We start from the raw sequence: 40,899 nt of genomic DNA, 5'->3' as shown, positions 1-40,899 counted from the left end.
GAGCAGATATAAAACACTTCATACTTCCAGATAAAAGAAAGCACCGAACGTTTCCACGTTCGGTGCTTTATATTCCGAGCCGATATCCGTTGCGATATAAGGAATGATCCTTATCCGAACGGCATTACCCTTATCTGGGGCCTTTAGTTTTGTCTTGCGCTAAATTATTGCGAAATAAACCATGACATTGTGCAGGTTTCGTGGCGTAATTAGCGCATCGTCTGGCATGTTAATAAATGAAAAATAAGGATAATTATGAATCGTCATACCAAACTTGCATTAATGGTGGCACCGTTTCTTATTTTAGGCGGTTATATTGCCTCAGACTTCTATGTTGAGCAGCAGGCACAGCAAACTCGAGTCTTTAAATTACAGCCCTTTGGCCATTGTGATGTGCTCAATCAAAAATGTATTTTAAAGTCTGGTGAGTTTGAAGTTAACATTTATGACAAGGCTGGTATAACTACAGTCAACGCGACCTTTCCACTCGATAGTGCGACATTTTTTTTAGTAAACAGTAGCAACCAAGCCAGTGTGTATCCGCTTGGTATGCAGGACAGTGCCTATTATTGGCAAAGCCCTACACCGCTGCGAGAGCGTATCAGCACAGCAGGTGAAAAACATAAGCTACGCTTGATTGCGAACATTAAGGGTGGGCAATATATTGCCGAATTTAATACGCAAACAGCGCAATAGTGTGCTTAGGTTTATAGCGCTAGATAATGGGTGATATGTTGACAAAAAGCCATATAATCAAATGATTACTATCAGGGTTAGAGGAGTTTTATGTTTCCTAATTGGCAATTAGCAGGCATAAGTTTTGCGTATATAGGTTTGTTATTTGTGATTGCCTATTTGGGTGACAAGTATCGGCATAAGCTGGTGCGAAAAAGCCAAGCGGTAATTTATGCGTTAACCTTGGGCGTGTACTGTACTTCTTGGAGTTTTTTAGGCACTACAGGACAAGCGTCGAGTAACTTTCTGTCGCATTTGCCTATTTATATCGGTCCAATACTGCTGTTTCTTTTTGCTTGGCCTTTTATTCAACGTATTATCCGTGTCAGCTTAAAGCTAAACCTCACCTCGATAGCCGATTTATTAGCGGCTCGTTTTGGCAAGTCACACCAGCTAGCCATTTTAGTCACTGTGGTGGCGCTAGTGGGCACTATGCCTTATATCGGTTTACAGCTAAAAGCCATAGTGTATTCATTTAGCCAGCTGCAAGCCGAGCAAAGCTTAGCTAATTGGCATTTTGGCTTAGTGGTTAGTTTAGTGTTAGCGGGTTTCACCATAGTATTTGGGGTGCGTAATATCGATGTTACCGAGCGCCACCCGGGTGTGATGTTAGCCATCGCCTTTGAGTCACTGGTTAAGCTTTTTGCCTTTCTCGCCGTTGGGCTGTTTGTCACTTATGTGCTATTTGATTCGCCGATGGAAATTTGGCATAAATCTTCAGCCAATATTCAGCTTGAGCAACAATTAAATTTTCCTAATATTATGTCTATGGTTGCCATGTTAGTGGTGACAATGGCAGCGTTTTTATCGCTACCGCGACAGTTTCAAGTGATGGTGGTGGAGCTGAAAAATGAAAAAGATACCTGGTTGAGTCGGCGCATTTTTCCGCTGTATTTACTGGTATTTGCGATTTTTGCTGTGCCATTGGGCTTAGCCGGTCACTTACTATTAGGCGATAGCGTACCATCAGATGCCTATGTGCTATTTTTACCTTGGTATGAGCAACAGCCTTGGTTAACGCTATTAACTTTTCTTGGCGCAATATCTGCGGCTAGTTCTATGGTGATTATTTCCGCCATAGCGTTGAGCACTATGCTCAGTAATGAAATTGTTTTTCCGTGGTTGTATCGCAGTAAAAAAAGTCAACACAGCGATTATGATCAGTTTCGTTTACGGTTATTGACGATACGAAAAGTGTTGGTGTTGTTTGTAATTTTGTTGGGTTATGGCGTGTTTTTAATGGCATCACCCGATACGCTCAGCTCAATGGGGGAAATTGCTTTTGGTGCCTTTGCGCAATTAACACCGGCGTTAGTAGCCGCGTTTTATTGGCGAAGAGCGACATTAACCGCGGTTTATGGTGGCATAGTGATCGGCTTTGGTGCTTGGTTGTTGCTTAATTTTATTCCCCAGTTTGGCCTATACCCCAACCCGTTTGACGGCGGTTTTTTGCCGGCGAACTCGATGGCAAGTTTGTTGTCATTATCGGCCAATATATTTGCTATGTGGTTGTTATCTTTTGTCAGTCGGCAAAGCGTACAAGAGCGTATGCAAGCGTCGTTGTTTATGGAGTACCAAGCACCGAAAGCTTTGCAGTCGCAAAGAAATAAACAAATTAATGTGCAAGAATTGGAATTATTGGTTTCACGCTTTGTTGGCGAGCAAAAGGCCAATGCCAGTTTTGCACAGTTTCAACGCCTGACGGTTAAAGCCGACATGAATAATGTTGCGTACAACCAGCAGCTGTTACAGCATACTGAAAACACCTTAGCCAGTGTGATGGGGGCGTCGTCAGCTCGTTTAGTATTATCGTCTGCGTTAGAAGGTCGCGACATTGCACTTGATGAAATTGCCGTACTAGTGGAAGAAGCGTCAAACCAACGGCAACAATACAGCCAAGATTTACTGCAAAGCGCGATAGAAAACGCCAGTGAGGGTATTTCGATTGTTGATAGCAAGTTAAATTTAGTGGCGTGGAATAAAAAATATCTCGACTTATTTAACTACCCGAACGAGTTAATTTACCAAGGTAGCCCAGTCAAAAACTTAATTCGTTATAATGTGCTGCGCGGCTTATGTGGCGTGGGCGATGTTGATCAGCAAGTTAAAAAACGCTTAGATCATTTGCGTGCCGGCAGCCCCCATAGTTCGGAGCGCGAACACAGCGACGGCCGGGTGATCCGTATTGAAGGCAATCCGTTACCCGGTGGTGGCTTTGTGATGTTATTTTCTGATATTACCACCTACCGACAAGCTGAGCGCGGTTTGATAGAAGCGAATGTAGACTTGGAAACTCGGGTGCTAGAGCGCACCAAAAAGCTTGAGCAAACCAATGAGGCGCTAGCCTTAGCACGGGAAAAAGCCGAGCAAGCACACATTAAAAAAAGCTTATACTTAAAAGCTTGTAGTCATGATTTGATGCAGCCGTTAGAAGCGGCACGTTTATTTACTGCTGCCTTATCGAGCCAAGGTAATTTAACCAATGCCCAGCAACGTCAAGTGGATAATATTGATCACTCGTTAAAAGTGGCAAATGATTTGGTGGCAGATTTAGCGGAAATTGCCCGTATAGAAAGTGGCAATATCAAACCAAAACTTAGCAATTTTTCTGTGCAATCTTTGTTTGACGATCTGGCGAAAGAGTTTTCTGCCAGCGCCATTGAGCTCAAGGTCGACTTTCGTGTGCATGGCAATCAATTATGGCTACGCTCAGACCGAAATTTATTGCGACGAATACTGCAAAACTTGATCGGTAATGCCTTTCGATATGCGAGTCCGGGTAAGGTTTTGCTTGGCGCGCGCCGCCATGGTGCACTGGTTAATATTCAAGTTCTCGACAATGGTCCAGGTATCCCAGAAGAAAAACACAGTGTGGTATTTGAGCAATTTATTCAGTTAGATAATCAGCAAAGTGCCTCGACCGGCGGTTTAGGATTAGGACTGAATATCACTCGCAGTTTGGCACAGCTATTGTCGCACCCGTTAGCCTTACATTCACAAGCCGGCATGGGTTGTAAATTTACCGTCGGCGTAGCTCGGGCATCCGCACAACCACGGATATCGGCGCCACAAGTGAGCCGCCAACTTGGCCTAACGGGTGTTACTGTGATGTGTATTGATAATGACCAAGCCGTGCTTAGTGGTATGGTAGAGTTATTATCGGCATGGCACTGTAATGTTTTGGCGGCAGACTCCTACCAGCAAGCATTAACACTTTATGCTGAGCATAAAAATGAGATTGAAATATTGTTAGTTGATTATCAGTTAGAGGCCGACTTTAACGGTATTGCCTTAATTGCGGAGTTACGAAAACTAAGTCAACATTATGTACCGGCTATTTTAATCACCGCCACCACTGACAGTGATTTAGAAGAAAAAGCGCAGGCGGCCGATATTGGCTTTATGCGTAAATTGGTGAAGCCTGCGGCGCTTAGGGCCATGATGAGCGCGATGTTAACGAAAAAGTTACAAGCAAAATATTTAAACTGATATCGGGTTTAATTTCGGCTAGGATTAGCTGTCTTGTAAGTGCATATCTGCAATATCAAGTTGGGCGATGGCAATCACTGCTTGGGTACGATTACGAACATCTAATTTACGAAATATAGCCGTGGCATGGGCCTTAATGGTTGCTTCTGAAACATTTAAATCATAAGCAATTTGCTTGTTAAGCATGCCTTGCGCAAACATCATCAAAATTCGGTACTGTTGTTGCGTTAAACTGGCAACACGCTCTGCTATGTCGTTATTGTCTTGAGTGAGGTCCGCCGCACTGTAGTCAGCCGGTGTCCAAATATTGCCAAGTAACACTTGCCCGATAGCGGTATAAATATCCTCCACCGGCGTGGATTTTGGAATAAAGCCAGAGGCACCATAGCCCATGGCTTTATGGATAGTGTCGTGATCTTCATGCGCAGAAACCACTACCACAGGAATTTGTGGAAAATGATTACGAACATGGATCAGCGTATTAAAGCCAATAGCGCCGGGAATGTGTAAGTCTAACAGCAACAAATCGCTATCGCTGTGATCGCTCAATTGCTGTTCTAACTCGGCAATAGTTTGTGCTTCTAACCAAAGTGTTTGGGTTAGTTTTAATTTCAAGGTGCCTAACAGCGCCTGTCGAAATAATGGATGATCGTCAGCTATTATAATTTTTTCTGGCTGCATCATAGAATGGTTTCCTTTATAAATCCCCAACACTAACTTAAAAGACTTAGCAGTCTTTGTTTATTAGACCTTAGCCTAATGCTCGGGCTAAGGTCTATTGCTAAGCATAGTTGATTCCGCTACTTAATGTCAGTAACGTGACCGCGTATTATGCCGAGTCAGTGCTATTGGCGCGCTGGAATATTGGCTAAAACCGCCACCAATAACTGCCAATATTGCGCTACTGTCGCGATTTGAACTTTTTCATCCGGCGAGTGCGGAAACTTAATGGTGGGGCCGAATGACACCATATCCCAATGTGGATATGCCGTTTTAAATAAGCCACATTCTAAACCGGCATGAATGACCATGATCTCAGGAACTTTATTAAAAAGCGTTTGATAGGTATCGCGTACAGTTTGCATTAATGGTGAACTGGTATCGGGTTTCCAACCTGGGTAAGCCCCTGAAAATTTAATGCTGGCGCCGGCCAGTTCAAACACAGACTGCACCATAGTTTGTGCCTCCAAACGGCCGTCATCATGTAAGCTGCGGATCAAGGTCATGGCGACAAACTTATTGCCTTTACTGCGCATTACCCCCAGGTTTAAGGAGGTTTCGACAATACCTGCTATGTCATCACTCATGCGTAAAACGCCATTAGGGCAAGCGTTTAATGCCCGTAAAATGGTCGCTTGTGTGTCTTGTGTCCAACACTCATCGAAGGTTTCCGGCGAAATTAACAACATGTCAATACCCGTTTCAACCGCAGATAAGTTATGGCGTATAGTGCTTAAATACTCAGCCAATTTCGCTTTTAATGGCGCAATATGTGCTCGGCTAATTACAAAGCTAGCATCAGCTTCACGCGGGATGGCATTACGCAAACTACCACCGTTTAATTCCGTTAAGCGGATATCAAACTCATGACTGGCCTCGAGTAAAAAACGCACCAAGAGTTTATTGGCATTCGCACGGCCAGTATGAATATCAACACCGGAATGGCCGCCTTTGAGGCCGGAAATTGATAAGTTAAAAGACTCAACATCTGCCGGTACCGCTTCATTTTTGATGGCGAATGTAGCCTCACCATCAATACCGCCGGCACAGCCCATATAAACTTCGCCCTCTTGCTCAGAGTCGGTGTTAATCAGCAGTTCACCTTCTAACCAACCGGCTTCGAGGCCAAAGGCTCCGGTCATGCCGGCTTCTTCGTCTATGGTTACTAATACTTCTAACGGGCCATGCGGTATATCATCACTGCCTAAAACCGCTAAGGCAGACGCTAAGCCTATGCCATTATCAGCGCCGAGTGTGGTGCCTTCTGCAGTAACCCAATCGCCATCGGCTTCACTAATAATGTAAGGCTTTATCGCATCGGTGAGAAAGTCGTGTTCGGTATCGGCTTTTTTTTGCGGTACCATATCCATGTGTGCTTGTAAAATAACGCCTTTTTTATTTTCCATACCGGCGGTGGCGGGCTTTTTAATAATCAGGTTGCCAACCGCGTCTTCTTTAACATTTAAGCCTAGCTCTTGCGCCCAAGATTGGATCCACAGCGAGATTTTTTGTTCGTGTTTTGACGGGTGTGGAATGCTACAAATGTGTTGAAAAATTTGCCATAACTTATTTGGTTGTAGATGTGCTAGCGTGCTCACAGGAGCTCCTTAAATGTTGCTCTCAGCCGTACTGAGGGGGATTAACTCTCGGCATTTTGGCGGTTTATTTATCCGCCATTAAGAATTGCCATTGTTCATTAAAATCGTTACTGGGTTTTTTGCTGAAATCAGAGCGTACATATTGATTAATTTTACCTTCAGCAAAGGCCATTAATATATTGGCTAACGCCTGTTCGGAAATGGTAAAGCCTTTACCTTCTCTAAGTTTACGCTCGCGTAATACTTGTTTAAATTGTGATTCGAGTTTTTCAAAAAATTGATTTACGCGCGCCCGCAAACGTTCATTTTCGCCCATTAAGGCATCGCCGGCAAGAATGCGACACATACCTGGGTTGCGCTCAGCAAAAATTAATAAGACATGCAAAATATGATGGCAGCGGATTAAAGCTTCTTTGTGATCGCTTAGAATTAAATTCACACGGGAAAAAATCGACTCTTCAATAAACTCGATTAAACCTTCAAACATGCGGGCTTTTGACGGGAAATGACGATATAAAGCCGCTTCTGATACCCCTACCTCTGCCGCTAACTTAGCGGTGGTGATGCGTTGCCCAGCACTAGTTTGTAGCATCAGCGCTAAACACTCTAAGATTTGTTGTTTGCGATTAGGTTTTTGTGTCGCGGTCATAAATCGTATTCTCTATTGTTGTTATTTTATCCGCCATTACCCCTGAGAAGGGCATAACGGCAGCATTAGCCTAAGGGTGAAGTTATTATATCGCTGCTAGCAGGCATTGGCAGCCATATTACCGGTTTGAATTTATTGGCCTCGTGATTTTTGCAGGGTTAATTGAATTTGTTCAACTAATTGTTTTGCTAACGCGGTTTTACTCATTAAAGGTAAAACCTTTTTATCCGTGGCACTAAATACCGTTAAGGCATTATCGTCACTATTAAAGCCTTGCCCTGCCGTTGCAACATTGTTCGCCGCTATCATATCAAGCTTTTTGCGGGTGAGTTTATCACGGGCATATTGTTCAACATCTTGGGTTTCAGCGGCAAAGCCTACGGTAAATGGTTTGTTGGCCATTGCTGCAACATCAGCCACTATGTCAGGGTTTTTGATTAAGTTTAGCTGCATGCTGTCTTGAGATTTTTTAATTTTTTCACTGGCAACTTCACTGATGCGGTAATCGGCGACTGCCGCACAGGCAACAAAAACATCGGCGCTTGCCGCTAGCGCTAACGCTTGTTGATGCATTTCTAGCGCACTGGTAACGGCAACTTTACGACACCCTGCTGGCGTTGTTAAATTCACTGGCCCTGAAATTATCGTAACGTCAGCCCCTAAGCTTTGTGCAGCACTGGCTATGGCGTAGCCCATTTTGCCCGAGCTATGGTTGGAGATATAACGCACAGGATCAATCGCTTCACGGGTTGGGCCTGCGGTAATAAGCCATGTTTGCCCTGCTAACGGTAGCTGTTTTTTGTTAGCTGGCACTGAGTTATGCGTGGCAGTCAGTTGCTGGCAGGTTAAATCTACTAATTCTGCCACCTCTAACATGCGTCCTAAACCAACATCGCCACAAGCTTGTTCTCCCGCCCCAGGGCCGAATATCGCGTATTGCCGTGCAATTAGCGTGTTGACGTTATTTTGCGTGGCAGCTGCATGCCACATTTGTTGATTCATGGCTGGGGCAATGGCAATGGGGGCTGCTGTTGCTAAACACAATGTACTGAGCAGATCATTAGCCATACCAGCGGCTATTCTGGCGATTAAATCAGCACTTGCAGGGGCAATTAAAATAAAATCAGCCCATTTTGCCAGTTCGATATGACCCATTGCCAGTTCTGCTTGGGTATCTAAGAGGCTATCGGAGACGGCATTGGCAGAAACCGCCTGCAAGGTCAATGGGGTGATAAAAGCCTTAGCGCCTTCGGTCATCACCACGCGGACATCAGCCCCGAGATCTTTTAATCGGCGAACCAACTCCGGAGTTTTATAAGCGGCAATACCACCACTTATCCCTAAAAGAATTTTTTTATCCTGAAGAATTTGCATAAACTGCTAATCTTAATAACAACAATGGCCGATAAGATAGCATTGTTCACACTTTTTTTGAAACCACTTTGCAAGGATGCATGTATGTTAAAAGACTGGCCCACTGACGAAAAACCCCGCGAAAAGTTACTCCAATACGGTGCCGGCAGTTTAAGTGATGCTGAATTACTGGCTATTTTTTTGCGCACAGGCGTTAAGGGCGTTCATGTTGTCGACTTAGCGCGAAATTTATTAAAAAGCTTTGGTAGTATTTCGCAAATATACCAAGCGCAATTAGTAGAGTTTTGTCAACATCATGGCTTAGGTAAGGCAAAATATGTGCAACTTCAAGCCTGTTTAGAAATGTCAAAGCGCTATTTAGCAGAGCAAATGCAATCAGGACAAACCTTAACGTCATCTGCGCGTACACAGCAATTTTTAACCGCCGAGTTGCGCCATGAAACTCGCGAAGTGTTTGCGGTATTATTTTTAAATACGCAACATCAAGTACTTAAATTTGAACGCTTATTTCACGGCACGATCAATGCTGCAGCGGTATATCCGCGCATTGTGGTTGAGTCAGCATTAAAGTATCAAGCCGGTGCGGTTATCTTAGCGCATAACCACCCTTCTGGTATTGCCGAACCCAGTATTGCTGATAATCAAATTACTTCTCGTTTAGAGCAAGCTCTTGCTTTAATTGATATTAAGGTGCTAGATCATATAATAGTTGCGGGTTGCCATTGTTACTCGTATGCTGAACACGGTCGCATGAATGATTCATAATAGAGCCGATATTGATGACAAACTAAACGGATAATTTAAGCGTGTAAAAAAGGGGTCGCTATGAGCGAAGAAGATCAGGATTTAACTAGCGCAGCAAGTGAGCGTCGACAAGCTTTTCGTATCGACATGGAAAAAGAACTCATTGACATGAGGTGGACCGACAGCCATGGCCGTCAGCAAGCGAAAAAAATCGCATGTTTGGATTTTTCTCGTGGTGGATTAAAAGTAGATTGTGATTGTGATATCGAAACAAACACCGAAGTGACAGTGATCTTTCAAGCGTCGAAACCGAAAAGCCAACAATTAGTGGCCAAGGTACTGCGCTCTGTAAAACAAGACAATGGTTGGTATCAAGTTGCCATGCAACTGACTGATCTCGCTTAATCTGGCAGGTAATTATTGAGCTATAATGAATTGGCTGTCGTATAAAAAGTAGTAACAAGGAATAAGCAATATGATGATTTTAGTAGGCGGGGAAAAAGGTGGTAGTGGTAAAAGTTGCCTTGCGCAGAATTTAGCTGTGTATTTTGCCCGAGAAAAAAAAGCCATTGTGTTGATGGTTGATTGTGACCCACAGCGCACTACCTCAGATTGGATACAAGCAAGAAACGCAGACCCATCGTTACCCGCCATCAATTGTATTCAACTTTACGGAAAAATTCGCAATGATTTACTCAGTCTTAACCAGCACTATGATTACGTGGTGGTAGACTGTGGTGGCCAAGACAACTTGGCGTTGCGAGCGGCCATGTCGGTGGCTGATCATGTTGTGATCCCGTTAAGACCAAAACGTCGAGATTTAAAAACAGTGCCGCACATGGAAGATATGCTGAGCACTTGTAAAATGGTTAACCCTAAAATGCTGGCATCATTTGTTATTACACAAAGCCCGTCGTTGCCGAATCAAGCTCGTCGAATTCTCGAAGCGAAAGACGTCTGTCGTTCTTACGGCATTAATGTTTTAGATGCCGTAACCTTTAACCGTAATATTTATGATGATAGCGAAGAGCTTGGCTCGTCGGTGTTAGAAATTGAACCAGAAGGCAAGGCAGCGCTAGAAATCGTGGCGATAGCAGAAGAGCTATTAGCGATGAAACCGGATAATTCCCATGAGTTTAAGTGACCTAAAAAAATCCAAGGATGGTCCCAAAAAGAAGAAGAACTTCACGGTTGATGAATTTATCGCAGATGCTGAGAATTATGCCAAAGGGCAACCTAAAATTGTCAGTCGTGAACATGATGAATTAACGTTACAGCAAGCCGTTGTTGCGGCAAAAGCGTATGCAGATAAGAAAAAAGCCAGTAGAGCGGAAGCTGGTCGCCGCTTTCGTCCTGCTACCTTTACGCTAAGTGAAGAGGCAATTAGTCAGTTACAGGCACTAGCACAAGATACTCAACTCGCTAAATCGCACATTATCCGTATACTGATTGATGAGCTGTGTAATAAAGATCAAAAAGAAAAATTAACCAAGTTATTAGACTCAGATATAGACTAAAGCTGTCTTATTATTACTCGATTCGTTGAATAATAAGGCAGGATCTGCCAGTGTCGCAACGATTTTTATTGTTAAGCTGTTGAAAAATATCAACTTTAAAATCTATTCTGTTAAATTGTGATAAAGACTAGTATTCAATTTTCACTTTCACTATAATATGCCACCTTTTTCAGGATCCCGAGGCGACGGTCTTGGGGAAATATAGCTCGAGCTGAAATTAATTTTGGAGTACTCATATGTCTAAAGTTTGCCAAGTAACAGGCAAGAAGCCAATGGTTGGAAACAATCGTTCGCATGCAAGAAACGCGACTCGTCGTCGCTTTTTACCAAACCTTCAAACTCACCGTTTTTGGGTTGAGAGCGAAAATAGTTTCGTTAAATTACGTTTAACTCCGAAAGGAATGCGTATTATCGATAAAAAAGGTATTGATGCAGTGTTAACTGACATCCGTGCCCGTGGCGAAAAAGTTTAAGGAATTACCATGCGTGATAAAATTCGTTTAGTTTCTAGTGCTGGTACTGGTCATTTTTATACTACTGATAAGAATAAAAAGACTATGCCAGAAAAAATGGAAATCAAAAAGTTTGACCCAACAATCCGTCAACACGTGATTTATAAAGAAGCTAAAATCAAGTAATTGTTAGCCTCTGATTAAAAAACCCAGTTTATACTGGGTTTTTTTTGCCTGAAAAAAATACGCGCTGAGCGGCTCGGCCATAGTTGCTATGGCATTTTTATCTGATATAAACTCTCTAGCCAGAAACAAAGCGATTGTTTTGAAAATACTCATGGTTAACCATAAGGAGTTTTCTTATTAAGCCAAGTAAGCTACCCGCGATTATTGCCGGCCCGCTCATTCGCCATGTGAGTCAACAGCAACTTACGTTTTGGTTGGTTACTAGCCAATCTTATCGAATAACCTTACAGCTGTTTGTTGCTGATCAGCCGTATAAGGAAATTGAACTAACACCCGCGCAGCATCAGCAAGTGCCCGTGGCTAAGCATGCGATTGTTAATTTACTTTCTATCTCATTTTCCCAAGCACTGCCAACCGATACCTTACTCGCTTATAATTTTATTTTCAGCACTGGCGAACAACAACTGTCATTGTCAGCATTGCTGCCAGAGTTATTATACCCACAACAAAAATACCCAAATTTTGTAATTCGCAAGACGCTTAAGCAGGTATTACATGGCTCGTGTCGTAAGCCTCACTTTGATAGTGGTGACGGCTTATTGCAAGTGGATCAAGTGATTGAACATAGCATCAACCAAAACCAAGAAAGGCCGGCGTTATTGATGATGTCGGGCGATCAAATATATGCGGATGATGTTGCAGGTCCTATGTTGGTGGCGATTCATCAGGTAATAGACTTGTTAGGCTTACATGATGAACAATGGCAAGGTAGTGTGGTGAGTACCAGTGAGGCGCTTTATAAAAGTCGCTATTGCTACTATCAGCGCGATCAGCTGTTACCAGACACTCGAGCGAATCAAGCTGTGTACGATAAACTCTTTGCTGCCAGTAAAAAGCCGATATTTACCTCAGTAAATGCGAAAAATCACTTGGTGACTTTAGCCGAAGTCATGGCAATGTATTTTTTAACTTGGTCGCCAACATTGTGGCGCTTGGTTGATTTAAATCGCCATCATGTGCCCGCTGTCCATGCAGCTACTTATCAACGCGAAGCTAAGGTCATTGCAGAGTTTGCTGACGGCTTGAGTGCGGTCAGTCGGGCATTAGCCCATATTCCCAGTTATATGATTTTTGATGATCATGATATAAGCGACGACTGGAATTTAAACCGAGCGTGGGAAGAAGCCGCTTATCATCACCCATTTTCGCGCCGTATTATAGGCAATGCCCTAATAGGTTATTGGCTGTGCCAAGGCTGGGGGAATGCACCTGATAAATTTTTGGCGATTAATAATAAAGTGCCCCGTTACTTTACTGAGCAGGGCTATTGCCAACAAGAGCAACTAATAGAACAATTATTAGCATGGCAAGATTGGCATTATAGTTTAGCCACTGAGCCTAAGGTGATTGTTTTAGATACCCGTACTCAGCGATGGCGCTCTGAGCGCAATGCCAATAAGCCTTCTGGGTTAATGGATTGGCAGTCATTATCTGAGTTGCAACAAGAGTTGCTTAATCAACCTAACGTTATTTTAGTGTCGCCAGCGCCAATTTATGGGGTAAAAATGATAGAAACAATACAGCGCATTTTTACCTTTTTCGGTTTTCCGTTAATGGTTGACGCCGAAAACTGGATGGCACATTCAGGTACGGCTAATGTCATGCTCAATATTTTTCGCCACCCGAAAACACCACCCAATTTTATTATTCTATCAGGCGACGTGCATTACTCATTTTTTTATGAAGTAACTCATAGATTTAGGCGCAATGATGCGCGTATTTTTCAAATTACCAGCAGTGGCATAAAAAACCAATTTCCGCGTCGGTTATTGCAAATATTAGACTGGCTAAATCGCGTGTTATACGCTAGCTATTCACCGTTAAATTGGTTTACCAAGCGTCGGCGTATGAAAGTGCAAGTGCGCAAGCCATTGACAAAAACCGCCAATACCTTAGTTAATCACAGTGGTATCGGTTTGATCACCTTAACGTCAGATCACAATGTGGTACAGGCACAGCAATTAACCACGATGAATAAACGGGTTAGGTTTGCTGACAAGGATAGCTCAGAACATTAAGCGCTTTTTGTTGCTAGAGAGGCGAGATAACAGCTAGCTATAATGAGTGTCGTTGTCTTTATTGGAAAATATCACATATAAGACTTGATAGCCGTTGGTAAATTTGGCAATTTTTCGTATCATGGCGCCAGTGTTATGTCTGGGGATGAGTTAAGGTGAAACTATCAAAAACCGGTTGGAATAATGTCATAATTTTTGCCGTCATGGCATTTATTCTGCTCATTAACGCGACGAACAAACAAGGCAGCCCGTTTGCTGATAGCGCAGCACAAGGTGCGCAGCAAAGTACGACCCTAGTGGCTGAGCAACAGCTTATTGTTGCGCTAACAATTGATAATGTCATCACGATTGAGCGCGTTGGTCGCCATTGGCGGGCAAGCCCAGAAAAAATTTCCGGTCAGGCATTGACGCAAATGATGAGATCTTGGCAGCACAGTACAGGCGAGCTTATGACGAGCGCGCCGATGCTTGATCGTCAACTTTCTTTAGATGTGCAACTTGAGTTTGCTGAGCAAGCACAAGCTGTGCAGTTAAACTTTTATGCAACCGAGCAAGCGTTAATAATGTTTAATCAAAGCACACAGCAGTGGCAAATGATGCCATTAGCTATGTATGGGCAATTATTTCCCAGTGAAATCTTTGCAAACTAAGGCATCATAAGGGCAATACATTCATGAAAAAATGCGCGATATTATCAATGGACAGCTTAGCTGGCTTTGAAACCTCTGACAGCTTACTTGATCAGCCTATGCTGGCGCTAGGTTGGCAAACGGAACGAGTATCCTGGCGCAAAGAACAGGTTAATTGGTCTGATTATGACGTAGTGCTCATTCGTAGCCCTTGGGACTACCAAGATGACATGGCGGCGTTTATTAAGGTATTGGCAAAAATTGAACAATCAAGTGCGCGTTTAGAAAACAGCTTGGCGGTGGTGAACTGGAATATCAATAAAAGTTACCTAAAGCAATTAGCCTCACAGCAAGTAACCATAGTGCCGACATTATGGCCAGACAAGTTTGATGCCAGTGATATCCCTGAGTACTTTCAGCATTTTAATAGCGAACAAATCGTTTTAAAGCCGCGGGTTAGTGCTAATGCAGACAATACCTTTTGGTTGAAAAAAGCCAACTATACGAGCAATATTGCTGCATTACAGCAAGCATTTGCACAGCGAGATTTAATGGTACAGCCCTTTATGCCCGCTATCTGTCAAGAAGGTGAATTTTCGTTGTTTTACTTTAATGGTCAGTACAGTCATGCGATTTTAAAAACCCCAGCGCCGGGAGATTTTCGGGTGCAAGAAGAGCATGGCGGCGTTTTGCTCGCCATCACGCCCGAGCCTGAATTAACGCGTGTTGCGGATCAGACCATGCAAGCGATTCACCAGCTCCATGGCGATTTACTGTATGCGCGTATTGATTTTGTCCGTTTTAATACGAGCTTTGCGCTTATGGAAGCTGAGTTAATTGAGCCATCGCTGTACTTTAATATGGATGAAAAATCGCCGCAGCGGTTTGTCGACGCCTTTGCGCAACGCCTTCAAACGCAAGCTAAAAACGCCGTTGTTTTAGGAAGTTGCTAACATGCCAGAATTGCCAGAAGTGGAAGTATGTCGCTTAGGCATTACGCCACATATTATTCAGCAGCAGGTCAGTCATGTGCTGGTGCGCAATAGTAAGTTACGTTGGCCAATCCCTGAACAGGTACAAAGTATTGTGGGGCAAACGGTGAATAACATTGATCGTCGCTCAAAATATCTACTATTGCGCTTTTCTAGTGGCACCTTGTTATTGCATCTTGGGATGTCAGGCTCGGTTCGCATTTTAGTGCAAGAGACGCCAGCATTAAAACATGATCACTTTGAAATTACCTTTGCTAACGGCAAAACGCTACGCTTAAACGATCCACGTCGTTTTGGTGCTGTATTATGGCTGCCTCAGCACCAAGATCAGCAAGGGTTACTAGCTAAATTAGGCCCTGAGCCATTAACTGACGATTTTGCCTATGGTCACTTATACGAAAAAGCCAAACGGCGCCGAGTTCCAATCAAAACGTTTTTGATGGATAACCATGTGGTGGTTGGGGTTGGCAATATTTATGCAAACGAAGCACTTTTTATGGCGAGTATTCATCCTGCAACGCCAGTGAGTGCTATTAGTGAGAAAAAGTTTAATCAACTTACCGATATTATTAAGCAAGTGCTTGCGGCGGCGATCGCGCAAGGCGGTACCACGTTAAAAGACTTTACCCAAGCCGATGGTAAGCCGGGCTATTTTGCCCAAAAATTGTTTGTTTATGGTCGCGCAGGGGAAAAATGTGACGGCTGTCAAAGTGTCTTAGCAGAAATTCGACAGTCAAATCGTAGCTCGGTATTTTGCCCTCAGTGTCAAGTGTTACCATCTGAGCCTAAAAGCAAGCCCAAGCGCAAGCCCTAGTCCTGAAGTTGTTGGTCGGTTACCCTAGGCTAAACATGAGCTTCAACCATATAAAATGTTGGCCAGTTGCGGTTACTTATTATGTATGGTTGCCTCCAGTGCAAGCTTGACACTGGGGTGAACAAATTCCGTCACGTCACCATGATGTAACGCGACTTCTTTAACTAAAGTTGATGAAATAAAAGAGTTTTTTTCTGCTGGAGTTAAAAATACTGACTCCAAATCAGGTGCCAAACGTCGATTCATATTAGCCAATTGAAATTCATAATCAAAGTCAGATACCGCTCGTAAACCGCGGATCAGTACTTTTGCTTGGTGCTCTTTTGCAAAGTCGACCAATAAGCCGGTAAAGCCGACAATAGTTACATTCGCTAAATGCTGCGTAACGTTTTCAAGTAAGGCGACGCGCTGCGCTAGGTCAAAATGGGGTTGCTTACTTGGACTGGCGGCAATCCCTACGATGACTTGGTCAAATAGCTTGCTAGCACGCTCAATTAAGTCGGCGTGGCCATTGGTGACAGGATCAAAAGTGCCGGGATAAATTGCTTTTACTGACATAAATTAAATGCTTTTAACAAAGAATAAAAAGCTATTGTAATTGCACGGTGCATTAAATTCAAAAAACAATCACAATCAATCACTTTTGTCCGTAACATCAGTGCTGTGCTTGGCTTGGTCGAAACAGTATTTTAAAACAAGATAACTACTTTCCTTGTGGAAAGGAAAGCCGAACACTATTCACTTAAAGTATTTACTCGAAATACTTTAGTTTTAGCAGAATTTGATAGTATGATAGAAAAATATCTCTCAACTAAAGATAAGAAGTAATATCAATGAAAACACGGGATAGGATCATTCAAGCCAGCATTGCTTTGTTTAATGAGCGCGGCGAACGTAATGTAACCACCAATCACATTGCTGCCGAACTTGGTATTAGCCCAGGTAACCTTTATTACCACTTTCGTAACAAAGAAGACATTATTTTGTCCATTTACGAAGAGTATGCGCGAAATTTATTGATAGAAACCATGCCGGAAGTCAGCCCAGATGTGAAACCACTAGATGCCATTATTTTATACATGGACGTGGTTTTTCAGGCCTTAATGAAGTTTAGATTTTTTTACAGCAACCTGCCGGTATTGCTAGCAAAAAACCCCTTACTTCACGATAAATATGTTGAAGTACAAGGCTTTATTTCGCAGCGTGTTAGTGGGCTATTGCTGTCTTTGCGCGATGCTAAAATGATGGAGTTTTCTGACGAAGATTTACCTGATATTGTCAGTATTTTGCGCTTAGTAAATACGTTTTGGCTGAGCTTTTATCAAACGCAAACTAATGACAATGAGATCAATGATGCGGTTTTCTATCAAGGAGTGCTAAAAATTTTAGTGATCATCCAGCCTTATATTAGCGAAGGTGCCAAGAGTGAGTTTTTAGCGGCTCGTGCTATGTACCGTAAACGTTGCCAAGAAAGTTTAGCTTCTGCTTAATGCTGGCATAAATGCGCAGCTGTGTTGGCACTTCGCGATTAATTGCTATTATAGCCTTGTAATAATGCTTGCCAGTTGTCTTCATGCCAGTGCCAGCGCGCTAATTTAGCGTTTTCTTTTCGAAATGATCTAAGCAATCTCGCCAAATTGGCGGCAGGCCATTTATTTTGCTGCTGACGTTGCTCGCCTTGGTCAAAATCGATTAGCCATACCTTATCCTTATCATCAATGAGAATATTATGGGCGTTAAGATCATGATGATATATTCCGTGTCGATGAAACATTTTGATCACTCGCCCGATTTCTTGCCATAACGACACTGAAATTGCATGCGCGCTCAGCAGCGCGACTAAGTCGTTGGCGTTGTTAATGCGGGTAGATAATAAGTCAGCCTGATACCACAAACCCTGCTTAATGATGCGAAACGCCACCGGCTCTGGCGCCGGCAAACCCAGTTCTTGCATTGCTTGTAGCAACGTAAACTCTCGCGCTGCGCGCGTATTATTCATGCCAGTATAAAAGTAATGGTCATGAATAACTTTGCCAATTAAGCCACCGCGATAATAGTGGCGCAATACCCAATGCTGGACACCGTGCTCTGCCTGATCTGTGGTGATAAACCAAGTTGTGCCGCGTCCTTCGGCGCTGCCGACGATGGCTTGTTGTTGCTGCCAATAGTGACTGTCGAACATGTCGGGAAGAAAATTGTTAATTTTAGCGCCTTGGTATCGGCAATAAACCTTTCCCTGTTGAAAAGTTTTTTCGTGACAGGGTTTTACAATTGCAGGCTGGTTCAAGATAATAGACCTATATTATATTTCTGCTGCTATTGTGGTGAATCCTTTATGCTGGGTCAATTATCTGCACCAAAAAATTTATGTTTATTACGCTTATCGGCCATCGGTGACGTTTGTCATGCTGTCGCCATGGTGCAACTTATTCAGCAACAATGGCCAGAAACCAAAATAACCTGGGTGATTGGTAAAGTAGAAGCTAGCTTGTTGCAAGGCATGGCTGGTGTTGAATTTGTTATTTTTGACAAATCCGCTGGCTTAAAAGGTTTTCGCGATTTGCGTGCAACATTGAAACAGCAAAAATTCGATATTTTGTTACACATGCAAGTGGCATTACGCGCTAGCATTGCCAGTTTGTGTATACCAGCAAAAATTAAAATTGGCTTTGACCAGCAGCGCGCAAAAGAAGGGCAATGGTTATTTACCAATAAGAAAATAGCCGCACAAACGCAGCCACATGTGCTTGATGGTTTTATGGGCTTTGTTAAAGCGTTGGGCTTGGAGGTTGCACCACCACAGTGGCAGATGCCATTAACGGATGTTGACCAATTGTGGGCGAGTGAAACGCTCAGTGCCGGCAATCTTACTGGTAAGCCGATTGCCGTAATTTCGCCTGCCGCCAGTAAAGCGGAGCGCAATTGGCACGCTGAAGGCTATTCACAAACGGCACAGTATTTAACTGCGCGTGGCTTTAAGGTCGTTATCTGTGGCGGTCCGTCAACTATGGAAAAGCTCTTAGCAGAAGCCATTATTAGTCGCAGTGATTTTAGTATCGGTGACAATGAAATATTAAACCTAGTTGGCAAAACCACATTAAAGCAATTGCTTGCCGTTTTAAATATTGCGCACTTAGTCATAGCGCCGGATACTGGACCGGCGCATATGGCGGTGACCGTTGGTACGCCAGTCGTAGGTTTATACGCGCACAGCAACCCTAACCGCACCGGCCCCTATTTGTATCAACAATATGTGGTGAGTGCTTATGAGGCGGCAATTCAGCAACAATACCAACAAAGTGTTGAAAACTTACCTTGGGGCACACGGGCAAAAGGCAAAGAGCTGATGATGCAAATTAGCATCAATGCTGTGCAGCAAAGTATCGAGCGCTTAATTAAAGATCACTACCCTGAGTTGCTTTAAACCGTTTATGTGAATGGGTTTGCTTGTCTTCAACTTGCGAGGGTCATGATGTTGCAAAAATATGTTACTGGCTTTTTATTTTCAGCTGATGCCAGCCACTTAGTGTTGATCAAAAAAATAAACCCGTCATGGCAGCGTGGTTTGTTTAATGGTATTGGCGGCAAAATTGAAACCGAAGAGTCCTCGGTTGCGGCTATGGTGCGTGAGTGTAAAGAAGAAACGGGTGTCGTTACTAGCCCAAAAGTTTGGACACAGTTTGCCGATATTTATCGCCCGAATGCCTACCAAGTAGATATGTATTTTGCCCGCACCGATTTAGCGTACCAAGCAAAAACCCAAGAGGCGGAAACAATCCATTTATTTAAGGTCGCCCAACTACCCCAGCAATTGCTGCCAAACTTGCGCTGGTTAATACCGCTGGCCTTAGATCAACAAGCGGACTTTTCGCAAATTATTCGTATTCAAGAAATTGCACAACCTCGTATCAAAGCTTAAGGATTTAATCATGATATTGCTTTATGTAACCGCAGTGGCAAGGGGCTTGCCATGGTTTTTATACTCAGATCAGGTGATGCCAAGATGATTAAAAGTGCAAAACTTCATAAAATGGTCGGCCTGATTTTAGTACTACCTATGTTGGCATGGACAGTAACAGGCTTAGTGTTTTTTATTAAGCCAGGTTACCAAGCGGCGTACCAGCAACTGTCGATTAAAACCTATCCGTTGTCGCAAACTTTAACATTGCAAGCTCAGCCAAACTGGCAAGAAATTAAAATTGTGCGTAGCATTTTAGGTCAACATTTATTGGTAAAGCAGGACAATAGCAGCAGACATTTAGATCTACAGACCCTACAAGATAAAGCGATGCCATCAGCGCCAGCCGTTAAACAGCTGTTAACGGATGCTGTGCGTCAAGACCCTGAGCGCTACGGTGAGATTGTAAATATTACCGGCTTAACCGCAACCACAAGTACAGGGGTTGAGCTTAGCCTGAATTGGCAACGCTTAAGCTTAAGCCAAACAGGGCCAGACACTAAATTAATTAATCAGCTTTATAAGATTCATTACCTGCAATGGACAGGCCATCAAGTGCTAGATCAAGTGCTGGGTATTTTAGGACTCGTGCTGCTAATCTTGTTAACGGCCTTAGGGATCAGGTTGTATTTAAAGGCGCGCGTTTAACGGCTAACCAAATGAGCAGGCACGGGTTATTGCAGCAACTGTTGTAAGGCGTTAAAGGTTAACCGAGTTGCCCCTTGATTGGCTTGCACAACCTGATAAGCATTATTGCCTAAGCTTTCGGCGAAATTGTTATCGGACAATAAACGTATTACCGCCTCTGCAAGTGCCTCGGGTATTGGTTGATCATTGGACAGTTGCACGATCGCGTTCGCAGTATGCAATTGGGTCAATATTTCACTAAAATTGCTCATGTCGGGTCCGACAATAATAGGCTTTTTAAATAAGGCGGGCTCTAACGGGTTATGACCACCAATGTCACTGAAACTGCCGCCCATAGTAACCACGTTAGCCAAGGCACAAGCCGCTAAAAGCTCCCCTAAACTGTCAATGACCCAAACTTGTGTGGCGAGCGTAACGCTTTGTTTTTGGCTGCGTCTAATAACCGTATTACCTGCGTTTTGCGCTAGGGTTGCTACTTGCTCAAAGCGCTCTGGATGGCGCGGAACAATGACCAGCAGCGCAGTTTTATCTTGTTGTTTAACTTGGTTAAAAGCTTTTAATGCCAGCGCTTCGTCACCAGGGTGGGTACTGGCAATTAGCCAAATATTGCGTGGTTCGTTGAGTAAGCTAGCAAGCTCTTGTTGTTTGGCTGCAAGCGCTTTGTTGATGGCAATATCAAACTTGAGGTTACCCGATAATGTGCATTGCGCTGGCCTAGCACCTAAGGTAAGAAAGTTATCTTGGTTCACTTGGCTTTGGGTGAGAATTTTATCAAAACGCTGGATGGTTGGGCTTAGCAAATAAGTGAGCTTTTGATAGCTGCGCATAGACTTTGCTGATAAACGACCATTGATCAGCATCAATTTGACCTGTTGGCGATGACATTGCGCAATAAGATTAGGCCACAACTCAGTTTCCATAAATATCATCGCTTGTGGCTGCAAGCGTTGTAAAAATAAATGGCTGGAAAGCAGATTATCTAGCGGTAGGTAGCAATGTTGTACTTTATCGGCAAACAATTTTTTTACTTGCGCCGAGCCGGTCGGTGTAAAGCTGGTGACAGTTATCGGTAAGTCATTGTAATAATTTAGTAATAGCTCTATAAACGGCTTTAACGCTATTATTTCACCAACGCTTGCGCCATGGATGACAATGCCGTTAGCTTGCAGTTGTTTTGGTAGTATTCCTAAGCGCTCGCCTAGTCGCTGCCGATACGCTTGTTGTGTTATCGAGCGTAATAATAATGCCAGCAGCAAAATGGGCGTTAATAACAAAAAGAATATACGGTATAAAACTAAAGCTAAGGTAAAATGCACGCACTAAACTCAAAAATAATCATTCTTGTGCGCTAGTATACCTAATATCAGCGACAAAAAAATTAATGGTGTGTTAAATACTGCCGCCTAGCGTTTAAATATGGTATCGAGAATAATTGAAGAGTTGGTTCGGGCCACTCCTTCTAGTGAGCACACCATGTTTAAGACTTCACTGAGTTTTTCTAAGGTACGGGCTTGAATGGTAACTAATAAATCATACTCACCACTGATCGAATAAATATGACTAATTTGATGGACTTTACGCAAGGCAACACAAATAGTTTGTCGTAAATTAGGGTTAACCTTCAACGACACATTGGAAGAGATTAAGCCGCTGGTATATTCACTTCCTAACACCACACTGTAACCCTTGATGATGTTATTATTTTCGAGTTTATTGAGCCGATTTTGAATGGCGGTTCTTGAAACACCGGTGGCTCTAGCCATATCGGAAACACTTGCCCGAGCATTTAGTCGCAAAATGGATAATAGTTCTTCATCTTTTTCGGTTAACACAGACGGCCCACTTATTTTAAGCAAAAAACACCGCTAATATTACACTTTGACAGCCTTATATGTCAATTTGACTATTAAAAGTGACACTTTATTAAGTAATGTCACTTTTATTGTTATCTGGTCTAGGCTGATAATACGATGATTGCAAGCAGCTAACTTTTTAAGGATTTACCGTGACAAATTCTACCCGTACTAATAATTTTTATCGCCACTTAACTACACAAATTTCACAAGTAAAAGCCGATGGTTTGTATAAAGCAGAGCGAGTGATAACCACGGCACAGCAGCCGAATATTTCGGTTAGCACCGGCGAAAAAGTGATTAACTTTTGTGCAAATAATTATTTAGGCTTAGCAAACCACCCCAGTTTAATTGCGGCAGCTAAACAAGGTTTAGATGATCATGGTTTTGGTGTGGCATCGGTGCGCTTTATTTGTGGTACGCAAGATATTCATAAAACCTTAGAACAAAAATTAAGTCAGTTTTTAGGTATGGAAGATACCATCTTATATTCTTCATGCTTTGATGCGAATACCGGCTTGTTTGAAACCTTATTAGGACCAGAAGATGCCATTATTAGTGACTCACTTAACCATGCCTCTATTATTGATGGTGTGCGCTTATGTAAGGCCAAACGTTATCGTTATGCCAATAACGACGCGGCGGAGTTAGAAGCACGTTTAATTGAAGCCGATAAAGCTGGCGCGCGTTTTAAGCTCATTGCCACTGATGGTGTATTTTCGATGGATGGAGTGATCGCTAACTTACAAGCGGTATGTGATTTAGCCGATAAATATAATGCCATGGTCATGGTTGATGATTCGCATGCGGTCGGCTTTGTCGGCGAGCAAGGTCGTGGTAGTCATGAATACTGTCAAGTTATGGGGCGTGTAGACATCATTACTGGTACCTTAGGTAAAGCCATGGGCGGTGCTTCAGGGGGCTATACTGCCGCGAAAAAAGAAGTGGTTGAATGGTTACGTCAACGCTCACGTCCTTACTTGTTTTCTAATTCATTGGCACCGGCGATTGTGAATGCTTCGATAAAAGTTTTGGACTTATTAGCACAAAGTGATGACTTACGAAAAACCCTAAAAGACAATGCCAGCTATTTTAGAACGCAAATGGAAGCGGCAGGCTTTACTTGTGCAGGTGCGGATCATGCGATAGTGCCCGTTATGCTAGGTGATGCCAAAGTTGCCAGCGAAATGGCTGAGCGTCTGTTAGCGGAAGGCATTTATGTTATAGGTTTTTCATTCCCTGTAGTGCCTAAAGGGCAAGCGCGTATTCGCACCCAAATTTCTGCTGCACACACTAAAGAGGAATTAGATACTGCCATTGCAGCGTTTATTCGTATTGGTAAAGAAATGAACGTCATCGAGGGTTAAAGATGAAATCGTTAGCAAAATTAAAACCAGAACCAGGTATCTGGATGACCGACTCCGCAATGCCTGAGCTTGGTCACAATGATCTGTTGATCAAAATTAAGAAAACCGCCATTTGTGGCACCGATATTCATATTTATAACTGGGATGAGTGGTCACAAAAAACCATTCCTGTGCCTATGGTGGTTGGTCATGAGTATGCGGGCGAAGTTGTCGGTATTGGGCAAGAAGTGAAAGGTTTTGCCATTGGCGATCGTGTCTCGGGAGAAGGTCATATTACTTGTGGTCATTGCCGTAATTGCCGTGGTGGACGAACGCATTTATGCCGTAATACGGTTGGAGTGGGCGTCAATCGTGCCGGTTCTTTTGCTGAATACTTGGTTATTCCCGCCTTTAATGCTTTTAAATTACCTGATGAAATTTCTGATGATTTAGCCGCAATATTTGACCCTTTTGGTAACGCAGTGCATACCGCGTTGTCATTTGATTTAGTGGGTGAAGATGTGTTGATCACAGGGGCGGGGCCGATAGGGATTATGGCGGCAGCCGTGGCAAAGCATGTTGGCGCTCGTCATGTCGTTATTACAGATGTCAATGAGTATCGCCTAAATTTAGCCCGTAAAATGGGCGCAACTCGCGCTGTCGATGTCAGTAAAGAAAATTTAACAGATGTGATGAAATCACTCGGTATGACGGAAGGTTTTGATGTTGGTATGGAAATGTCCGGTGTGCCAATGGCCTTTACCGATATGCTTAACAATATGAATAATGGCGGAAAAATCGCTATGCTAGGTATACCTGGGCAAGATATGGCTATTGATTGGAGTCAGGTCATTTTTAAAGCATTAACCATTAAAGGTATTTACGGGCGTGAAATGTTCGAAACTTGGTATAAAATGGCCAGCTTAATTCAATCTGGACTCGATCTATCACCGATCATTACCCATCATTTTAATATTGATGATTTTCAGCAAGGGTTTGATATTATGCGCTCGGGCCAGTCAGGAAAAGTTATTTTAAATTGGGAAGTCTAATGGCAAGCAGCGACGAAAACTTTAAACATATGCAAATTAGCGAATTACATCCGCTATTAAAAGATGACAGCCACTTAGTGGTAGATATTCGTGATCCGGCGTCATTTCAAGCCGGCCATATCCCCAATGCGGTGCATTTAAGTAATGAAAACTTAGCGGACTTTTTGCGAGATGCCGACTTAGACGCGCCGGTAGTTGTCTGTTGTTACCATGGTATTTCTAGTCAGCAAGCCGCGCAGTTTCTTATCAGCCAAGATTTCACGGATGTTTACTCGCTTGACGGCGGTTTCACCGACTGGCAATTACAATATCCGGACGCGGTTGCACGTTAATGTCGCTACCGTTAGAGGCGTTAGTAAAAGTAAGGCAACAAAATATTGCCTTACTTTTTTGTGATTACCTTAAGTCTCATCAAGTACAAACCCAGGTTGTAAAAGAAACCGATGGCTTTGTTATATATTGTCAGCAAGACCAGTATGAGTTTGCACGGCAGGAATTTGAGCAATTTATTGCTAATCCGAGCCACGCCAAATATCAGCAAGCCGCTTGGCACAACGGCAATATTACCGCGCTTGATGACAATACCCCCAGCTTATTGAGTAGCTTTAAAGCGCAGTTTTTTCAGCATGCAGGGGGCGTTACTTTAGTTGTGTTTGCCTTATGCTGGGCCGCGTTTATGTTGAGCAATTTCGGCTGGGCACAGGCGGTATTTTATCACTTGCAGTTTTACCCGACGTTAAGCGTAGAAGCCATGCTGCAAGCGCCACACCGTTTACTAGGCCCTGCATTTATTCACTTTTCTTGGCTTCATATTGCTTTTAATACCATGTGGTGGTGGCAATTAGGGGGCTCAATAGAGCGTTTGTTGGGCAGTACAAACTTGTTTGCATTGCTGGTGGTGTCGGCACTGGTGTCAAATGTTGGCCAATATCTTGTTGATGGCCCGAACTTTGGTGGTTTATCAGGTGTTGTCTACGCTTTAGTAGGCTATGTGTGGTGGTATGGCTGGTTAATGCCCGAAAAAGGGTTGGCGTTGTCGACACCTATCATTGGTTTTATGTTGTTCTGGTTGTTATTAGGTTACACCAGTTTTATGCCGATAAATGTCGCTAATACCGCGCATTTGTTAGGTTTGGTCAGTGGTTGTCTATTCGCTTACGGTAAGTTTTGTCAAACAAAATGGCTAAATTAAAGCGGGCTATACTTTGCTAAGCAACTAACATTGCTGCTTTAGCGATGCAAAGGCTAGTTATCTAACCATTGAGTAAATAGCAGCTTTTTCACTAAAGGTTGGCCCGTTTCTTCCGTTAAAAGTTGTTTTACTTTTTCTTCACATAAACGCTGAATTTCATGGCGGCCATTAATTGATTTTACTTTCGACTCAGGCTGTTGGCCGATAATATTAATAATAGCGTCGCGTAATAACGGCGCATGATGCTCAACCACTTCGTAATTGCTGGCATCTTCGATCATTAACTCAACGCTTAAGCGCACATAACCCATTTTGGTTTGCACAGTAACATAATTGGTGACTATGGAGGGCTCAAAACCAAAGTAAGCATAATTGCTCGCTTTGCTCAGGGAGGAAACCAGTAGCGCTAGTAATAAAATGATAGATGCTTTCATGTCTTAACACTCACACGGAAAAATAATTCGACTTAGTGATAATAGCTAAATGATAACGCGAAATTGCTTGAGGTGCTGTGTTTTTTAGCAAATATTTAATTTTGTTTGCTTTTTGCGGGTGACAATGTCAAATCAAACAAGCTGTATACTAGCGAGCATTAGTGGCGCTAGACTATATTTTTGTTGGCTGAAACGCTATGATACGGCGTTTTCCGGTTATGTGTTTTTGCAATGACAACAGAGCATTCTTTATTTCCTGTACAAATGCTGGCAAATTGGCAGTCGCCAGAGCAGTTTACCTTATCTAAGCACTTGCGTAGCTGGTTACTTGATCCAACGTCGTTAACGGCGCGATTGCAAGGTCAGTGTCAACATTTTCGTGTTGAGCTATTAGGGCAACAAGTACAGATTTGTGCGAAAGCTGAATCTAATCAAGATATTGCCGCCGGTGAGCAGGTTCTAGTGCGTGAAGTTTTATTGTATTGTGATGAAGTGCCACAAGTGTTTGCCCGCAGCTTATTACCGTTAAGCTCGCTAACAGGCAACCAGCAACAACTAGCAAATTTAGGCACACAATCTTTAGGGCAAGTGCTGTTTAATCATAAAGATTTAACCCGAAAAAATATCGAAGTGGCTAAATTTGCGCAAGACTCAACCGTAGCGCGTTTAGTCAATTATCTAGCCTTAACTGCACCACAGCACACCTTATGGGGGCGTCGTTCCACTTTTGTACTCGATGCTAAGCCATTAATGGTGGCCGAAGTTTTTTTACCTGGTGCTTTTGCATATCAACCATAAAAGGGCAATAGCTTGAGCGAGTTAAGAAAAAAATTAACGGCCATTAAACACATTACCCGCATGGATAAGCCCATAGGTACCTATTTACTGCTATGGCCCACCTATTGGGCATTGTGGATTGCTGCCGACGGTTGGCCGCCTTTATCATTGTTGTTGGTCTTTAGCTTAGGCGTGTTTTTGATGCGCAGTGCCGGCTGTATTATTAATGATTTTGCCGATCGTAAAATCGATGGCGCCGTTGAGCGCACGAAAAATCGTCCCTTGGTGACCGGCGCGTTGTCAAGTAGTGAAGCACTGCAGCTATTTGCCACCTTCTTACTTTTGGCGTTTGCCCTAGTCTTAACTTTAAGTGCCTATACCATAATGTTATCTGTGGTTGCGGCTCTATTAGCGGCGAGTTATCCATTTATGAAGCGTATTACCCACTTTCCACAGCTAGTGCTTGGGGCGGCCTTTAGTTGGGGTATGATCATGGCATTTGCCGAGCAGCAAGGGCAAATACCGACCGTTGCTTGGTTATTGTTTAGTGCTAATCTGCTGTGGACTGTCGCCTATGATACTATGTATGCCATGGTGGATCGTGAAGACGATGAAAAAATCGGTGTGAAATCAACCGCGATAATTTTTGCACATCATGACAAGCGCATTATCCTGTTTTTACAGTTAATGACCTTAGCTTTATTATTTACCGTTGGTGAAATGTTAGCGTTTGGTTGGCCTTATCAGCTTGCGCTTGTTATTGCCGCGGGCTTATTCAGCTATCAACAAATCTTAATCGCTCAGCGCCATCGCGACCGTTGTTTTCAAGCATTCTTAAATAACCACTATGTTGGTTTAGTGGTGTTTTTAGGTATTACGGTAGAGTATTTATAAGCCCCATCACTGACCTAAAACAAGTGTTAACTTCGATGACTAGGCATGGCTAGCACTTGCTAGCCATGCGTTTTACTATACCAAGATTAAGGTATGATGCTTTGTAGCACTTCAATTTCAACTAAGTTGCTAATTGAGGCTCTCAACTGGCTCAATGAATTGCTGGCCACTAATTGGCCGTTATCATCTAAATCAATATAGCCTTGCTCTCTCATGGCTGCTATTAAGGTTGACTGGGCTTTCTTATCAATAAACTCAGGGGCACTAATGTTATTTAATACCGACAACCTTTGGGCAATGACGAGTACTTTCTCGTCGAGACTAGACTTTTTAATCGGTGCTAACTGAGTCAACAATGAGCTGATAATCGCAACACGTTGCATAGTTTCATTAACACATTCAGCGACTAAACGAACTTTTGCCCGTTTATCATCTTCCGCACACAAACTCCAAAAGCCTGACTTACTTTGCTTGGCAATATTGTGTTGCTGCAAGTGGTGGCAAATGGCAAGCGTTTGTTGTGCAACAATATCGTCGTTTTGCCATAAAAACATATCACTTTTAAGTAACTGAACTAAGCGTTGAATTTGACTGATTAAGGCGGTTTCAGCAACTTTTGCGTTACGCTCTAAAAAGCGGCATACCAAGGAAGGTACGATAAAGGTATGGAGAATATTATTACGATAATAGCGCAACTCTAATACGGCACTGTCGGTAAGCGAGATAATTTCACCCAAGCTGTCTTGGTTGACGGTTAGCTTATCAAGACTAATAACGTGCTCTAGTATTGCTGCACCACTTTCTGAAGGTAAGGTTAATTCATTATGGTAAGGGGCCGCATGCTGCAACGCCAAGAAAAAGTCGATTTGCTCAATAAGCTCTATTTTACTTAAGGCCTTATTTTCAGTGGCATGTAAAATTAAAGCCACTAAGGCCACACCGTTTAATGCTGCACATTGATTGATGTTGGTCATCACTTGCTGTGCAAGCTTGTTGACACTCGGATTTAACCAACTTGGCTTTTGTGGATCAATCGGGTCTATGGCTTGTTTCCAGTCAGGTACGTCTTGGTTTAAAAACTGATTAATATTAATAGGCTCACCAAAGTTAACATAACCATTACCATAGTTACGCAGGCTTCGAATCGCTTTTATAACCCCAACAATTGATTCGCCTTTCTTTTGACTACCGCTCAATTCTTTATGGTAAGTACCCACTTCCATAACGTGTTCATAACCTAAATAAACTGGCACTATTGTCAGCGGGCGATTGATGCCGCGCAATAAGCTTTGAATGGTCATGGCAAGCATACCGGTTTTCGGTGTCAGTAAACGACCAGTGCGACTTCGTCCACCTTCTGCGTAGTACTTGACCGAGTAACCACGCTCAAAAAGCAAGCTCAGGTATTCGCGAAAAATAGTGGAATAAAGGCGATTACCTTTAAAGCTACGACGAATAAAAAATGCGCCGGCCTTTCTGAAAATCGGGCCTGCAGGCCAAAAGTTTAAATTAATGCCGGCGGCAATACGCGGTGTAACTAAGCCTTGTTGGTAAATGACATAAGTCAGCAGTAAGTAGTCCATGTGGCTACGATGACAAGGCAAATAGATAATTTCATGACCTTCTTGCGCTAAATTGCGTAAGCGCTCTGCTTGATTGACCTTAATGTCACGGTAAAGTCGCTTCCAGAGCCAGCCTAAAATGCGCTCGCCAAGGCGCACAGTTACATCTCGGTAATCACCGGCTATTTCATCCATGATTGCTAACGCTTGTTTTTTTGCTTCAGCTTCACTGATGTTTTTATTTTTTATTTCTTCGTTGATCACCCGTTGTATCGCGGGGTTCACCAATAAATTTTTAAACATTTGTTGGCGATGCATAAGTCGAGGGCCAGTTGCTGCTATGGTTTGACGATGAAAATGAAAGCGCGCAATGCGCATGAGTTTGCGAGCACTGGCCTCGTTGCTACCATGTTGATCGGCCATCTGGCGAAAAGATATCGCCTCACTAAAGCGCACCATAGTATGACGACCTAAAAACAAGACAATAAAAAATTTACGCAGCCAAGTGGGAGATTCTTGATCTGCCAGCAAGGTGCCGACATTAGTATTGTTTTTTTCTTTCGTTGGCGTGCGACCCCAAATAACATTGGCGGGGATTAACTGTGCGTCTAGTTGTTCGTTACTGGCATGGGCACTGAGCAATTCAAACCCTTGTGCAATTGCCGAAGTTTTTGCGGTTTTACGCCACTGCAGCAAAGCCGTTGGTTTGGCTAAGAATAATAATCGAGAACGGGTTTGACCATCGACTTCTACCGGGCTTAATGGATCAGGAAGCTGGGCTTTTTTACAGGCAATACGCAGTGATAATACATCACTGGCAGATTGGTGGCGCAAGACATAAAACACCGGCTGCTCAGCGTTTAACTGGCCGTTGCTAATTTTCTCATCTGCGACAACTCGACAGCGCACCAATAAGGCGACAGGTAAACGTAATAATAAATAAAAAAATTTACGAATGGCTAACATATTGTTTTACTCAGCTTTATTTGACCGTTTATTGTAGCACTTAGGACAAAATATGTCTCTTTTGCTAACAGCGTTACGTCATCGGTTATTTGCGCAGTTATCAGGGCTGATCCGTCATATCTGTATGGCATTTTTTTGTCAAAATAATATCAGGTGTTGTTAAATATTGGCTTTTAATAACGCCAATAAGCGTTGAGAAAGCGAGTAATTAACAAGCGCTGCGAGTATACTCTATTTTATCTTTTTCTTTTTCTTTTAGTATTCATTGTTATGGTCATAAAGACGCAAGCGCCTAAAATAGCGATTTTTGTTGATGTACAGAATATTTACTACACGACACGCGATACGTTTCAACAGCAGTTTAACTACCGCACATTTTGGCAGCAGATCAGTCAATCAGGTGACATTGTGGTGGCTAACGCTTATGCAACGCAGCGTCATGATGATCAGCAGCATAAGTTTCAAAAAGCCCTCAAACATATTGGCTTTGATGTTAAGTTAAAGCCGTTTATTCAGCGCAGGGATGGCTCAGCGAAAGGGGATTGGGATGTTGGTATCGCTGTTGATGTGATGACAGTGGCACCTGAGGTTGATATTGTGATATTACTTTCGGGTGACGGCGATTTTGATGTGTTGTTGCAAACTATTATGGCGCGTTATGATGTGACAACCTATGTATACGGTGTTGCAGCATTAACGGCCCAGTCGTTAATTAATGCGGCTAGTAAGTTTTACATGATTGATGGCCCGTTACTGCAATAGGCAATCGCAAGTTGGCGTTTATCGTATGTTGCTATGAAACTTGTTATTCCCTTTTTCGCTTAGTATTGTACTATGCATTTGGTCAATAATAACAATTACACTCAAGGAATAACCATGTCAGTAGAAGCTTTATATAAAGTTATTTTATACCCTTTTATTAATGAGTCACTTGCCAGCTTAACAGCAATGACCAACTTAGTTGGTGAAGCCGGTGATGCCTTTGTTGATAATGTTGATGACTTTCGCTTTAAGGGATATGCCGTTTGCTCAGAGGTGACGGGAGGCTTAGACGGTGTGATCATGATGCACCACTACCCAGAAACCGCCATTGCCATCGGCAACTCGGTTTGTGAGCATATGTTTGAAGAGAAGTACCAATTTACTGAAATTAATGAAGACTTAAGCAATGCCCTCGCCGAGTGGGGTAACACAATTGTTGGTCGTTCTACGGATTTACATGGCCGTTATAGCTTAGATTATAAATTTTCTAGCCCGTACTTTGTGCATGATGTTAATGATATGGACAAGTATTTAGTTGGGGTTAAAGAAGTCATCACTGTGCCCATTAGCGTTAATGGCGTTGGTCGCTATTACTTTAATTTACTGATCCGTAATGTTGAATATCAATCCATAGGCGTTAAGCGAGAAGCTAGTACCGGTATTGCCAATCCTCATAGCAAAGTATTGCCTAGTGAAAGTAAAATTTTATTGGTCGATGATAGCGCCATGATCCGTAAAGCCTTAAAGCGCTATTTGTCACAACTTGGCTATAGCAATGTTATTGAAGCCAATGATGGTGCCGTTGCGGTTACTATGGTGCAGCAAGAACAACCTGATTTTATGATCATGGACGTGGTTATGGGCGAGATGAACGGTGATCAAGCGTTAGCTAACATTCGTGCCAATGGCAGTAATGTGCCTGTGGTTATGTTGTCATCGGTAACCGATAAGGCGCTTATTGAGCGTTGTCAAAGTTATGGTATTTCAGGGTTTATCTTTAAGCCTATCCAAGCCGATACCGGTGCAGAAATAATCAAAGACTATTTAAAGATAGCGCAGTAATATATTGCCAGATATTGATGATACTCTGTACCTGCTGAGTATCATCAATGTGATTTAACGGACGTTAAACCGGTTATTTGGCGTGCGAGACCATAGGTTTATTTTTCCGCTTGCTCTGTGGTGGTTAATTCACCAATATTAAGCACCGGAGCAGCATCAATTTCCGACGCGCCCATCATATCTGCGATTTGTTCAACACTGGATAGCAATTGATATTGTTGCCAGTCTTTTAGCGCACTAAACTTTTCAACAAAACTATCTTCAATGGGTTGCGGCGCATTAGATAATGTTTGTATGCCCTCTTCGGTTAGATATAAGGCAATGCGTCTACGATCGCTATCACTTCTGACTCGCTTAATATAATGCTTAGCTTCTAAGCGATCCAAAATACTGGTTACCGTGGCCTGGCTTAAGTGTACGTTAGTGGATACATCTTTGGCGGTAATACCCTCCATGCGCTCTAGCTCTTGCAGTATCAGCAACTGCGGGCCCGTAATGCCGGCTTCTTTGCTGAGTTTTTTTGAGCGTAGGTCAATGGCCCGAATAATTCTTCGGATTGATATAAATAACTCATCGTATTTTTCCATGGTGTGTTTGCCTGCTAGGTCGCACTTATCAACTTTGCTGAAATTCTAACGAGGAACGCTGGCAATAACTAGTACTTTCTTGCTTTCAGGAAATTCGATTAGCGATTGCGTTTATTTGTCTCTTTTAGTGCTGTTTTTCTAATCAAGTCTTGATTTTAATGCTTAACATCGTTAGTATGCCCATCATTAGTGTACTAACTAATAATCGTGAGTCTTTAGGAGAGGTAAAGTTATCAAGAATTTATATTATGTTTTCAGCACAGCTAATACTGATAAACAACGCACGATTAGTCGCGAGTATTAGTGGTGATACCCCACCAAATTTTATGCTTCTGTCAGTTGTGAATTAAAATAAAAAGCTAATTATTATAGCTTAATCAACTACTCACCATCGGGCTGAGGTTTTTCTACCTTATCTTCGATGATTAAGTCAGTACGACTGACAAAAATAAAATTAAAGTATAAAGCGTTAGCTATAGCAGTGTTTCTCGCTAACACAGCGCTTAAAAGGCGACGATTTAAATCATGTTAATTAGTTTGTACTGGAACTAAATTATCAGTAAATACCTAGATATTTTTAGCCTAGCTGTTGCTAAGTCATGATTTTGAGCGCAGGCGGCGCAGTACAGAAATTAACTGGACTAATAGTGAACAAGCTAAGCGCTTATGACGAACGGTTTTGGGTATTGATACGCCACTTTAAGTTACACCTAAGCAGAGCAAACAAACTAGCAGTATATAAAACAAGGATTTACCGTGAACATTAAACATTGGCAAAAGATCGTTATTAAAGTCGGTAGCGCATTAATCGCCCCAGAAAAAGCAGGTTGCAGTAGTCAATATTTACGCAGCATTGCAGATTTTATCAAGCAATGTCGTGGCTTAGGCATTCAAGTTGTTTTAGTGTCTTCGGGCTCGATTGCTGCAGGATCACATTTATTTAATCGCGGCACGGCGAGTAATGATGAAGCAAATATTGTGGTAAAAAAAGCGATGGCAGCGGCAGGCCAAGCAGAAATGATGGCAACATGGGATGAATTATTTGATTTTCCTTCCGCGCAGCTACTTTTAACACACGCTGATTTACGCAATCGCGTTCGCTATGAAAGCATCCGGGAAACGATCACTACCTTATTAGCCCATGACATTTTGCCGATCATTAATGAAAACGATGCCGTTACTACCGATAAATTAAAGGTGGGGGATAATGATAATTTATCCGCTATGGTAGCCACGGCTGCCCATGCAGATGCGCTTATTATTTGCTCGGATATCGATGGTTTATACGAAGAAAACCCGCATCTTAACAGCGACGCGAAACTGGTCTCAGATGTATATAAAATTGATCAAGACATTTATGCAATGGCCGGTGGTGCCACCAGTGCTGTTGGCACTGGCGGTATGAAAACCAAAATTCAAGCGGCGGAAAAAGCGGTTTCACATGGTATCGACACTTACATTGTTAATGGCTTTCAGGCGCAAAGCTTTCAGCATTTGTTAGCGAATAGAAACCCAGGTACGCACTTTTATTCTCATAAAACGCCTATGCTAGACGGTGTGCATTGGATGCGCCATACCACCCGCGCCCAAGGTGAGCTGATTGTCAGTGATCAGTACGATATTAAAGATAATGATAGCAGTGACCTCTTGCAGGCTGATGACCTGCTCAGCGTTAATGGTGATTTTGCGTCTGGTGATATTGTTATGTTGCGTAAAGACAACGGCGATAAATTAGCAAAAGTAAAAACCAATTACAGTAGCTGTTTGCTCAACTTTGTTGCTGACAGCGATAACCAAGATATTTCTGAACAATTTGATAAAACGCAAAGCCCAATTCTTTCTACTCAATATATTGCGTTAATGGAGTCTTAATGAACACAATTACCAACATAGCATACAGTGCAGCACAAGCTGCAAAAGTGATGGCGATACAAAGTAACGAAACAAAAACTAAGCTACTTACTGATATGGCAGATGCGCTTAGAGCAAACAAAAGCGATATATTTCAAGCGAATAGCTTGGATATAAACTTTGCAAAAACAAATGGTCTGAGCGAGGCAATGCTAGACAGGTTGCAATTAAATGACCAACGAATAGAAGATATGGCAATAGGCTTAGAAACGGTAGCACAGTTGCCGGATGTTGTTGGCAGCATTAATGGTCAAAAGGTGATGCCAAATGGCCTTGAAATTAGCAAAATGCGTGTGCCGCTAGGGGTGATTTGTATGATTTTCGAAGCACGCCCTAATGTTACTGCTGACGCCGCGGGATTATGTATTAAGTCAGGTAATGCGGTGATTTTAAGAGGCGGTAAAGAAGCCTTAAACAGTAGTTTAGCCATTGCCAAGGTGTTACAGCAGGTATTGATAGATTATCAGTTACCAAAAGAGATCATTACCGTTATTGCCGATCCTGATCGAGGCTTGATGAAGCAATTACTGACTCAGAAAAAATACCTGAATTTAGTTATCCCGCGTGGTGGTGAAGGGTTGATTAATTTTGTCAGCGAAAATAGTCAAATTCCGGTTATTCAGCACTATAAAGGCGTTTGTCATCTTTATGTTGATAAAGCCGCCGATCTTGAAAAAGCACTTAAACTGTTGTCGAACGGTAAAACTCAACGTACCGGTGTTTGTAACGCGTTGGAAGGGTTATTGGTGCATAAGGATATTAGCGAAGAGTTTATGCCAATGGTTGCCAAACACTTGCAAGAGAAAGGCGTGCAGGTTAATGCCTGCGCAGCAAGTGAGCCCTATTTTGACAACAGCAAACCAATAGCGCTCGAAGATTTTGGTGCAGAATACTTAAGCTTAGAGATAGCAATACGCGCCGTCGATGATTTTGCGCAAGCGGTAGAACATATTGACCAATTTGGTAGTAATCATACTGAAGTTATTTGTACTGAAGACCAACAAACGGCGAGCAAATTTCAGCAACTTGTTGACGCGTCAGTGGTTATGGTTAACGCCTCATCACGCTTTTCGGATGGCTCTCAGTTAGGGCTTGGTGCTGAAATCGGCATCGCAACCACTAAATTACATGCCTATGGCCCTATGGGTATTGAATCTTTAACCACAGAAAAATACTTGGTTAATGGTGCAGGGCAAGTCAGGAGCTAATCGTGACAATGCAAGATCGCCCAATTGCCTTTATCGGTGGTGGCAACATGGCGCAGGCAATCCTAACGGGGTTGCTGGCGGCTAAATTTGCGCCAAGTAACATGCTAGTATGTGCGCCTACGTTAGCAACTCGTAAGGCGTTAACAACCAAGTTTTCACTAAATGTCAGTGAAGGTAATTGCGATGCGATTACGTTTGCAGACGTCATTTTTATTGCGGTGAAACCCAAACTGGTTGAAACGGTTGCTAGTGAGCTAAAGCAAGCGATGAAACTCGCTGAAAAGCAGCCACTGATTATCAGCCTTGCGGCAGGTGTAACGACGGCACAACTGCAAAAGTACTTTGGCGACAAGAGTCATGTTTTTGCGGCGATGCCCAATTTGCCCAGTGCTGTTGGTCAGGGTTTAACCGGTGTAGTTGCGGGCAAAAACTGTGATACTAACAGTATTCGCTTAGTGGACGAGTTACTAAGCTGTTGCGGTAAAACGCTTTGGCTGAAAGATGAACGCCAGATGCCGGCAATTGTCGCCAGTGCAGGTAGCGCACCGGCATATTTCTTTTTATTTTTAGAAGCCATGATAGCATCAGCACAGAAACTAGGCTTAAGTTATCAAGATGCGAAAACAGCGGCGCTTCAGTCAGGCATGGGCGCGTTAACTATGGCTGCACAATCACCCTTGTCGGTGGTTGAACTTAAAGAGCAAGTTACCTCGCCAAATGGCACCACGCATCAAGCGCTCGCATCATTTGCCGACAATAACCTTAAGCTAGTGGTCGAGCAAGCTATGCATGCCGCGGCAAAAAAGGCCGCAAGTTATTAGCAATGCTATGGCTTTGCCTAGAGGGATTAATGCGCGCTAACCACTTAACTCTTTACTAATTAGCGCCTTGTTAATTTAAGTTTTGTTAAGCGAATAAAAATAATTATTTATCAGCGAGCATGGTGTGGTTAATGTGCTAGCAAATCAGATCTTAAACGCAGTGGTAGTGAACGTCAGCCAATATTTATTCAAGCACTATAGCTAACGGATATAGTCGTTGTTGATAGACAAACAATCGCAGGAGAATGGTTGTTGTTTGAGTAAAACTAGCGCTAGCAGAAGAAATGGGGTGGCTAATGGGACTTGAACCCACGACAACCGGAATCACAATCCGGGGCTCTACCAACTGAGCTATAGCCACCACTGAGTATTTTTTAAAGTGCCTTGTGTTAAGGCGCGGAGAGTATATTGTATTTAGGCAAGGCTTGACAAGCAAAATCTTGTTTTTTGATGGTATTTTACGGTTATTGTGGTTGGAGTTGCGACGTTTTAGGGTTTTACTGTTATTGTTTACGCTCTTTGTGTATTTATTAACGACATAAAGCGGGTAATTTGGCTAAAATTAATGTCATAGACTTATCAATGAAATCGTCGGCATTAACGTCTGTCGACAACAGGCGATATTAAAGATGGCGTTATTTCGATTTGCTTGATTTTCATAACACATAGGTGACTTACTATGCCCTTAGATAAAATATCTGCCCAAATTAGTGCAAACTTAGCGTCGGCCGAGCAGAAAATGCCGCCAGTGGATCAATGGCACCCGCCTTATAGCGGTGAAATTGATATTGTAATTAAGGCTGATGGTCATTGGTTTTATCAAGGCGGCATTTTTAAACGTAAGTCACTGGTTAAACTATTTGCCTCGGTATTAAAAAAAGAAGCCGATGACTACTTTTTAGTAACACCTGTTGAGAAGTTTGGTATCAAAGTGGAAGATGCACCGTTTTTGATCACGCAATGGCAATGGCTAGATGAACAAAAAACCATAATGCAAGTTAGCACCAACTTAGAGGATAGTTTTATATTAAATGCCCAACACCCGCTTAAGATCAGTGATGATGGCAGTTTATATGTGACTGTACGGCGTAACTTACCGGCAAAAGTGCACCGCAATGTTTATTATCAATGGGTAGATTTAGCGCAGCAAGAGAGTACAAAGCAAGGCACTGAGTTGGTATTTTTCAGTGCCGAGCACCGCTTTTGTTTGGGGCGATTAAGCAACTAACCACCCCTTATATTACCCGAGAAAAGCGCTGTTTATTAACGTGTTGTTTCATATACGCATCAAAGCTCATACAAATGTTACGGATTAATAAACGGGCTTTTTGCGCAACACGAATTTCATCTTTATTGTTAGTCATTAAACCGTCATTAATAAAGGTTTGCAGTAACGGCAGGTCGTCGGCAAAGTAATCGTCAAAGCTAATAGCAAACTGCTGATTAATTTTGTTTTTGTCGAGATACAGGTTGCACATTAACTCGCGGATCACTTCACCCCGAATAATATCATCTTGACTTAAACTTACCCCTTTAACATGGGCATGGCCTTGATGATCAACCGATTTATAGTAGTCTTGTAATTCTTTAATATTTTGGCTAAAACTGTGGCCGATCGCGCTGATAGAGGACACGCCTAAACCTAAAAGATCGCAACCACCTTGGGTGGTATACCCTTGAAAATTTCGGTGCAAGGTGCCGGATTTTTGCGCAATGGCAAGCTCGTCTTCAGGTTTAGCAAAATGATCCATGCCGATAAAGTCGTAACCAAAATCACAGAGTTTTTCGATGGCTAATTGCATCAGTGCAAATTTTTCATCGACACTGGGTAGCCATTCATCGCGCAGTTTGCGTTGGGCGGCAAAGCGCGACGGAATGTGGGCATAACTAAACAGCGAAATGCGATCGACATCCATTTCATGAGCTTTATTTAGGGTGCGGGTAAAGGTGTCGATATTTTGATGAGGTAAGCCGTAAATCAAGTCAATATTAATGGACTTAAAACCCACTTGCTTAGCATGGGCAATGAAGTCTTCAATAAATTGGGTAGATTGCACACGATTAATGGCTTTTTGTACTTTTTCATCGATATCTTGCACGCCAATACTTAAGCGGTTAAAGCCTAAGCTATAAAGGTGTTCTGCCAAATTTATTTCTATTTCACGCGGATCAATCTCGATACTCATTTCGACTTGCTCAGCAAAGCTGAACTTTTCTTTTAACAGCGCTACTAGCTTAGACATTTGTTCGTGACGTAAAAAGCTAGGTGTGCCTCCGCCCCAATGTAATTGCTTGACGGTATAATCTTTAAATAGTGGTGCTTTTGAGGCAATTTCTGTTGCCAAAAACTCAAGGTAGGTATCGGCTTTATCGCGATGGCGGGTGATCACCTTGTTGCAGCCGCAGTAGTAACAAAGACTATGACAAAAAGGAATATGCACATATAAAGACAGCTCACGGTTTGGTGAGCTCTCAATGGCTTGCACTAAATGTTCATGCTTGAATTGATCATGAAACTCTAGGGCAGTAGGGTATGAAGTGTACCTTGGACCACTGGTGTTGTATTTTTTTAAAAGTGCGCTATCAAAAAATTGAGCTGCTTGCATGAGTCTTCCCGTTTATCGATTTGACGCTATTATAAATAAACGAGCCGCACAAACATTGATCAAGCGCAATGCTGGCGGCTTTATTGTGACTTATGTCAATTATTTTTTATCTTTTATATGTAAAACAGCTAGTTATAATGTTTTTTGTTACCCATGGCAATAGGTGAAATATTAGTCACTGCTATTGGCCGTTAAAATATGCGCGCGCTCATTGGCATATTGATGCAACAATTCAATATCACGGCGAATATCATCAGCCAATTCGGCTTCAAGCTTCATGCGTTCAAAATCAAGCTTCATGCGGGTTTTCTTATCTAAGGCTTTCCGCTCTTTGAGGATTGGCATATGCTTAATACCGTTATAAAACTCAAATATAGCCGGAAACTGTTTATTTAGCGCTTCGCTTAACTTTAACGAGTCGAGTAGTACACTTAAACGCCAGCAGCCTTCAGCAAAATCACATTGCTCCTCTTTCATGGCACGCACAATGATAATGACACTGTTGATAATTTTTTTATCGTGCTGAGCCAACGCCAATTGTTGTGCGTCAGCTTGCTGTTGTTGTGCTTGTGTTTGCTGTTTTAATTGCATCAGTAACTTAGTGGCAATTGCTGCTAGCACCACAACAATGACCAAGGCGAATAACACCAAATACAGCCAAGGGTTTGTAAGCATGGTATTCACCTATTCAAATTTTGACAAATCACTTTGGTCTAACTTATCCCATAGCGCATCTTCCGATGTTGGCTGATGCATGTCTGCTGCTTCTGCATCATTTTCATCATCAAGGCCTAAAAGCTGACTTAGCTTTTCATGCTGGGTCATTAAGTCATTAAAATAATCTACCTCAATCGACGTTAACGCGGTATTTGTATCTTGCTTCTCAATAATCTCTAGCAGCTTGCTATCTTGTTCAATCGCGCGTAATTGCTCCGCTAAGCTCGCTACCGGCTCTGCGGTGCGAATAGCTGCAATCGGAGAGTTAGCCTGTGTTTTTTCTTTGCTTTTATCGGTTTTAGTGTTGCTTGGTGTGCGGCTAGGTTTACCTAAGTCAATTGGGGTTTTATTACCGATGCGTGGATCTTTGTTAGCAGATGCGTGTGTGTTTTTATCGGATTTTTGCTGTGCTTCTTTTTGGCGATTGCCAGCTTCTTTACCTTTCTTCTTTTTCGCTTTACGAGGCGCTGGCTGTGCTAGCTTTTTTTTGTCATCTTTTAACATGCCAATTGAGCCGGTGCCGGGCTTGCGTGATTTCTTGGTACGAGACATAGTATTTACTTTTG

42 protein-coding genes and 1 tRNA gene are annotated in these 40,899 nt (G+C 42.7%); 28 read left to right on the top strand and 15 right to left on the bottom strand.

The window, feature by feature from the left end; genetic code table 11:
- Positions 1-255 precede the first annotated feature (255 nt).
- Positions 256-696: a hypothetical protein gene (locus B6K83_RS13820; RefSeq protein WP_085285513.1), complete on the top strand. Its 441-nt coding sequence runs from the start codon at positions 256-258 to the stop codon at positions 694-696.
- Between the two features lie 90 nt (positions 697-786).
- On the top strand, positions 787-4,224 hold the full coding sequence (locus B6K83_RS13815) for a hybrid sensor histidine kinase/response regulator (RefSeq protein WP_085285512.1): 3,438 nt from the start codon (positions 787-789) through the stop codon (positions 4,222-4,224).
- A gap of 24 nt (positions 4,225-4,248) precedes the next feature.
- On the opposite strand, the gene B6K83_RS13810 is transcribed toward B6K83_RS13815, so the two are convergent.
- The 4 genes from B6K83_RS13810 to coaBC form a co-directional block, all read right to left on the bottom strand.
- The gene (locus B6K83_RS13810; protein ID WP_085285511.1) at positions 4,249-4,908 is read right to left on the bottom strand and encodes a response regulator; all 660 of its coding nucleotides are present in this window, start codon (positions 4,906-4,908) and stop codon (positions 4,249-4,251) included.
- Positions 4,909-5,069: 161 nt separating this feature from the next.
- Positions 5,070-6,542, bottom strand: a complete 1,473-nt coding sequence (locus tag B6K83_RS13805; RefSeq protein ID WP_085285510.1) for an aminoacyl-histidine dipeptidase — start codon at positions 6,540-6,542, stop codon at positions 5,070-5,072.
- 64 nt (positions 6,543-6,606) lie between these two features.
- On the bottom strand, positions 6,607-7,191 hold the full coding sequence (slmA, locus tag B6K83_RS13800; protein ID WP_085285509.1) for a nucleoid occlusion factor SlmA: 585 nt from the start codon (positions 7,189-7,191) through the stop codon (positions 6,607-6,609).
- 132 nt (positions 7,192-7,323) lie between these two features.
- Positions 7,324-8,565: a bifunctional phosphopantothenoylcysteine decarboxylase/phosphopantothenate--cysteine ligase CoaBC gene (gene coaBC, locus B6K83_RS13795; protein WP_085285508.1), complete on the bottom strand. Its 1,242-nt coding sequence runs from the start codon at positions 8,563-8,565 to the stop codon at positions 7,324-7,326.
- A gap of 84 nt (positions 8,566-8,649) precedes the next feature.
- On the opposite strand from coaBC, the gene radC reads away from it, so the two are divergent.
- From radC to mutM, 10 genes are all read left to right on the top strand, one after another.
- Entirely contained in the window at positions 8,650-9,330 is a 681-nt protein-coding gene (gene radC, locus B6K83_RS13790) for a RadC family protein (RefSeq protein WP_085285507.1), read from the top strand.
- 60 nt (positions 9,331-9,390) lie between these two features.
- The gene (locus tag B6K83_RS13785) at positions 9,391-9,714 is read left to right on the top strand and encodes a PilZ domain-containing protein (RefSeq protein ID WP_085285506.1); all 324 of its coding nucleotides are present in this window, start codon (positions 9,391-9,393) and stop codon (positions 9,712-9,714) included.
- Between the two features lie 70 nt (positions 9,715-9,784).
- A complete protein-coding gene (locus tag B6K83_RS13780) occupies positions 9,785-10,453 on the top strand; it encodes an AAA family ATPase (protein ID WP_085285505.1) in 669 nt (222 codons plus the stop codon).
- Positions 10,440-10,826 (top strand): hypothetical protein, encoded by a 387-nt coding sequence (locus B6K83_RS13775; RefSeq protein WP_085285504.1) that lies wholly within the window; start codon positions 10,440-10,442, stop codon positions 10,824-10,826. The genes B6K83_RS13780 and B6K83_RS13775 overlap by 14 nt, the downstream gene beginning before the upstream one ends.
- Positions 10,827-11,062: 236 nt before the next feature.
- Positions 11,063-11,299, top strand: coding sequence for a 50S ribosomal protein L28 (gene rpmB / locus B6K83_RS13770; RefSeq protein ID WP_077284236.1), 237 nt, complete (start codon positions 11,063-11,065; stop codon positions 11,297-11,299).
- A gap of 9 nt (positions 11,300-11,308) precedes the next feature.
- Positions 11,309-11,464, top strand: coding sequence for a 50S ribosomal protein L33 (gene rpmG, locus B6K83_RS13765; protein WP_085285503.1), 156 nt, complete (start codon positions 11,309-11,311; stop codon positions 11,462-11,464).
- A gap of 227 nt (positions 11,465-11,691) precedes the next feature.
- Positions 11,692-13,542, top strand: a complete 1,851-nt coding sequence (locus B6K83_RS13760) for a metallophosphoesterase family protein (RefSeq protein WP_233144019.1) — start codon at positions 11,692-11,694, stop codon at positions 13,540-13,542.
- 155 nt (positions 13,543-13,697) lie between these two features.
- Positions 13,698-14,192, top strand: a complete 495-nt coding sequence (locus tag B6K83_RS13755) for a hypothetical protein (RefSeq protein WP_085285501.1) — start codon at positions 13,698-13,700, stop codon at positions 14,190-14,192.
- Positions 14,193-14,215: 23 nt separating this feature from the next.
- Positions 14,216-15,124: an ATP-grasp domain-containing protein gene (locus tag B6K83_RS13750; protein WP_085285500.1), complete on the top strand. Its 909-nt coding sequence runs from the start codon at positions 14,216-14,218 to the stop codon at positions 15,122-15,124.
- A 1-nt stretch (position 15,125) separates the two neighbouring features.
- Positions 15,126-15,977 carry a bifunctional DNA-formamidopyrimidine glycosylase/DNA-(apurinic or apyrimidinic site) lyase gene (gene mutM / locus B6K83_RS13745; RefSeq protein ID WP_085285499.1) on the top strand — a complete coding sequence of 284 codons (852 nt, stop codon included), beginning with the start codon at positions 15,126-15,128 and terminating at the stop codon, positions 15,975-15,977.
- A 72-nt stretch (positions 15,978-16,049) separates the two neighbouring features.
- On the opposite strand, the gene coaD is transcribed toward mutM, so the two are convergent.
- Positions 16,050-16,535, bottom strand: coding sequence for a pantetheine-phosphate adenylyltransferase (gene coaD / locus B6K83_RS13740; RefSeq protein ID WP_085285498.1), 486 nt, complete (start codon positions 16,533-16,535; stop codon positions 16,050-16,052).
- 275 nt (positions 16,536-16,810) lie between these two features.
- On the opposite strand from coaD, the gene B6K83_RS13735 reads away from it, so the two are divergent.
- Positions 16,811-17,467 carry a TetR/AcrR family transcriptional regulator gene (locus tag B6K83_RS13735; RefSeq protein WP_085285497.1) on the top strand — a complete coding sequence of 219 codons (657 nt, stop codon included), beginning with the start codon at positions 16,811-16,813 and terminating at the stop codon, positions 17,465-17,467.
- 38 nt (positions 17,468-17,505) lie between these two features.
- Here the strand turns inward: B6K83_RS13735 and B6K83_RS13730 are convergent, their stop codons facing one another.
- Entirely contained in the window at positions 17,506-18,264 is a 759-nt protein-coding gene (locus tag B6K83_RS13730; RefSeq protein ID WP_198951692.1) for a 3-deoxy-D-manno-octulosonic acid kinase, read from the bottom strand.
- Between the two features lie 48 nt (positions 18,265-18,312).
- Between B6K83_RS13730 and B6K83_RS13725 the strand changes: the two genes are divergently transcribed.
- Genes B6K83_RS13725 through B6K83_RS13715 form a run of 3 tightly spaced genes read left to right on the top strand, consistent with a single transcriptional unit; the run spans position 18,313 to position 20,583 of the window.
- Entirely contained in the window at positions 18,313-19,401 is a 1,089-nt protein-coding gene (locus B6K83_RS13725) for a glycosyltransferase family 9 protein (protein ID WP_085285496.1), read from the top strand.
- A gap of 45 nt (positions 19,402-19,446) precedes the next feature.
- A complete protein-coding gene (locus B6K83_RS13720; RefSeq protein WP_085285495.1) occupies positions 19,447-19,896 on the top strand; it encodes an NUDIX hydrolase in 450 nt (149 codons plus the stop codon).
- A gap of 51 nt (positions 19,897-19,947) precedes the next feature.
- The gene (locus B6K83_RS13715) at positions 19,948-20,583 is read left to right on the top strand and encodes a PepSY domain-containing protein (protein ID WP_085285494.1); all 636 of its coding nucleotides are present in this window, start codon (positions 19,948-19,950) and stop codon (positions 20,581-20,583) included.
- A 26-nt stretch (positions 20,584-20,609) separates the two neighbouring features.
- Here the strand turns inward: B6K83_RS13715 and waaA are convergent, their stop codons facing one another.
- On the bottom strand, positions 20,610-21,899 hold the full coding sequence (gene waaA, locus B6K83_RS13710) for a lipid IV(A) 3-deoxy-D-manno-octulosonic acid transferase (RefSeq protein WP_085285493.1): 1,290 nt from the start codon (positions 21,897-21,899) through the stop codon (positions 20,610-20,612).
- Positions 21,900-21,986: 87 nt separating this feature from the next.
- Positions 21,987-22,415, bottom strand: a complete 429-nt coding sequence (locus tag B6K83_RS13705) for an Lrp/AsnC family transcriptional regulator (RefSeq protein WP_085285521.1) — start codon at positions 22,413-22,415, stop codon at positions 21,987-21,989.
- A 173-nt stretch (positions 22,416-22,588) separates the two neighbouring features.
- On the opposite strand from B6K83_RS13705, the gene B6K83_RS13700 reads away from it, so the two are divergent.
- From B6K83_RS13700 to glpG, 4 genes are read left to right on the top strand one after another with little or no spacing between them, the layout of a single operon-like run.
- Positions 22,589-23,803 (top strand): glycine C-acetyltransferase, encoded by a 1,215-nt coding sequence (locus B6K83_RS13700; protein ID WP_085285492.1) that lies wholly within the window; start codon positions 22,589-22,591, stop codon positions 23,801-23,803.
- 2 nt (positions 23,804-23,805) lie between these two features.
- Positions 23,806-24,834, top strand: coding sequence for an L-threonine 3-dehydrogenase (tdh, locus tag B6K83_RS13695; RefSeq protein ID WP_085285491.1), 1,029 nt, complete (start codon positions 23,806-23,808; stop codon positions 24,832-24,834).
- Complete coding sequence (gene glpE / locus B6K83_RS13690; protein WP_085285490.1) at positions 24,834-25,166, top strand: thiosulfate sulfurtransferase GlpE; 333 nt, start codon at positions 24,834-24,836, stop codon at positions 25,164-25,166. Before tdh ends, glpE begins: the two co-directional genes overlap by 1 nt.
- Complete coding sequence (gene glpG, locus B6K83_RS13685) at positions 25,166-26,026, top strand: rhomboid family intramembrane serine protease GlpG (protein WP_085285489.1); 861 nt, start codon at positions 25,166-25,168, stop codon at positions 26,024-26,026. Before glpE ends, glpG begins: the two co-directional genes overlap by 1 nt.
- A gap of 53 nt (positions 26,027-26,079) precedes the next feature.
- Here glpG and B6K83_RS13680 read toward each other — a convergent pair whose 3' ends face one another.
- The gene (locus B6K83_RS13680) at positions 26,080-26,460 is read right to left on the bottom strand and encodes a flagellar basal body-associated protein FliL (protein WP_085285488.1); all 381 of its coding nucleotides are present in this window, start codon (positions 26,458-26,460) and stop codon (positions 26,080-26,082) included.
- Positions 26,461-26,691: 231 nt separating this feature from the next.
- Here B6K83_RS13680 and B6K83_RS13675 point away from each other — a divergent pair, with 231 nt between their 5' ends.
- Both B6K83_RS13675 and ubiA read left to right on the top strand, forming a co-directional pair.
- Entirely contained in the window at positions 26,692-27,258 is a 567-nt protein-coding gene (locus B6K83_RS13675) for a chorismate--pyruvate lyase family protein (RefSeq protein WP_092251399.1), read from the top strand.
- 12 nt (positions 27,259-27,270) lie between these two features.
- Positions 27,271-28,131, top strand: coding sequence for a 4-hydroxybenzoate octaprenyltransferase (gene ubiA / locus B6K83_RS13670; RefSeq protein ID WP_085285487.1), 861 nt, complete (start codon positions 27,271-27,273; stop codon positions 28,129-28,131).
- 86 nt (positions 28,132-28,217) lie between these two features.
- Here ubiA and plsB read toward each other — a convergent pair whose 3' ends face one another.
- Positions 28,218-30,659, bottom strand: coding sequence for a glycerol-3-phosphate 1-O-acyltransferase PlsB (gene plsB / locus B6K83_RS13665; RefSeq protein WP_085285486.1), 2,442 nt, complete (start codon positions 30,657-30,659; stop codon positions 28,218-28,220).
- 270 nt (positions 30,660-30,929) lie between these two features.
- Between plsB and B6K83_RS13660 the strand changes: the two genes are divergently transcribed.
- Both B6K83_RS13660 and B6K83_RS13655 read left to right on the top strand, forming a co-directional pair.
- Positions 30,930-31,421, top strand: a complete 492-nt coding sequence (locus tag B6K83_RS13660) for an NYN domain-containing protein (protein WP_085285485.1) — start codon at positions 30,930-30,932, stop codon at positions 31,419-31,421.
- Between the two features lie 114 nt (positions 31,422-31,535).
- Positions 31,536-32,483: a response regulator gene (locus tag B6K83_RS13655; RefSeq protein ID WP_085285484.1), complete on the top strand. Its 948-nt coding sequence runs from the start codon at positions 31,536-31,538 to the stop codon at positions 32,481-32,483.
- A 98-nt stretch (positions 32,484-32,581) separates the two neighbouring features.
- On the opposite strand, the gene B6K83_RS13650 is transcribed toward B6K83_RS13655, so the two are convergent.
- Positions 32,582-33,070, bottom strand: a complete 489-nt coding sequence (locus tag B6K83_RS13650; RefSeq protein WP_085285483.1) for a MarR family winged helix-turn-helix transcriptional regulator — start codon at positions 33,068-33,070, stop codon at positions 32,582-32,584.
- 756 nt (positions 33,071-33,826) lie between these two features.
- Between B6K83_RS13650 and proB the strand changes: the two genes are divergently transcribed.
- Genes proB through proC form a run of 3 tightly spaced genes read left to right on the top strand, consistent with a single transcriptional unit; the run spans position 33,827 to position 37,010 of the window.
- The gene (gene proB, locus B6K83_RS13645) at positions 33,827-34,942 is read left to right on the top strand and encodes a glutamate 5-kinase (protein ID WP_085285482.1); all 1,116 of its coding nucleotides are present in this window, start codon (positions 33,827-33,829) and stop codon (positions 34,940-34,942) included.
- A complete protein-coding gene (locus B6K83_RS13640; RefSeq protein ID WP_085285481.1) occupies positions 34,942-36,189 on the top strand; it encodes a glutamate-5-semialdehyde dehydrogenase in 1,248 nt (415 codons plus the stop codon). The genes proB and B6K83_RS13640 overlap by 1 nt, the downstream gene beginning before the upstream one ends.
- 8 nt (positions 36,190-36,197) lie before the next feature.
- A complete protein-coding gene (proC, locus tag B6K83_RS13635; RefSeq protein ID WP_233144021.1) occupies positions 36,198-37,010 on the top strand; it encodes a pyrroline-5-carboxylate reductase in 813 nt (270 codons plus the stop codon).
- 285 nt (positions 37,011-37,295) lie between these two features.
- Here proC and B6K83_RS13630 read toward each other — a convergent pair.
- Positions 37,296-37,371, bottom strand: a tRNA-His gene (locus B6K83_RS13630).
- Positions 37,372-37,689: 318 nt separating this feature from the next.
- Here B6K83_RS13630 and B6K83_RS13625 point away from each other — a divergent pair.
- Positions 37,690-38,238, top strand: coding sequence for a DUF1285 domain-containing protein (locus B6K83_RS13625; RefSeq protein WP_085285479.1), 549 nt, complete (start codon positions 37,690-37,692; stop codon positions 38,236-38,238).
- A 7-nt stretch (positions 38,239-38,245) separates the two neighbouring features.
- Here B6K83_RS13625 and hemN read toward each other — a convergent pair whose 3' ends face one another.
- The 3 genes from hemN to yihI all read right to left on the bottom strand — a co-directional run bounded on the left by hemN (position 38,246) and on the right by yihI (position 40,885).
- Entirely contained in the window at positions 38,246-39,616 is a 1,371-nt protein-coding gene (gene hemN / locus B6K83_RS13620; RefSeq protein ID WP_085285478.1) for an oxygen-independent coproporphyrinogen III oxidase, read from the bottom strand.
- Positions 39,617-39,787: 171 nt separating this feature from the next.
- Positions 39,788-40,291: a DUF2489 domain-containing protein gene (locus tag B6K83_RS13615; RefSeq protein WP_085285477.1), complete on the bottom strand. Its 504-nt coding sequence runs from the start codon at positions 40,289-40,291 to the stop codon at positions 39,788-39,790.
- 9 nt (positions 40,292-40,300) lie between these two features.
- Complete coding sequence (gene yihI, locus B6K83_RS13610; protein WP_085285476.1) at positions 40,301-40,885, bottom strand: Der GTPase-activating protein YihI; 585 nt, start codon at positions 40,883-40,885, stop codon at positions 40,301-40,303.
- Positions 40,886-40,899 lie beyond the last annotated feature (14 nt).

The sequence above is a fragment of the Colwellia chukchiensis genome, assembly GCF_002104455.1.
Lineage (GTDB): Bacteria > Pseudomonadota > Gammaproteobacteria > Enterobacterales > Alteromonadaceae > Cognaticolwellia > Cognaticolwellia chukchiensis.
This window is presented reverse-complemented; position numbering and strand designations above follow the sequence as displayed.

Coding starts and splice junctions, on each gene's coding strand:
- B6K83_RS13720 (WP_085285495.1), top strand. CDS start 19,447: ATGATGTTGCAAAAATATGTTACTGGCTTTTTATTTTCAGCTGATGCC.
- tdh (WP_085285491.1), top strand. CDS start 23,806: ATGAAATCGTTAGCAAAATTAAAACCAGAACCAGGTATCTGGATGACC.
- B6K83_RS13655 (WP_085285484.1), top strand. CDS start 31,536: ATGTCAGTAGAAGCTTTATATAAAGTTATTTTATACCCTTTTATTAAT.
- B6K83_RS13820 (WP_085285513.1), top strand. CDS start 256: ATGAATCGTCATACCAAACTTGCATTAATGGTGGCACCGTTTCTTATT.
- plsB (WP_085285486.1), bottom strand. CDS start 30,659: ATGTTAGCCATTCGTAAATTTTTTTATTTATTATTACGTTTACCTGTC.
- B6K83_RS13750 (WP_085285500.1), top strand. CDS start 14,216: ATGAAAAAATGCGCGATATTATCAATGGACAGCTTAGCTGGCTTTGAA.
- rpmG (WP_085285503.1), top strand. CDS start 11,309: ATGCGTGATAAAATTCGTTTAGTTTCTAGTGCTGGTACTGGTCATTTT.
- B6K83_RS13615 (WP_085285477.1), bottom strand. CDS start 40,291: ATGCTTACAAACCCTTGGCTGTATTTGGTGTTATTCGCCTTGGTCATT.
- B6K83_RS13675 (WP_092251399.1), top strand. CDS start 26,692: ATGACAACAGAGCATTCTTTATTTCCTGTACAAATGCTGGCAAATTGG.
- proC (WP_233144021.1), top strand. CDS start 36,198: ATGCAAGATCGCCCAATTGCCTTTATCGGTGGTGGCAACATGGCGCAG.
- B6K83_RS13815 (WP_085285512.1), top strand. CDS start 787: ATGTTTCCTAATTGGCAATTAGCAGGCATAAGTTTTGCGTATATAGGT.
- B6K83_RS13810 (WP_085285511.1), bottom strand. CDS start 4,908: ATGATGCAGCCAGAAAAAATTATAATAGCTGACGATCATCCATTATTT.
- B6K83_RS13715 (WP_085285494.1), top strand. CDS start 19,948: ATGGTTTTTATACTCAGATCAGGTGATGCCAAGATGATTAAAAGTGCA.
- B6K83_RS13680 (WP_085285488.1), bottom strand. CDS start 26,460: ATGAAAGCATCTATCATTTTATTACTAGCGCTACTGGTTTCCTCCCTG.
- glpE (WP_085285490.1), top strand. CDS start 24,834: ATGGCAAGCAGCGACGAAAACTTTAAACATATGCAAATTAGCGAATTA.
- rpmB (WP_077284236.1), top strand. CDS start 11,063: ATGTCTAAAGTTTGCCAAGTAACAGGCAAGAAGCCAATGGTTGGAAAC.
- mutM (WP_085285499.1), top strand. CDS start 15,126: ATGCCAGAATTGCCAGAAGTGGAAGTATGTCGCTTAGGCATTACGCCA.
- slmA (WP_085285509.1), bottom strand. CDS start 7,191: ATGACCGCGACACAAAAACCTAATCGCAAACAACAAATCTTAGAGTGT.
- coaD (WP_085285498.1), bottom strand. CDS start 16,535: ATGTCAGTAAAAGCAATTTATCCCGGCACTTTTGATCCTGTCACCAAT.
- B6K83_RS13650 (WP_085285483.1), bottom strand. CDS start 33,070: ATGGAAAAATACGATGAGTTATTTATATCAATCCGAAGAATTATTCGG.
- B6K83_RS13785 (WP_085285506.1), top strand. CDS start 9,391: ATGAGCGAAGAAGATCAGGATTTAACTAGCGCAGCAAGTGAGCGTCGA.
- hemN (WP_085285478.1), bottom strand. CDS start 39,616: ATGCAAGCAGCTCAATTTTTTGATAGCGCACTTTTAAAAAAATACAAC.
- B6K83_RS13775 (WP_085285504.1), top strand. CDS start 10,440: ATGAGTTTAAGTGACCTAAAAAAATCCAAGGATGGTCCCAAAAAGAAG.
- coaBC (WP_085285508.1), bottom strand. CDS start 8,565: ATGCAAATTCTTCAGGATAAAAAAATTCTTTTAGGGATAAGTGGTGGT.
- B6K83_RS13625 (WP_085285479.1), top strand. CDS start 37,690: ATGCCCTTAGATAAAATATCTGCCCAAATTAGTGCAAACTTAGCGTCG.
- glpG (WP_085285489.1), top strand. CDS start 25,166: ATGTCGCTACCGTTAGAGGCGTTAGTAAAAGTAAGGCAACAAAATATT.
- B6K83_RS13725 (WP_085285496.1), top strand. CDS start 18,313: ATGCTGGGTCAATTATCTGCACCAAAAAATTTATGTTTATTACGCTTA.
- radC (WP_085285507.1), top strand. CDS start 8,650: ATGTTAAAAGACTGGCCCACTGACGAAAAACCCCGCGAAAAGTTACTC.
- B6K83_RS13735 (WP_085285497.1), top strand. CDS start 16,811: ATGAAAACACGGGATAGGATCATTCAAGCCAGCATTGCTTTGTTTAAT.
- B6K83_RS13780 (WP_085285505.1), top strand. CDS start 9,785: ATGATGATTTTAGTAGGCGGGGAAAAAGGTGGTAGTGGTAAAAGTTGC.
- yihI (WP_085285476.1), bottom strand. CDS start 40,885: ATGTCTCGTACCAAGAAATCACGCAAGCCCGGCACCGGCTCAATTGGC.
- B6K83_RS13660 (WP_085285485.1), top strand. CDS start 30,930: ATGGTCATAAAGACGCAAGCGCCTAAAATAGCGATTTTTGTTGATGTA.
- B6K83_RS13640 (WP_085285481.1), top strand. CDS start 34,942: ATGAACACAATTACCAACATAGCATACAGTGCAGCACAAGCTGCAAAA.